Genomic DNA, 56,196 nt, shown 5'->3' on the forward strand with positions numbered 1-56,196 from the left:
AGCGCATAGGAGCCGAATGAAGCAACCACCGCGCCGCCGCCCGGCAGAATGCCGAGGAAGAATCCGAGGATCGTTCCGCGCCCCATCGGTCCGGCGCTGGCCTTCCAGTCGGCCTTGCTGGGCAAAAGGTGCGAGATTTTCGCACTGATGACGTCCCGCTTGATGACCTGTTCGATATTGATCAGGACTTCGGCGACGCCGAACAGACCCATCACCACCGGCACCAGGCCGATGCCATCGATCAGTTCGAGACGGCCGAATGTCAGCCGCGGCATCGCGTTGATGCTGTCCAGCCCGATCAGGCCGAGCACGACGCCGATACACGCCATCAGCAGCGCCTTGGCCATCGAGCCCTGGGTGAGGAATGTCAGCACGACGAGGCCGAGCACCATCAGGCTGAAATATTCAGCCGGACCGAACGCAACCGCGACGCTGGCGAGCGAGGGCGCGATCAGCATCAATGCAATCAGCGAGAACGTGCCTGCGATGAATGAGCCGAGCGCGGAGATGCCGAGCGCCGGCCCGGCCCGCCCCTGCTTCGCCATCTGGTGACCGTCGAGACATGTCACGACCGACGCCGCCTCGCCCGGAATATTGACGAGGATCGACGTGGTCGATCCGCCATACATCGAGCCGTAGTAGATGCCGGCCATCATGATGATGCCGGACTCGGGCGTGCCGGACAGCGTCACCGGCAGCAGCAGCGACATCGCCGAGATCGGACCAATGCCCGGCAGCACGCCGACCAGCGTGCCGATGAACACGCCGATGAAACAGTAAAGCAGGTTGACCGGCTGAAGCGCGACGCCGAGACCGTGCGAGACGTTAACGAGAACATCCATGAGCTTGCCCGATCAACCGATACCGAAAATGCCCGAAGGCAACTGGATAAGGAGCGCGCGCTTCAGCACCCACCAGACGCCGAGCGGCGCCAGTACCGCGAGCGGAATCGCCAACGTCCAGCGCACCGGGTCGATGACACGCAGCAGCAGCAACAGCAGCGGGATCGACGACAGGAGAAACCCGAGCGGCTCAAAGAGGAATGCGAATAGTGAGAGGCAAGCGATGACGACCAGCGGCTTGGTCCAGCGCGTTCCGGCCCACAGCGACCCGACTGTCGGCCCTCCTTCCGTGACTGCCGCGATAATGATCGACAGCGCGAACAGGCACATCAGGATGCCCGTATAGAACAGAACGAATCCTGATCCGGGATCGTTGATGATTCCGATCTTGAGCTTGTAGCCCGACCAGATCACGAACATGCCGAGCGCGAGCCCGACCAGCCCCCCCCATAGTTCGGAGTTGTTCAGTCCGTTTTTTGCACGGCCCGCCTCTGCCATCGCCGATCTCCCCCAAGCGTCAGATCAGGGCCCGCGGCAAGCGCGAGCCCTGCATTAAGCGCGCAGACCTTTAGTTGGTCTTTTTGGCGAGCCCGAGCGTATCGATCACCTTGCGTTCGGAGTTGGTGACCTCGGCGACGAACTTCTTGTAGTCCTCGGTGTTCTTGTAATTTGCCACCATGTCGAACTTCGCCAGCGTCGCAACGACCGCCGGGTCTTCGATCGCCTTCTTGAAGGCATCATGCAGCTTGGCGACGATCTTCGGGTCCATGCCCTTCGGGCCCGCGATACCGAACGGCGAGTCATAGACCATGTCGTAGCCAAGTTCCTTGAGCGTCGGCGCATCGGGGAAGTTCGGCGAACGCTTCGACGTCCACACCATCAACAGACGCAGCTTGCCCGCATCGACCAGCGGCCGCCAGCCGGTGGAATCCGCCTGCAGCATGGTGTGATTGCCGAGCACTGCGGCGTTGGTTTCCGCGCCGCCCTTGAACGGCACCTGCGTCAGCTTGATGCCGGCCTTGCCAGCGATCTGCTCCATGCCGATATGCAGCGATGTTCCCGCACCCGGCGTCGCATATGTCACCTTGCCGGGATTGGCCTTGGCGAAATCCACCACGTCCTTCCATGTCTTGAACTGCGATTCCGCATTGGTGGTCACACCGAAGGTGTAGCCGGTCAGATGGACGATGTAGGTGAAATCCTTCTCCGGATTCCACGACACGTCCTGCATCAGCGGAAGACGGAACACGGTGATCGGTATCTGCGAAATGGTGTAGCCGTCCGGTTTCGCTGCCGCCGCCATCGTCGCCGGGCCGACCGTGCCGCCGCCACCGGCCTTGTTGTCCACCACAACCGGCTGCCCGAGAATCTTCGATGCGCTTTCGGCGATCGCGCGCATCGAGATGTCGGTCGATCCACCCGCAGGCCAGGGCACGATCAATGTGATCGGCTTGGTGGGGTACTCCTGCGCCATCGCGACACCGCAAACCGCCGCGAACGCAGCCGCGGCCAATCCGGTCTTCAGTACGGTTCGATAAGTCATAGATCATTTCTCCCTTGGAGGTTCGTGATGATGTCCGAACCTGTCTTGTTCTGTTTTTATGGACCGATGATCCCTGAAATCGGCGCGAAAGAAAAGCAAGGAGACGCATCAGAGTGCAGTTATTGCGACGCATCAGGCCGCTGCGTCGTTTAATCCCAGAATGTGCTACCTCTCGTTCGCTTAGCGAAACAGACCGCCCCACATTCAGACACCGCACCGCGCGTGCCCCGGAAACCCTGCCTCTTTTGGCATCATCGAATCGAGCCCAACGGCGTCGCGGATCGGCTATGGTCATGGAACCATCAGCACCCGGCCGTTGCCAACGGAGCCCTCAATGCACCGCGTTACCATCACCCTCGACGACGATCTCATGGCGGACCTGGACCGCATGATCGAGCAGCATGGCTATCAGAACCGTTCCGAAGCCATCCGCGATTTCGCCCGGGCCGGGATGCAGCAGGCGGCACAGGATGCCGGAAAGGCCGGCGGCGAATGCGTCGCCGCGCTGGTCTATGTCTACGATCACGCCGCACGCGATCTCTCAAGCCGCCTTGTCAACAATTTCCACAACCACCACGATCTGTCGCTGGCGACGCTGCACGTGCATTTGGACAACGATAACTGCATGGAGATCACCGCGCTGAAGGGCCGGACCGCCGACGTGCAGCATCTGGCCGATCACGTCATCGCAGAGCGCGGGGTCCGCTATGGCCGCGTGGTGATGATCCCCACCGACCCCGGCGCCAAGCCCTCCGCTGCGCGCAAGCGTCCGGCGCACCGGCACACCTGACCCTCCATTTCCGGAGATGTTTCCGGCACGAACCTGCGGTATCGATCCATCATGACAAAAGCCAGATCCAATCTTCAGATCGATTCTACGCGCCTCTGGGGCGATATCCATGAAACCGCTAAATTCGGCGCCACGCCGAAAGGCGGCGTGAAGCGCCTTACCCTTGGCGCCGAGGACAAGCAGGTGCGTGACTGGTTCCGCGCCGCCTGCGAGGCCGCGGGCTGCGAAGTCCGCGTCGATGCGCTCGGCACCATGTTCGCGATCCGGCCCGGCCGCGATATGTCGAAGCCGCCGATCGGGATCGGCTCGCACCTCGACACCCAGCCGACCGGCGGCAAGTATGACGGCATTCTCGGAACGCTGGCCGCGCTGGAAGTCGTCCGTGCCCTGAACGACGCCGGGATCGAGACCGACATTCCCGTTTGCGTCTGCAACTGGACCAACGAGGAAGGCTCGCGCTATGCGCCGGCGATGATGGCCTCCGCCGCCTATGCCGGCGACTACACCACTGACGATATTCTCGGACGGAAGGATGCCGACGGCATCACGGTGGCGGACGCGCTCGATACCATCGGCTATCGCGGCGCGGATGCGGTCGGGAAGCAAAAGTTCAGCGCCTTCGTCGAATTGCACATCGAACAGGGCCCGTTGTTGGAGGCCGAGAACAAGACCATCGGCGTGGTCGATCGCGGCCAAGGCATCATCTGGTACGATGGCACGATTTCAGGCTTCGCCAGCCACGCCGGCACGACGCCGATGCCGTTGCGCAAGGACGCGCTGGCGGCGTTCTCGGAGGTCGTGCTCGCAGTGGAAAAGATCGCGCGCGATCACGGACCAAATGCAGTCGGCACCATCGGCGAAATCAAGATCGACAATCCGTCACGCAACGTCATCCCCGGCGACCTCGCCTTCACGGTCGACATTCGCAGTTCGGAGTCAAACATTCTCGACAGCCTGCATAGCGCCATACAGGCCGCCGTCACCGAAATCGCCGCCCGCCGCAAGGTGAGCATCGATGTCCAGCAGATCTGGCGGAAAGAACCTACCGTCTTCAACACCACGCTGGTTGATGCAGTTGAGGCTGCCACCAAGGAGATGGGCTACAGCCACCGCCGCATCACCTCCGGCGCGGGCCACGATGCCTGCAATCTGGCGTGTGTCGTTCCAGCGGCGATGATCTTCGTCCCCTGCAAGGACGGCATCAGCCACAACGAACTGGAAGACGCGACACAGGCCGACTGCACGGCGGGCGCCAACGTGCTGCTGCATACGGTTCTGGCGCTGGCAGGCGTTGCATCTGCCCCGAATGCCAATAGCTAAGCTTAAAGTTCTCACCGGAAGCAAATCTCCATGACCACTCGCCCTCCCGCGGCTGCGCCCGTCGCCCCGCGCCGTCCCCACAGCTTCACGCACCACGGCATCACCGTGACCGACGATTATGCGTGGCTGAAAGATGAGAACTGGCAGGAGGTGCTGCGCGAGCCGTCCGTGCTCAAGCCGGACATTCGTGCCTATCTCGAAGCGGAAAACGCTTATGCCGATACGGTGCTCGGTCACACCACAGGGCTTCAGCAAAAGCTGGTCGCGGAAATGCGCGGCCGCATCAAGGAGGACGATTCCAGCGTCCCCTCGCCCGATGGCCCGTTTGCGTATTTTCACAAGTATCGCGAAGGCGGCCAGCACGAGCAGATCGCACGGCAGCCCCGTGACGGCGGCGAGGCGCGTTTCATCATCGACGGCGATGAACTTGCGAAGCAGACCGAATATTTCAAGTTCGGGGAAGCGCGCCACTCCCCCGACCATACGCTGGAAGGATGGAGCGCGGACGTTCGCGGCTCCGAATATTTCACCATCCGCGTCCGCGACTGGCAAACCGGAATCGACAGCGCCGATGTCATCGAGGAAACCGACGGCGGCATCGTCTGGGCGGCGGACTCGAAATCATTCTTCTACGTCAAGCTCGACGACAACCATCGCCCGATGCAGGTCTATCGCCACGTCCTCGGCACCCCGCAGTCGGACGACGCGCTGGTTTACGAAGAAAAGGACTCCGGCTGGTTCACGCATATCCATGAAAGCGCCAGTGGACGCTTCTGCGTCATCGCGGGCGGAGATCATGAAACGTCCGAACAGCGACTGATCGATCTGAGCGCACCGGAAACTGCTCCGCGCCTGATCGCAAAGCGCGAGGACGGCGTTCAGTACGCGGTCGCGGATCGCGGTGATCAGCTTTTCATCCTGACCAACGCCGACGACGCCATCGACTTCAAGATCGTCACCGCGCCGCTGGCCTCACCCGCGCGCAAGAACTGGCGCGACCTGATCCCGCACCGGCCCGGCACCTACATCATCGATCTCGAACTTTATTCCGGTCATCTGGTGCGGATGGAACGTACCAACGCGCTGCCGTCCATCGTCATCCGCGATCTTGCGACCCTGCAGGAACACGCCATTGCGTTCGACGAGGCGGCCTATTCGCTCGGCACCCTTGGCGGCTACGAATTCGACACCACTCAGATCCGGTTTTCCTACTCGTCGATGACGACGCCATCGGAAGTGTTCGACTACGACATGGTCAGCCGCCAGCGCACGCTGCGCAAGCGTCAGGAGATTCCGTCCGGCCACGATCCGGCGAACTATGTCACCACGCGGATCATGGCGACATCCAACGATGGCGCTCAGGTGCCGGTTTCGATCCTCCATCGCAAGGATCTGAAGCGCGACGGCAGCGCGCCGCTGTTGCTTTATGGATACGGCTCTTATGGCAGCTCTATGCCGGCGTCGTTCTCCGCAAACCGGCTGTCGCTGGTCGATCGCGGCTTTGTCTATGCCATCGCGCATATCCGCGGCGGCGCGGACAAGGGCTGGGGCTGGTATCTCGACGGCAAGCGCGAAAAGAAGACGAAAACGTTCGACGACTTCGCCGCCGCCGGCCAGGCGATGATCGAAGCGAGATACACTTCCGCGAAAAGGATCGTCGGCCACGGCGGCAGCGCGGGCGGCATGCTGATGGGCGCTGTGGCAAACCGCTCGGGCGAACTGTTTGCGGGCATCGTAGCCGAAGTCCCGTTCGTCGATGTGCTGAACACCATGCTCGACGAGTCATTGCCGCTGACGCCGCCGGAATGGCCCGAATGGGGCAACCCGATCGAGAGCGCGGCCGATTTCAAAACCATCCTGTCGTATTCGCCTTACGATAATGTTGCGGCGAAAGACTATCCCGCGATTCTGGCGATGGGCGGCCTCGCCGATCCGCGCGTCACCTACTGGGAACCAGCAAAATGGATTGCACGGCTGCGTCCCGTGATGACGGGTGGTGGACCGGTGTTGTTACGCACCAACATGGGCGCGGGCCACGGCGGCGCGTCGGGCCGCTTCAACCGGCTGGATGAAATCGCGATTGCTTACGCGTTTGCGCTGTGGGCGGTGGGGCTGGCGGACGGCGAAAGCTAGAGCTTTTCTCTTACCTTACAGGTAATTTAATCGCCGTCGTCAGACGCTCATGATGCAAATTGATTCCGTTGCAGCGCGTCGTGACGCGCTGCTTTTCTGTGCCATACTCAGTTACTGACCCGCTGCCTCTCGTTTCTGGAATGCCCGCATGCGCCGCCTGCCCTTCTATTACGGCTGGATCATTGTCGCCGTAACCTTCATCACCATGGGCATTGGCGTAAACGCCCGCACCTCGTTCTCGCTGTTCTTTTCACCGATCGTCGATGAGTTCGGCTGGGATCGCGGCATCACCGCAGGCGCGTTCTCCGTCGGCTTTCTAGTCTCGGCGCTGCTCAGTCCGTTGATGGGCAAGCTGATGGACCGCAGCGGTCCGCGCACCGTGATGGAGCTTGGTGTGGTTCTGATGGGCGCGGGCCTCCTGCTCGCGCCACTGACGACGCAGCCATGGCATCTTTACGTCACCATCGGATGTCTCGTCGGTGCCGGCAGCATCTGTCTCGGTTACTCCGGCCAGTCGCTGTTTCTGCCGAACTGGTTCGTGAAGCGCCGAGGCCTCGCGGTCGGCCTTGCCTTCGCAGGCGTCGGCATCGGCTCCATCATCATCCTGCCGTGGGTGCAGTTCCTGATCGACAGAAGCGGCTGGCGATCCGCCAGTTGGGCGATGGGCATTCTCGTTCTTGTTGCACTGATCCCGCTCAACCTGCTGCTGCGGAAACGCCCCGAGGACATCGGTCTGCAACCGGACGGCGACGCCGCGCCGACGGCAACAACGATTCCGCCTCCATCGAACATCGTCGATCCGGCATGGGCCGCGACCGACTGGACGCTCGGCCTTGCGGTGCGCACCGCGCGGTTCTGGTGGATCTCGCTCGGCTACTTCTGCGGCCTCTATGTCTGGTACGCCGTGCAGGTGCATCAGACCAAGTATCTCGTCGAGATCGGATTTAGCTCGACCTCCGCCGCATGGGCGCTGGGCATGGTCAGCCTGATCGGCATTCCGGGACAGATCGCGCTCGGCTATCTCTCCGACCGCATCGGCCGCGAATGGATCTGGACGATATCGAGTCTTGGCTTCGCGATCTGCTTTGCCATGCTGATCGCATTGCAGTTCGCGCCGACGCTGCTGCTGGTCTACGTCATGGTCGTCGCGCAAGGCGCGCTTGGCTACGGCTTCACTTCGATCATGGGCGCAGTGGTCGCCGAAATTTTCCAGGGCAAGCACTTCGGAACGATCTTCGGCACCATCGGATTCACCGCGCTGGCCGGCGGCGCAGCAGGGCCTTGGGTGACCGGCATCCTGCACGACATCTACGGCGACTACACGCTGGCTTTCATCATCGGCATTGCGGTGAGCGCGCTGTCCGCCGCCGCGATCTGGCTCGCATCTCCCGGCAAGATCCGCGCCGTTGCGGGCCGCATGGACCGGATCGCGAAGGCGGCCTAAAGCCCGATCTGTACCGGATAGCCTTCGCGCAGCGCATTGACGATCGACGGCGGTGTCAGAAGGCTCGCATCGGCGAGACTTGTCGACGCGCGGCTATAGCCCGCAAACGACCAACGCCATGCCTCATTGTTTGCGATCACGTAACTCTCGCCGCCGCTCGTCACCATAGCCCCGTTCGGCAGCTTGAGCGCGGCGATGCTTAATGGATGCAGCCGTTTTTCGCGACCATCGAGACGCTCGCCGTGAAGCACGGCGTCCATTTCGGTCGCAAAGGGTTTTGCATAGCCGTTGCCCTTGGCCCAAGCGTCACGAAACGCCGTCGCGTCGTCCCTGCGGCAATAAAAGCACGGACGATGCCCTGCTGCGAAGGATGTCGCTTCATCCAGAAAGAACAGCTCGGTCCAGCTTCGTTGGCTCATGACCGAGCGCCTGCGCCCGCGAAACTCGCACACACAGGTGATCCACGCCTTCGACGACCAGCGACGGTTCAGCAGCGTCTTCGTCGCCGGATCGTGGATGATGCCGCGATTGCCGGTGAAGCGGCCGCGATGCGCGGTCGCGACGATCTCACCGAACGGCGACACGCGGTTTTGCAGCGGCATGAGGCCTCGTCACTCAGATCAACCGAGGCTCCGCCTCAGTTCAATACATCCTGATTGATGACATTCTCGCGGATCGGCTTGCCGTCGAGCGCGCTAAGGATGTTCCTGGCGGTTTGCAGGCTCATGCGGTCGAGCGCCTCGCGCGTCACCCCCGCCACATGCGGCGCGGTAATGACGTTATCGAGCTTGAACAGCGGATGATCCGGCCGCGGCGGCTCCTGCGCAAACACATCGACGCCCGCCCCCGCGATCTTGCCCGACGTGAGCGCTGTATAAAGTGCGTCCTCGTCGACAATGCCGCCGCGCGCGGTGTTGATGAGGTAAGCCGTCGGCTTCATCAGCTGCAATTGCGCGGTGCTGAACATGTTGACCGTTTCCGGCGATTTCGGACAATGGATCGACACGAAATCGGCGCGCGGCAGCGCCGTTTTGAGATCGGTTACATATTCCGCGCCCGCCGCCTCAACCTCAGCGGCAGATTTGAATGGGTCGTAAACCAGAACATTCATCTCCATCGCCACCAGTCGCTTCACTGTCCGGGTACCGATGCGGCCGAACCCGACCACCAGTGCGGTCTTGCCAAGGAGGTCGAAGGGGATTGCGCCGAGGCGCTTGGTCCAGTTGCCGCTCTTCACAAGGGCATCGAGTTCAGCCGCGCGCTTCGCCAGCGCCAGCATCATGAACAGCGCGCATTCGGCGACGGACGGGGAGTTGGCGATGCCCGTGGTCATCAGCGGAATCTTGCGGGCGCTCAGCGCCGCAACATCGACCGCGTCGTAACCGACGCCGATGCGCGTAACGACCATCATTTCGCCCGACGAGACTATCTCATTGGCGCCGAAACCGGTACCGCCCAGCGCCACGCCATTGACGGGCGCGTGCTGCCGCAGCATTTCGTTGAAATCCGGCGCGGAGATCGTGTTGGGAAACTCGATGGTCTCGATGTCGCTGCGCTCCCGCAACAGGGCCCAACCACCGGGCGACAGGGTTTCCACGATCAGCAGTTTCTTCTTGTTGGTCGCCATTTCATCCCCTGATGTTTGTTGATTTTCGTTCAGCGCGAGGCGCAAGTCGCCCATCATCGCCTTGTTTCGCCTCTTCCCGCAAGCCGGGAAAGGAGCCGAACCGTGCCCTTGCAGCGATCACGTTGCAAAGGCAAACTCCCCACGCCACACCGTCCGGATCGGCAGAAAACAACAACAGGAGATCAACCCGTGACCCAGCCCGCGCCCCATCCCGCATCCCTGCTCGAGACATTGGCACGCTGGGACACGCCGACCATCTGCAACGCGCTGGAGGTGGTCGCGCCCGAACGCCGTCTCACCGGTTTCACCATCAAGCCGCTGGTGTGTCCGTTTCCCGACTTGCCGCCCATGGTCGGCTATGCCCGCACCGCAACAATCCGCGCCACTTCTCCATCAAGTCTGTCGCCGGCGGATCAACGCGCCCAGCGCGCCGCCTATTACGAATACTGCGGCACAGGTCATGGCCCGCGCATCAGCGTGATTCAGGATCTCGACGGCGCGAACATTGGATTCGGCGCGTTCTGGGGTGAGGTCAACAGCTCGGTCCACAAGGCGCTCGGCTGCCTTGGCGTCGTCACCGACGGATCGATCCGCGACATTCCAGCATGGGCGCCGGGATTTCAGGCGCTGGCCGGCAGCATCGGGCCCTCGCATGCGTATGTTCATCTCGCCGGATTCGGTGAAGACGTTTGCGTCGCCGGCATGACGGTGCGCTCGGATGATCTGATTCATGCGGATCGTCATGGTGCAGTCGTGATTCCGGCCAATGTTGCGGCGAAACTCCCGGATGCCGCGCGGCTATGCGAACGCCGCGAAGAGCCGATCCTGGGTATCGCCCGCGATCCCGGCTTCACCGTGGAGAAGCTCAAGGAAGCGCTGGCCAAGGCTGCGGAGATTCACTAACGCGTGACGATGGCGCAAGCCTTCTCGCAACACGCAATCAACAGAAGGTTTGTGCCATGAAAGTCGCGCTCGGCGTCGTCGTCGGACTGGTGATCGGATTTCTCGCCATGACCTATTTCAAGACCGGTCATCTGCCGTTCTGAAAACGTCACAAGGCAATCCGGATTTCTGATGCCCCTCTCGCCCGCTTACCGCGCCTCGACCAGCCACGTCGCGCTCGGTCCTGAGTTCTACGATGTCGTCGCGGCGGCCGCGTTTCCCGATCATATCCTGCGCTATCGCAACCAGCGTGCGGCGAAGACCGTCGGGCTCGATACGCTCAGCGACGAAGAATGGATCGCGCATTTCGGACGTTTTCAGCCGCTGGCCGAAAACTTCAAGGAGCCGCTGGCGCTGCGCTATCACGGCCATCAATTCCGCGTCTACAATCCGGAACTGGGCGATGGGCGCGGATTTCTGTTCGCGCAACTGTACGACGACAAGGGCCGCCTGCTCGATCTCGCCACCAAGGGCAGCGGCAAGACGCCGTGGTCACGCACCGCAGACGGACGACTGACGCTCAAGGGCGGCGTGCGCGAAGTGCTGGCGACTTCGATGCTGGAAGCGCTCGGCGTCGACACTTCGAAAACCTTCAGCCTGATCGAGACCGGCGAAGCGCTGGAGCGCGGCGACGAGCCTTCGCCCACGCGATCCTCCGTGATGGTCCGCCTCAGCCATTCGCATATCCGGATCGGAACGTTCCAGCGGCAGGCGTTTCAGCGCAGCACCGCGAACATCCAGAAGCTGCTCGACTACACGATCAGGACTTACATGCCAGACATCTGGCACGACGATGCCTCGGCGCGAGCCATCGCATTTCTCGAAGAGGTCTGCCGCCGCGTCGCGCGGGGCGGCGCGCAGCTGATGGCAGCCGGATTTGTTCACGGCGTCCTCAACACCGACAACATCAACGTTACCGGCGAAAGCTTCGACTACGGCCCGTGGCGGTTTCTACCGGTGCTCGATCCCGCCTTTACCGCAGCTTATTTCGACGAGACCGGGCTTTACGCCTACGGCCGTCAACCCGACGCGCTGTTCTGGAACGTCACGCGGCTGGCGGAATGCCTGCTCGGCATCGCGGACCAGCCGAGCCTTGAGAAGGCGCTCGGCGTTTTTGAACCGACCATTCGTCAGGAATTCACCAGCGCAATGGTGAAACGGCTCGGCGTTCAGTCACGGAGCCCCGAGCACGACAACGAACTGGTGCGCGCGCTGTGGATCTTTCTGTCGGAAACGCAAGCGCCGTTCGAGCAGACCTTCTTCGACTGGTTCGGCGGGTTGGCGAGCGCCGAACGCGCGGCGCGCAGCCCGTCGAAGGAGCACTATGCTAGTCCGGCGTTCAATGCGGTCCGCGACGCCTTGCAAGGTTTTTCACCGCGCGATGGCGTCGATCTCAGCCACCCCTATTTCAGCAAGCCGGTCGCATGCTCGATGCTGATCGAAGAAGTCGAAGAGATCTGGAAGCCGATTGCAGATAGCGATGACTGGTCGGTGTTTCACGCCAAGCTCGAAGCAATCGAACAGATGCGAGAAGCGTATGGGCTGACGTGAGGTCCGCGATTAAATCGCGATGTCGTCCCGGCGAAGGCCGGGACCCATAACCACCGCCCGTTCAATGACGGGCGATGGTCGATGCTTTAGATAAACACTTCGACAGGGAGTATGGGTCCCGGCCTTCGCCGGGACGACGTAGAGAGAGTTACCTTACGCCACCTTCTTGCGCGGCTCGGACACGGCAAACGTGCCGTCGAGGAAGCCGGTCAGGCGCTGGCGGATGATGAACTCGGCGTCCGCCATGATGCGGTCGATCAGTTCCTTGCAGGTCGGGATGTCGTTGATCAGGCCGACCATCATGCCGCAGCTCCAGGCGCCTGCATCCATGTCGCCTTCCAGCATCACCTTCGGGTAGACGCCGGCGACCTGATCCATGATGTCCTCGATCTTGAGGCTCTTGCCCTTTTCCTTCTCGATCTCGATCAGCTTCTCGACATTCCTGTTGGTCAGCACGCGTTCGGTGTTGCGCAGCGCGCGCATCACCAGACGGGTATCGAGCTCGGTGGCCTTGAGCAGCGCCTGCTTCACGTTGTCATGCACCGGCGCTTCCTTGGTGGCGATGAAGCGCGTGCCCATGTTCATGCCCTGCGCGCCCATCGCCAGCGCGGCAACGAGGCTGCGCGCATCGGCCATGCCGCCCGACGCCACGAACGGAATTCGCAGTTCCTCTTCCGCGCGCGGCAGCAGGATCATGTTCGGCATGTCGTCCTCGCCGGGATGACCGCCGCACTCGAAACCGTCGACGCTGACCGCGTCGCAGCCGATCGCTTCAGCTTTCAGCGAGTGACGGACCGAGGTGCACTTGTGGATGACCTTGATGCCTGCCGCCTTCAGCGCCGGCATGTATTGCTCAGGGCTGCGGCCTGCGGTCTCGACAGCCTTGATGCCGGCTTCCTTGATGGCCGCGATATATTCGGGATACGGAGGCGCTGCAAAGGTCGGCAGGAAAGTCAGGTTCACGCCGAACGGCTTGTCGGTCATGTCCTGGCATTTCTTGATTTCCTTCGCCAGCAGCTCGGGCGTCTTCTGCGTCAGGCCCGTGATGATGCCGAGGCCGCCCGCGTTCGACACAGCAGATGCCAGTTCCGCGAAGCCGACAAAGTGCATGCCGCCCTGGATGATCGGGTGCTGGATGCCGAACAATTCCGTAATCGCCGTTTTCATGTGTTCCCTCTCCTTGGTTCTAATGACATCGTTACCGCAGGTGCTCGCGGCGCGACAATGGTTTGGCTCGACAGGGCTGCCATGCCATCCGTTCCGAAAAGGAACGTATCAGCATGATCCAGGTCGTCAACCGGTGGCCAAAACCGGAGGCAGCGTGTATCAGGGCCGCAGATAAGCCTATCTTCAGCCAATGGAATTTCGTTTGAGCCAGTCCCCCGTTGTCAAGCCGTTCATGGAAGTCCTCTCGGGCCGCAGGCAGAGCGTGCCGCCGGTGTGGATGATGCGTCAGGCCGGCCGTTACCTTCCGGAGTACCGTGAGCTGCGCGCGAAGGCGGGCGGCTTTCTCGACCTGTGCTTCAACCCCGAATGGGCGGCCGAGGTCACCCTGCAGCCGATCCGGCGCTTCGGGTTCGACGCCGCGATCATCTTCTCGGACATTCTGGTGATCCCGCATGCGCTCGGACGTTCGGTACGCTTCGAGGTCGGCGAAGGCCCGCGACTCGATCCGCTCGACACGCCGGAGAAGATCGCGACGCTGGCGACGGCTGCGGATTTCACCAAGCTTGAACCCGTCTTCGAGGCGCTGCGCCGTGTTCGCGCTGAACTCGATCCGAAAATTGCGCTGATCGGTTTCTGCGGCGCGCCATGGACCGTTGCGACCTACATGGTCGCCGGGCAAGGCACGCCGGATCAGGCGCCCGCACGCATGCTCGCCTACCGCGAGCCGGATGCGTTTGCAAAAATCATCGACGTGCTGGTCGAGAATTCCATTGAGTATCTACTGGGACAGCTCAAAGCCGGCGCCGACGCGTTGCAGATCTTCGACACATGGGCAGGCATCCTGCCGCCGCGCGAATTTCAGCGCTGGTCGGTGGAGCCGACACGGCGGATCGTCGAAGGCGTGCGTGCGAAAGCACCGCACGCGAAGATCATCGGCTTCCCGCGCGGCGCAGGCGCGCAGTTGCCGCTGTATGTCGGCCGCACCGGCGTCGATGGCGTCAGCATCGACTGGGCGGCGGAGCCCTCGCTGATCCGCGAGCGCGTGCAGAGTTACGTCGCCGTGCAGGGCAATCTCGATCCCCTCGCCTTGATCGCCGGTGGCGCAGCGCTGGATCGCGCCGTCGATGACGCGCTGGCGAATTACGCAAGCGGCCGGTACATCTTCAATCTCGGCCACGGCATCCAGCCGGAAACGCCCATCGCCCATGTCGAGCAGATGCTAAAGCGCGTGCGGGAATATAAGGGATAACTCTCAGCAACGCTGCGCCGAACCGCGCTACTCGTTCGGAATGTTCAGCAGTTCGCCGCACGCCTTGCAGTGCACGGCATCGACGTCGTGTCGCAGCAGGCCGCATGTCGGACAGGGGAAGCGGACCTTGTGTGGGCGCAGCATGGCGCGTACCAGGCCGAGAAACAGGGTCACCCCGAAAATCATGGTGACGACGGAAATCAGCCGCCCCACCGTGCCGGGCAGCGTGATGTCGCCAAACCCGGTCGTCGTCAGCGCGGTGACCGCGAAATAGAGCGCGTCGAGATAATTGGTGATGGCAGGGTTTGTGGCGTGCTGGGTCGCGTAGATGAGGCCGGTCATCACGAACAGGAAGACCGCAATGTTGATCCCCGCGATGATGATCTCCTCGTTCGCGCGGAAATACGGGAAATCGGCACGAAGCCGCGCCAGCAAACGATAGCTACGCATCAACCGCAACGTCCGCAGCACGCGCAAGAAGGCTATCTGCTCGCCCGCCAACGGCGCTAAAAATGAAACGATGCTTGCAATATCCGCCCAGGTGACGGGGTGCAGGAATTCGCGCCACGGCTTCTCGACGATGAAAAGGCGGGCGAGAAAGTCGGCGAGAATGACAAGGCCAAAGCCGACATCGGCGACTTCAACGTAAGCGTTTCCGGGAATGAAAGAGGTCGTAACGATAAAAATGATGGAGATAGTATCGAAGATCAGCAAACCGTAGCGGAATCGATGCGCGTCGGCGGATTCACCGTCGTAGAGACTGCGGAGCCGCGATCGCAGACGCTGCACCATCGAGGTGTTTGATTTCATTTCGGCAGACCGGTCCAGTTCCTGAACATCATGGTAGCACAGGACGGTCGCAGCGCTGCGCTGGTTAAACCGGCCTTGATCTCTCGATGATCTCTGCCGCGCCCTTTGCCAGCAGATCGAACGCCACCGCGCGACCAAGCTCGCGCGGCTTGTCGGCGGGGCCGGTGCGCGTCGCTTCGAGCAACTGATCGCCTTCCAGATCCAGCACCGACGCAGTCAGCGACATCTCGCGGCCGTCGATCGTCGAAAAGCCCGCAACCGGCGAATTGCAGTGACCGTTCAACACCCACAGCACCTCGCGCTCCGCATCGGCGCACAGATGCGCGGCGGGATCGTCAATCAGCGCGAGATATTGCCGTGTACGCCAATCGTTCACTGCACATTCCACCGCGACGATGCCCTGCCCCGCCGCCGGCAGCATTTCTCGCGCAGTGAATTCGTGGGCGATGCGGCTTGCAAGCCCGACGCGCTCCAATCCCGACCGCGCCATGATCAGCGCATCCGCAGGGCCGACTTCGCCGCCTTCTGCGAGCCGCTGCATCTCGCCATTGTCGAGTTTGCGCACTCGCGTATCGGCCGCGCCGCGAAAGTGAATCACTTCGATCTCGGGAAACAGCCGCCGCGCGTACGCCGCGCGCCGCACAGCGTTGGTGCCGATCTTGAAGCCCTTGCCCTTGGTGCGCTTCAGATCGTCGAACGTGACGCCCGCGCGCAGCACCAGCGCATCGGTCGGCGGATCGCGCGACAGCGTCGCACCGATCACGAGGCCCGGCGTGTCCTCGTTGCCCGGCATGTCCTTCAGGGAATGCATCGCCGCGTGCAGTTTTCCTGCGATCACCGCTGCGCGGATTTCGGCGACAAATGCGCCGCCTTTGCCGCCATGCGGCAGCAGCAAGCCGACCTGATCCTGATCGCCGCGCGTCTCGAACTTGACGATCTCGACGTTCAGATCCGGCGCGGCAGCTTCGAGCTGGCGTGCAATTTCCCCGGTCTGCGCAAGCGCCATCGTACTTTTGCGCGTTCCGATACGCATGGAAATTGCTGTCACGTCTGCTCCGTCACCGGCTTGATGTCGTCTGAAAACCGCGTTCTTACGGGCCGCAACATACGGCGGGCGGTCCCCCTAATGCAAACGCATTGAAGAACCTATCGCGGTTGCATCAGCCTGCGGTCCGCGCTTAAACAGCCTCAATCCCGCGTCCTGCGCAATCAAAAGAGTCCCCTGAATGACATCTTCCTCGTCCATCGGCTTCCTCGCACCCCTGTTCGTTCCCGCCACCCGGCCCGACCGTTATTTCAAGGCAGCAGGGTCCGGCGCGGACGGCGTCATCATCGATCTTGAGGACGCCGTGGCCGCGAACGAGAAGGACGCCGCCCGCGCGACGCTGGTTGCGGCCTCCCTGCCCCCCAATTCAATCGTCCGCGTCAACGCTTTCGCAACGCGCTGGCATGAGGCTGACATTGTGGCGATGAAGGGCCTCGGCATCGCCGGGATCATGCTGCCGAAGGCAGAGACTGCGGGACATCTCGAAAGCGTGCGTGCTGTATTAGGCGATCTGCCGGTGATTTCGCTGATAGAATCGGCGCACGGCGTCGCAGGCGTCCGCGAGGTCGCCCGTCATTCCAGCCGGCTCGCGTTCGGCTATATCGACTTCAGCGCCGATGTCGGTTGCAGCATGGACCGCGACGCGTTGCTGATGGCGCGTGCCGAGATCGTGCTGGCGTCAAGACTTGCACAGTTGCCATCACCGCTTGAAGGCGTGACGCCGTCGTTCGATGATCCCGCACTGGTCGAGGACGACGCGCGTTATGCCGCATTGATGGGTTTCGGCGGCAAGCTCTGCATTCACCCCAAGCAGATCGCGCCGACACTCAAGGGATTCCGGCCATCGCAAAAAGACATCGAATGGGCGATTCGAATCTCGAATTCGGGCGATGGCGCCGTGTCGGTCGACGGCATGATGGTCGATGCGCCGGTTCGGCTTCGGGCGCAGCGCATTCTCGCTGCGGCTAAAGCCAGCGATGCCGCGCAAACCTAATCGCGCGAGATCCACACCGCTATTTCGTTTCCGCCCGGTTCGCGGAAATGAAACCGCCGCCCGCCGGGAAAATCGAACTGTGCCTTGGTGATTGTGCCGCCGGCGGCAATTACGCGCCGTTCGGCATCGTCGATATCCGTGGTCCGCACCACGGCGAGCGGTGCCGCGACCCGTTCCGGCGCCTGATCGATACCACCATCAATTCCCGCGCCAGTGAGCGCGTCATAGGTCGGACCGTAGCTGACAATGCCCCAACCGAAAGCCGCCTGAAAAAACGCGCTGGTTCGCGCGCGGTCGGTGCTGGGAAATTCGATGTAGTCGATCTTGTCGGTCATGATTGCCTTCTATTGTGCTGCGACCGGCGGCCAGGTCATCAGAACCACCTCAACGATCTTCTTGAGTTCGTCGCGCTTGGCCCCGCCGACCGCCTGAACTGCTATTCCTTGCGCGATGGTGGAAGCATAACGCGCCAGCACCTCCGCATCGGCATGGACGGGAAGATCGCCATCGGACCGCGCCTGCTCGAACCGCTCACGCAGATCGCTTTCAAATTTCGCGCGCCGCGCGACCAGCTCCTGCTTGATCGACTCCGCCGCGTCTCCGCAGGTCAGCGCGCCGTTGATGGACAGACATCCTGCCGGACAGTCCGGATCGGTCACGGCGTCGACTTCGCCGTAGAGAAGATGCTCGATCACCGCGCGCGCTGTCGGCTGCTGCAGCGCCAGCTTGGTGTAACCGGCGGGCCCATCGGCATAAGCGTCGAACGCCTTGCGGAATAGTTCTTCCTTGTTGCCGAACGCGGCATAGAGCGACGGCTTGGTGATGCCCATCGCCTCCGTCAAATCGGTCATCGACGCGCCCTCGTATCCCTTCTCCCAGAAAACGTGCAGCGCGTTTTCCAAAGCCTGATCGAGATCGAATTCACGGGGGCGTCCCATGGCCACGGTAAGAACCTTTCTGAATTTGTACCTTTCGTTAGATATGTCCCTTGACGGCGAAAGTCCAAGTCCCATTTATACCGAACGTTACAGTTGCGATGCAGCAATAATGCATCGCGACGCGGGGCAAATCGGAACTTTTATTCTCTCGCCGGTCGCGATCTCCCCAGCAACGTATTGAAATTACAGCATTTCGCGTATCGGCGCGGATGCAATGAAATGGGAAGCTCGTGATGAAAAGCCTTTCAAAAAGAACAAGCCTGATTGGCGCCGGGATCGGTCTGGCAATCCTGGCGACCGCGGGAACTCTGGTCTTCACGACCTCAAACAATCGCGCCAAGGCTGATTCCGCCGCCGCGGCCACACCGCCCGCAACCCCCGTCTCCGTCGCCAGTGTCGCCGAGCGGGAAACCGCAATCTGGGACGAATTCTCGGGCCGGCTGGAAGCCATCGAGCAGGTGGAAGTCCGCTCGCGTGTCGCCGGCGCGATCCAGGAAATCCGTTTCCGCGAAGGCGCGCTGGTTCAGAAGGACGATGTTCTCGTCGTCATCGATCCCGCACTCTACGCCGCTGAGGTCGCCCGCGCAGACGCTCAGGTCGCCGCTGCGCAGGCTCGTCTCGTCTTCACCAAGAGCGATTATGAACGCGGCCAGCAACTGAGCGGATCGCAGACCATCTCGCAGCGCGATCAGGACAACCGCATCAACGCCTATCGCGAGGCGGAAGCAAACCTCAAGGCGGCGCAGGCCACCCTCAAGACCGCGCAGCTCAACCTCGGTTACACCGAAGTCCGCGCGCCTGTGACCGGCAGGGTCGGCAAGCGCGAGATCACCGTCGGCAACCTGATCGCCGCCGGTCCCGGTTCGCCGCTGCTGACCACCATCGTCTCGACGACGCCGATCTATGCCAGCTTCAACGCCGACGAACAGATCGTGCTGCGTGCGCTCGACTCGCTCGGCAAGGACGATGCGGCATCGAAGACCGGCCGCATTCCAGTCAAGATGGGCACCGCGACCAGCAACGGCTTGCCGTTCGAAGGCCACATGCAGTTGATCGACAATCAGGTCGATGCGCGCAGCGGCACGGTGCGGGTCCGCGCCATCTTCGACAACAAGGATGGCCGCCTGATCCCCGGACAGTTCGTCCGCCTGCAGATGGGCCAGCCCAAAACCGAACGCGCGATGATGATTAACGAACGCGCCGTCGGCACCGACCAGAACAAAAAGTACGTGATGGTCGTGAACAAGGAGAACAAGGCCGAGTATCGCGAAGTTTCGCTTGGCGTCGCCGTTGACGGCCTGCGCGTGGTCACGGCCGGCCTGAAGCCGGGCGAGCAGATTGTGGTCAAGGGCTTGCAGCGCATTCGCCCCGGCGCACCTGTCGCGCCTGAAGTCGTGGCGATGGACACCAACTGACGCGAACAACTCAAGAAACATCATCCGCGATGCGCGCCGTCACCCTGAGGTGCCGTAGCGAAGCGGAGGCCTCGAAGGGCGGCAGCGTTGAACAATTGCCATCCTTCGAGGCTCGCAAGAGCGAGCACCTCAGGATGACGGCGCGGCATGTTCGCCGTGGCACTTACAGGAAGTCGCGCCAGGCAAAGCGCAGCAACAAGACCAATAATGAGATGACGTCATGAATATCTCGAGATTTTTCATCGACCGGCCGATTTTTGCCGGTGTGCTGTCGGCGCTGATCCTGCTTGCGGGGCTGCTGTCCCTGCCCGCACTGCCGATCTCCGAATATCCGGAAGTCGCGCCGCCCATCGTGACCGTGCGCGCGCTCTATCCCGGCGCCAATCCGAAGGTGATTATCGAATCGGTCGCGACGCCGCTCGAGGAGCAGATCAACGGCGTCGAAAACATGCTGTACATGAACAGCCAGGCGACGACCGACGGCGTGTTGACCCTCAACGTCACCTTCCGCCTCGGCACCAATCCCGACCTCGCGCAGCAGATGGTTCAAAACCGGGTATCGCAGGCGGAGTCGCGGCTGCCGGCGGTGACACGCCAGCTTGGCATCACCACGGTGAAGAGCTCACCGAACATCACGCTGGTGGTGCATCTGTTGTCGCCGAACGATCGCTACGACACCACTTATTTGCGCAACTTCGGCGTGATCAACGTCAAGGATCGCCTTGCCCGCATTCGTGGCGTCGGCCAAGTGCAAATCTGGGGCGCCGGCGATTATGCGATGCGTGTCTGGCTCGATCCGCAAAAAGTCGCCGAGCTCGGCCTGTCGCCCGGCGATATCACCCGCGAAATCCAGGCCCAGAACGTCGAGGCCGCGGCGGGTACGGTCGGCGGCGCGCCGAACTCCACGGACATCACCCTGCAGATGCCGCTCAATGCGCAGGGCCGCCTGAAGGACGAGCAGGAATTCGGCGATATCGTCATCAAGACCGGTCAGAATGGCGAAATCACTCGCCTGCGCGACGTTGCGCGGATCGAGCTTGGCGCTTCCGAATATGCGCTGCGTTCACAGATCGACAATAAATCAGCCGTCGGCATCGGTATCTTCCAATCTCCCGGCGCAAACGCGCTCGCCATCGCCGACGAAGTCCACGCGGTGATGACGCAGATCAAACAGAACATGCCCGAGGGTGTCGATTACCGCATCGCCTACGATCCGACGCGGTTCATCCGCGCCTCGATCGAAGCCGTGATCCACACCCTGCTGGAAGCGATCGCGCTGGTGGTACTGGTCGTCATCCTGTTCCTGCAGACCTGGCGCGCTTCGATCATTCCCCTGATCTCCGTGCCGGTCTCGATCATCGGCACCTTCGCGGTGCTCCTGCTGTTCGGCTATTCCATCAATGCGCTGAGCCTGTTCGGCCTGGTGCTGGCGATCGGCATCGTGGTCGACGACGCCATCGTCGTGGTGGAGAACGTCGAACGCAACATCGAGGAAGGCTTGTCGCCGCGCGATGCGACCTATCGCGCCATGAACGAGGTGTCGGGACCGATTATCGCCATTGCCCTGGTGCTGGTGGCGGTGTTCGTGCCGCTTGGCTTCATCAGCGGTCTGACCGGCCAGTTCTACAAGCAATTCGCCATGACCATCGCGATCTCGACGGTGATCTCCGCGATCAACTCGCTGACGCTGTCACCGGCACTCGCGGCCCTTCTGTTGAAGGGGCACGATCAGCCGAAAGATGCGCTCAGCCGCGGCATGGACAGGATCTTCGGCGGCTTCTTCCGGCGGTTCAACAGCGTCTTTCTGAAAGCCTCGGATTCCTATAGCGGCGGCGTCAAGCGGGTCATCTCGCGCAAGGCCGCCGTCATGGGCGTCTATCTGGTCTTGATCGGCGTCACGGCAGTTCTGTTCAGGGTCGTGCCCGGCGGATTCGTGCCGCTGCAGGACAAGCAATATCTGATCGGCTTTGCCCAGCTTCAGGAAGGCGCCACGCTCGACCGCACCGAAGAGATAATGCGGCAAATGTCGGCAATCGCCATGCAGCAGCCCGGTGTCGAGAGCGCCGTGGCGTTTCCGGGTCTGTCGATCAACGGTTTCACCAACTCGTCAAGCGCCGGCATCGTGTTCTCGACGCTCAAGCCATTCGGCGAGCGCAAGGATCCTTCGTTGAGCGCCACCGCTATCGCCGCGGAGTTGAATAAGAAATATACAGTCATTCAAGACGCCTTCGTGGCCATGCTCCCGCCGCCACCGGTCGACGGCCTCGGCACCACCGGCGGTTTCAAGCTGCAGCTCGAAGATCAGGCGGGGCTGGGTTATGAGGCGCTGGACGACGCCAAGAAAGCCTTCCTCGCCAAAGCAGCACAGGCGCCCGAGCTCACCGGATTGTTTTCGAGCTACAAGGTGGACGTGCCGCAGCTTTATGCGGACATCGACCGCACCCGCGCGCGCCAGCTCAACGTGCCGATCACCAGCATCTTCGAGACTTTGCAGGTTTACCTCGGCTCGTACTACGTCAACGACTTCAACAAATTCGGCCGCGTCTATTCGGTCCGCGTGCAAGCCGACGGCAAATTCCGCGCGCGGCCGGAGGATGTCGGCCAGTTGAAGGTGCGCTCGACGACCGGCGATATGATCCCGATGTCGGTGCTGCTGCGGTTGCAATCCACCGCCGGCCCCGAAAGCGCGATGCGCTATAACGGCTTCCTCGCCGCCGACATCAACGGTGACACCGCGCCGGGCTATTCCACCGGTCAATCGCAAGCCGCCGTCGCGCGCATCGCGAGCGAGACGCTGCCCAAGGGCATCGGCTTTGAGTGGACGGACCTGACCTATCAGGAGATCATCGCGGGCAACACCTCGCTCTACATCTTCCCGATCGTGATGCTGCTGGTGTTCCTGGTGCTCGCTGCGCAATATGAAAGCCTGATGCTGCCGCTGGCGATCATCATGATCGTGCCGATGTCGCTGCTGGCCGCGATGTTCGGGGTCTGGATCACCGGCAACGACAACAACATCTTCACCCAGATCGGCCTGTTCGTTCTGGTCGGGCTGTCGGCCAAGAACGCGATTCTGATCGTGGAGTTCGCACGTGAACTTGAGTTTGCCGGACGCACGCCGATCGCAGCGGCGATCGAGGCCAGCCGCTTGCGATTGCGGCCGATCCTGATGACGTCGATCGCCTTCATCATGGGCGTGGTGCCGCTGGTGACATCGGTCGGCGCCGGCGCGGAGATGCGCCACGCCATGGGCATCGCGGTGTTCTCCGGCATGATCGGCGTCACGGCGTTCGGCATCTTCTTCACGCCGGTGTTCTACGTGCTGCTGCGTGGCGTCACCGGCAACAAGCCGCTGGCCCAGCACGGCGTAAGCTCGATCGAGCCGATCCCCGCAGCACACCCCGCGCCTCATGCGCTGAAGGATGCTGCTGAATAGCCTGCTCACTGAGCGGGCCACGAGATGGCGCACAGCTGCATTGCCCGTGACAGCGATGCGCCCGCGACACGAAGCGGTCCGGTCCTTGCCCCTCCAAGCCGGATCGCTTCGGTCGCAACTTCTGCAAAGAAAATGGCCGGGGAAACCCCGGCCATTTTTTATAATCTTGGTCGTCCCGGCGAAGGCCGGGACCCATAACCACCGGCCTCTGCAATTGAGGCAAATTGGTTGAGCACGTCTTCGCAACAACACCGACAGGGATGATGGGTCCCGGCCTTCGCCAGGACGACGCACGTGAAATTATCCCAGCGTCTTCGCCAGCGCGCGAAACTTCTCGAGCTGATCGGTCTTGAGCGCGCGGGCTTCATCCCGCCCAACGAAGACCTTGAACATCACGCCGCCATCGACATTGAGGAACGCCGCGAAGGCCGACGACTTGCCCATGAATGGACGTTCGACGAAGGCGATCCCGCCGCAGCGCTCATGCCGCAGATGGCCGTGCATGCCCTTGGGCTTCATGATGTTGTAGTAGCCGCGTCCGATCTCACCGCCGCCGACAGGCTCGGTGACCTCGAAGATGCCGTCCTCGGTATGGATGATCAGCGTCACCTCGCCCCATGTCGCGATGTCCTGCATCGCAGCCACGAACGCGGAGCCCGGCGCGAAGCTGCGCATCTCCTCCGGCAACGCCTCGATCACGGCGCGCGCCGTGACGTTCTTCTCCCGCGCGACGTCCTCGATGACGCCGCCGGGGTTCTCCGCCATATGTTTCTTGAGATCGGCCAAATCGGTGCTCAGCATGGATTGCCCTCTCAAGCCGCGGCGCTGGTCTTGCGCTCGCTCTGGATGATGTCGAAGCCTTCGAACTTCGGATGGCCGAGGTAGAGGCTCGGGCCGGTCTGGTTGTCGGCGCGGGCATGCGCCTTGCGGAACTGCTCGGACTTGGTCCACGCCTCGAACGAGGCCTTGTCGGCCCACAACGTGTGCGTCGAATACAGCGTGTGATCCTCGGCCACCGGGCCGCGCAGCAAGTGAAATTCGACGAAGCCGGCAAGCTCGCTGAGATACGACTCGCGCGTCGCCCATACGGTCTCGAACGCCTGTTCGGAGCCGGTCTTCACCTGGAAACGGTTCATAGCAATAAACATTGGTCTTCTCCTGTTTGTCTTACTGTAAGGCCGAACGGCCGGTTATCAAAGTCTCGAATAACAGGGCGCGTTTCTGAAAACGCCACATGCCGCGCAGAAAACTCTGCGCGGCATTGTCCTGTTTGCTTTTCGAAAAGCAGTTATTGAGCGTTCTGCGTTCAGCTTCCTCCGAAGTGGTATCTCAGACCGGCCTTGTAGACGATGCCCGCGCCAGCGCTGGCCCAGAGCACGTCGTTCTGCGGCGAAGTGAAGTCGGCGGCGCGCGGAATAGCGTAAGGCCGGTAGTATTGATTCAGGAGGTTCTCGACCGAGAAGTTCAGCGCGAAATCCTTGGTCGGTCTCACTTGCAGATACAGGTTGACCAGGTCGTAGGATGTGCCCGGCAGATAGGTGACCGGAATATCGGTGTTGCTCTTCACCGACGTCCACATCGCCGACAGTATCACCTGATTGTCGAGGAAGCGCAGGCCAGCCGTCGTCGTCACCTTCTGCGGCTGGATGCTGTAGAGGCCGATATTGGTCTGGGTGTTCTTGCCTTCCTGCAGCGTCAGCGACACGCCTACGAAATAGTCGTTGGCGTCGTACATCGTTTCGGCTTCGAAGCCCTGGATCCGGGCATGCGCGATGTTCTGATACTGAAGATACGTCGTCGGAAACACACCTGGAATCGGCGGGAAGGAATTGAACGGAGGTCCGGTGAACTGGACACTGTCGATATAGTCGTCGACATCGTTGCGGAAGAGATTCAGCTTGCCGCGGAAACTGTCGCCGGCCCTGAACAGATCATTCTTCTTGATGTTGACGCCGATTTCCTTGGTCTTGCCGACCTCGGGACGCAGATTGGGATTCGGCAGGAAGCAGAAGAAGCCGCGCGTGCCGTCCGGGCAGATCGAAAAGTCACCCTGCCCGGCACCGGTTGCGACGTGGGCGCTATCCACCAGTGTTTCAGTGATCGAGGGCGCGCGATAGCCTTCCGCGTAGCTGACATATGGCGTCACGACGCTCGCGGGCAGAAGTCCGATGGTAATTTTCGGCGAGAAGCGGTCGCCGCTGGCCGAACCTGCCGATGAACTGAGCTGATAGTTATCGTACCGAATCGCGCTGACCATTTCGAACAGCGAGGTGTAGTTGGTCTTCCACTGGACGAAGGCGCCGGTGACTGTGCGTTCGCCGCCGGGCGTGGTCTTGTTGGAATTGCCGCTCTTGTCCGCCGTCGAAACGTTGTCGCGGAAGCCGTCTCCACCGTAAGTGACGGCGTGGCGCCAGTCGCCGGTCTCAAAACGCGACGTGTTGTGAAAGTCGAACCCGAACGTGTCGATCAGATAACTGCGCTGATCGCCGACGCAGCCGGTGATGCTGTTGCCCGGCCGACCGCCAATGCAATTGCCGGTCGCCGCTGTCGAGTTGTGCAGGGTCTTGACCTGCTGGCTATCGGTCCGATTCCAGTAAATCTTGGCATCCCAGTCGAAGATCTGGTCGTCGGGCCGGGAGTACTTCCAGCCGAGCGTGGTGGTGTAGTTCTTCAGGTTGGTCGCATAGACCGATGTGCCGTTGCCCGCCGCTCCTGGCTGCGCGAAAGGCTGCCCCACCGGCCGACGCGGCTGACCAACGTTATAAATGTCTTCCTGGAAGATGCCGCCGAGCTTGATCTCATGCCCATCCGCAGGACGCACTGTCAGTTTTGCGATACCGCTTGAGAGCCGCTGCGCGGTATTCTCGACAGTGACTCCAAGGCCATCCTTGTAGTTGTTCTGCGTCGAGTAGGTACCGCCTGCGAACACATCGACGTTCGAATTGACGTGCACACCGCCGAAGATCGATCCGAGCGCGCGGCCGCTGTTGGTGCCGAACACCGTGTTGGTATCGAGGCCCCAGCGCTCACCGGGACGCACCACATCCTGAATGTCCTTGGTGCGGAACGAGGCCACGCCGCCGATGGCGCCCGAGCCATAGATATTGGCGGTCGGACCGCGCACGATGTCGATGCCGCCGATCAGTTCGGGATTGAGGAAGAACGAGCCATTCGAGTTGTGGCCGGTACGCTGGTAATTCTGACGCGCGCCATCGACCACCACCGCAACGCGGCCGAAATCCTGCAAGCCGCGAATGTTGATCGCTGTCGACGGATCGTCACCGCGGTCCTGCAACCAGACGCCGGGAACATTGTAGACGAGGTCGCCTACCGTGGAGGCATTGCGCCCCTGGATCTGTTCGAGCGTCACAACACTGACCGGCGCCAGCGCATCGATTGCACGCTCCTGGGTCTTCGTCGCGGCAACCGTGATCTCGTCGAGTGATTGATATACCGGCTGTCCGATCTGGGCGTTCGCGTTCATCAGCTTCGCCTGCGGCACAGGCACTTCCGCCATCGGCGCACCGGCGCGCTTGCGCTTGATCGGCTTCGGCTTGGCCGGTTGAACAGCCTGGCTGGACGCTTCAGCGGATTGCGCATGCACTGGCCCAACGACAACCACCGCTCCCAGCGCAACAATAGACATAGATAGTAACAGCGCGCACGCGCGCGCGTTCAGCCCAGACATGACAGCCCCAAATCTTCTTGATGCTTTTTGTGATGCGGCTGGCGGGCGTCGCCCGAAGGGCGGCTGGCTGGCTATCTTGGAATCCGTTGACCACTGCCAACGTGTTGCCACTTTTCGTAAAATGCCTCGTCGGGGTCAAGCCAACCAACGGTCAGTTTAAACCTATTGTAAACTGGAGTGTTGGAATTCGCCCGCCGACAAACATAAGAACAACCAAGACTTTCCGAACAGGACTCGCAAAGCGGATGAATGCTGGCTCTCCCCAAGACCCCGACGGCATTTCGGGCAAAGACGCCGGCGATCAATCTAGAACGACTCTAATTGAGCGTTCGATCCCTTTGACGGATAACCGTATCCAGAGCCGTGACCTGTTCGTGTCCTCGCGCGAGATCACCATCTCGCATGGCGAGGAAACCTATCGCTTGCGGCTGACCTCGCAAAACAAGCTGATCCTGACCAAATGAACTGCAGAATGCCCGCACCACGAACGACCGGCGTATTGCTCGGCGTCACGCTCGCCCTCGCCGCTGGCCTTTGCGTGAGCGCTGTCCCGTTCGCGACCGCCCGCGCCGAAAGCATCGTCGTCCATGATGCCCGTGGCCGCGACGTGGCTATCGGCAACCGGTCGCGCATCGTCTCGATCGGCGGCGCGATCACGGAAATTCTGTATGCGCTCGGCCTCGAGGAGCGGATCGTCGGTGTGGACACCACGAGTCTTTACCCGCCGAAGGCGCTCGGCGAAAAGCCGAACGTCGGCTACATGCGGCAGCTGAGCGCAGAAGGCGTGCTCGGCCTCAACCCGCAACTGATCCTCGCCATCGAAGGCTCCGGCCCGAAAGAAACGCTGGACGTTCTCGACGCAGCGAAAATTCCGTTCGTGTCGTTTCCCGAAACCTACACCGAGCAAGGCCTGATCGATAAGATCAAGATGGTCGCGCACGCGATGGACGCCGACGCCCGTGGCGCGTGTCTCACCGCGGCGGTCAGCGGCGACCTTGCCGAACTGAAGAAGCTGCGCGACAGCGTCAAGAAGCCTGCGCGCGTGATGTTCGTGATGTCGTTCCTGAACGGCCGCGCGATGGTGGCAGGACACAAGACGGCGGCAAACGAGATCATCAAGCTCGCCGGCGGCGTCAATGCAGTTGACGGGTTCGAGGGCTACAAGCCGGTCAATGACGAAGCCATCGTCGCGGCCAAGCCTGACGTTATTCTCACCATGCAGCGCGGCCGCGAGCAGCTCGACGCTCAGACCGTGTTCGCCAATCCGTCGTTTGCGCTGACACCTGCCGCTGCCAAGAAATCGTTCGTGGCGATGGACGGACTTTATCTGCTGGGCTTCGGTCCGCGCACCGCGGCCGCGGCCCGCGATCTGGCGCTGTCGCTTTATCCCGACCTCACCGACAAGGCCGCGACATGGAAGCCGGCGACGCTGACCGTCGACTGCCATAAATGACGACGGCCGAAGCAGCGTCCGCGACGCCACGCCCTCTCGCCCCAAGTGTTTCCATGCGGCCTTCGGCCATTCTTGTTTATGCCGTTCTGATCGCCGGTGTTCTCGCCGTCGCGCTGCTGGCGACGACGGTTGGCGCGGCCGGAATTCCGCTTCCCCGTCTTGCCGCTGCGCTGGGATTCAACATCGGCCACGCCGATCCCGCCATGCTGGCACGCGATGAACTTGTGCTGTGGTCGATCCGGATTCCGCGCATCGCGGTCGCAGGCATGATCGGCGGTCTTCTCGCGCTGTCCGGCGCCATCATGCAGGGCCTGTTCCGCAATCCCCTCGCCGATCCGGCGCTGGTCGGCGTATCGAGCGGCGGCGCGTTCGCAGCGGCGTCCGCCATCGTGATCTCCGACAGCGCATGGGGCGCAAGCTTCCGCTTCCTGCAATTCGAACTGCTGCCTGTCGCGGCGTTTGCAGGCTCGCTGATCACCACCACGATCCTCTACAAGATCGCCAGCCGCGAGGGCCGCACCTCCGTCGCGATCTTTCTGCTCGCCGGCCTCGCCATCGCGGCCATCGCCAACGCGGGCATCGGGCTTCTGGTGTTCGTCGCCGATGACCGCCAGTTGCGCGACATCACCTTTTGGTTGCTCGGCTCGCTCAGCGGCGCGACCTGGCCGAAAGCCGGGGTGGTTGCGCCGGTCGCACTGCTTGCGCTGCTGGCGATCCCGCTGATCGCGCGTGGTCTCGACGTGCTGGTGCTCGGAGAAGCGGAAGCCTTTCACACCGGTGTGGATGTCGAACGGTTGAAGAAAATCTCGATTGTGCTGATTTCCGCGATGACCGGCGTGGCCGTGTCGATCTGCGGCGTGGTCGGTTTCGTCGGCATCGTCGTTCCGCATCTGCTGCGGATCGTGATCGGCCCCGGCCACCGGCTGCTGCTGCCCGCCTCGGTCTGTCTCGGGGCCATTCTGCTTATTCTCGCCGACACCATTGCGCGCGTGCTGGCAGCTCCCGCCGAAGTGCCTATCGGCATTCTGACCGCAGTGCTCGGCGCGCCGTTCTTCCTGTTCATCCTGTTGCGGCAGCGGGCGCTGATCGGATCATGACCGCGCACGCCCCCGCCATGATCGAAGCCAACGCGATCTGCATGAAAGTGCGGCAGGCGACACTGCTCGATAACGTCAGCGTTCAGCTTCGCGGCGGCGAGACCGTCGCCATCGTCGGGCCGAACGGCGCCGGCAAATCGACGCTGCTGCGCCTGCTGTCCGGCGATCTTCGCTGCACCGGCGGCGGCGTCCGCCTCAAGGGCCGCGATCTCGCCTCGTTCTCCTCGCGCGAGTTGGCGAACCATCGCGTCATGCTGTCCCAGCATGTCAACGTCTCCTTCCCTTTCACCGTCGAGGAAATCGTAGCCATGGGCGCGGGCGATCGCCCCCGCACTGTCGCAACCCCTCTGGTCGATGCGGCCATTGCCGAACTCGATCTCGCGCCGTTCCGCCACCGCGAATTGCCGACGCTGTCGGGCGGCGAACAGCAGCGCGCCCACTTCGCGCGTGTTCTGGTGCAGCTGGCCTGCGGCGAAGCCGACCATGGCCCCGGCGTGCTCCTGCTCGATGAGCCGACATCCAGCCTCGACCTGCGCCACCAGATCAATCTTGTTGAAACAGCGAAGCAACGGGCACGCACCGGCACCGCCGTGGTCGCGGTGCTGCACGATCTCAACCTCGCCGTCCGGTTCGCGGATCGCATCATTGTTCTGCGCAAGGGAATGGTCGCCGCTGACGGAAGCCCTACCGAGACGATCACCAACGAGATGATCAGGCAGGTCTTCGAGGTGGAGACCAGCATCGGCTCCGAGGACGGCCAGCCCTACGTTCTGCTCCAGCGCATGCAATAATTCGCGAATGCGGCGGCGCACACGCTGCCGATTGCGATTCCAGGCTATTTGCGCTATTTCACGCATCAGAACTGGTCAGCCCCCTGCATCGCAGCAACTAATATCCATCCGATGCCAAACATCGGATGATTGTCGCGGTGAATGCCCGCGTGCTAGCCTTGGCAAATGAAGTCGCCCGCAAAACCCCGTCCAAAACCAGTCAGCAAGCTCATCAAGCCGGGCCGCATTCAGGCCGTGCTGCGCACGCTCGGCAGCGAGATCGCGCAGGATCTGATTCCGGTTGGCGCGACGCTGCCGCCGGAGCACGACCTCGAGAGCCGTTTTGGCGTCGGCCGCGGCGTGGTGCGCGAAGCGATCAAGACGCTCGCCGCCAAGGGGCTGGTCAGCGTGCGGCCCCGCCACGGCACCCATGTGCGGCCACGCGGCGACTGGAGCCTGCTCGACCGTGACGTGTTGAGCTGGCTGATCAGCAAGGAAGAGCCGAACCGCGATCTGCTGCTTGCGCTCCAGGAAGTCCGCCTGATCATCGAGCCCGCGGCCGCCGCCCTCGCCGCCGAACGTGCGACGGCGAAAGATCGCAAGCGCATCATGACGGCGCTCGCCGCGATGGAGGCCTCGCACGACGTGCCGACCGCCATCATCGCCGACAAGGCATTCCACCTGGCTATCATCGACGCCACGCACAATCCGGTGCTGCAAGGTTTCCGCGGCGCCATCGACACCATTCTCAGCGCGGTCTTCATGGTCGCCACCGGCAGTCCGGGCTGGTTTCACGAAAACCTGCCGAACCACGCCATCGCGGCCCGCGCCATCGGCGAGGGCAACGCTGAGAAGGCACGCGCGGCGATGCAGCAAGTGCTCGGTTACACCCAGTTCAAGCTGTCGAAGAAGAAGTACGGGCGAGCCAGAACGTCATCCGGCAAGCAGGCGGTCAACGGCAAGCTCAGGAAGAAGCGCGTCGCGTGACACAACAATCCGTCACGGCAACCGGTTCGCCACACGAACGCGCGATACGCGCACCTGCCTGACTGGAATGTGTCAGTCCTGATTGGCGTTACTGCAAATACCTTGTGCAAATTCTGCAAGACCGCTTCAACTCGTTAGAAGTGCAAGCTTTCGTCGCACCGTCCGGCGAACCGGATCATAGACGTGCGCCAAAAGCCCGCTTAAGCTGTCATTGAACCACTGACGCCCGGCAAACGGGCGCGGACACAAAGAGCCGGCGCGACCGGACAATTCGGGAGGAACAATATGAAGCGCTTCACGCGAACCCTTGGAATGCTGACGGCCTGCTCGGCCGCATTTCTGGCGCTCACTGGCCCGTCATCGGCACAGGAAAACTTCAAGGTCGGCATCGTCACCTTCCTGTCGGGTCCGGCAGCAGAAAGTTTTGGCGTTCCCGCTGGCAAGGCTGCGGAATTCGTCATCGGCGAATTGAACAAGGGCGCCGGTCCCGCGCCCTATAATAAGGTCGGCTTCGGCGGCATGAAGATCGAGCCGATCATCATCGACGAGAACGGCGGCGCGACCAAGCAGGTGCAGGAACTGCGCAACCTCTATCAGCGCGACAATGTCGATGCCGTCATCGGCTATATCGGGTCTGGCGACTGCCTCGCGGTCGCTCCCATCGCGGAAGAGCTGAAGAAGCCGCTGTTCCTGTTCGACTGCGGAACGCCGCGCATCTTCGAAGAAGCCAAATACAACTACGTCTTCCGCACGGCCGCCCACGCCACCCAGGATAACGTCGGGCTCATCCGTTACATGAAGATGAAGAACATCAAGATGGATACGTTCTCGGCCATCAACCAGGATTACGCCTGGGGCCAGGACAGCCGGGCCGACTTCGTCGCGGCCGCGGCTCAGCTTTATCCCAATGCGAAGCTCGGCGCTGACCTGCTGCCGAAGTTCGGCGCTGGCCAGTACGGCACCGAAGTCTCCGCGCTGGTGTCGGCCGGATCTGATGTCGTCTATTCGAGCCTCTGGGGCGGCGATCTGCAGGCCTTCGTTCTGCAATCGGTGCCACGCGGCCTCGCCAAGCGGAGCCAGCTCGTGCTCAGCGCCGCCGACCACGTGCTGCCGCCGCTCGGCGACAAGATGCCCGACGGCGTCATCATCGGCGCACGCGGCTCCTATGGTCTGATGTCGCCGAAGACCCCGCTCAACGAGTGGTTCTTCAACGGCTACGAAAAGGCCCACGGTGCCTATCCCGTGCAGGCCGCCTATCGCGTCACGCAGTCGATCCTCGGCGTGAAGAACGCGGTGGAGAAAGCAATGGCCAAGAACGGCGGCAAAAAGCCGAGCGCCGATGAACTGGTCGCTGCGATGACCGGCTCCGAGTGGCAGAGCCCGGGCGGACTGATTCAGATGAAGAACGGCGACGGTCATCAGGCCATCCAGCCGATCTCGTTCAGCCGCACCAAGTACAATGCAGAAAAGAAGCGCGTGGACCTGGTCGACATCGTCAACTTCGAAGCCGAATGCGTTAACCCGCCTCCGGGCGTGAAGGCGATCGACTGGATCAAGGGCGGAATGAAGAACGACAAGTGCAAGTAAGTCTTGCAGGCTGACTGACACTTTGTCTTCTCGTCATACACAACGGGTCGTCCCGGCGAAGGCCGGGACCCATACTCCCTGTCATCGAAGTTTTTTCGATGTGCGTGCGACGGACTTTCAATGGATAATCCAGGGGTGATGGATCCCGGCTTTCGCCGGGATGACCCGTGGATAACGCAATGACAACAACCTCATGATCGCTTGCACGGACACATGAACACTTTTCTCACGGTCATCCTCGACGGCCTGATCCAGGCATCGTGGCTTTTCGTCGTGGCGCTGGGGTTAACCCTCGTCTTCGGCGTGCTCAAGATTCTCAATATCGCCCACGGCGGCTTCTACGCGCTGGGCGCCTATCTCGCCGCGACCGCCGTCACCATGGCTACCGCGCATAAGGTTCCTCCGGGCCTTGGCTTTATCCTGATGCTGGTGTCGGTGGCCCTGATCGCCGCAGCAATCGGCCTGCTGATGGAGCGCGGACTCATCAAGCTGTTCTATGGCCGCGATGAGGTCGTGCTGCTCCTCGTGACCTATGCCGTATTTCTGATCTTCGAAGACGCCACCAAGCTGATCTGGGGCGTCAATCCGATCTATGCCAACCAGCCTTATGAACTGTTCGGCAATGCCGAATTCGCCGGGCTGTTCTACGTCGGCTACGATCTGATGCTGATCCCGCTGTCGGCGGCCATCGGCTTCGCGGTGTGGTTCGGTCTCAATCGCACCACCACCGGCAAGATCGTCACGGCGGTCATCCACAATGCCGAAATGAGCGCCAGCATGGGCGTGAAGATCAATCGCGTCTACGCGCTGGCCTTTGCCTTCGGTGTCATGCTCGCCGCACTGGCCGGCGGCCTGACCGCGCCAAAGATTTCGGTGCAGCCGGGATTGAGCTCCGAAATCATCATTCTCAGCTTCGCCATTGTCGTGATCGGCGGCCTCGGCAGCGTCGAGGGTGCAGCCGTAGGCGCCATCCTTGTCGGCCTTGCGCGTGCCGCGTCGGTCCATCTGCTGCCACAGGCCGAACTGTTCATGATCTATCTCATTATGGCCGCCGTGCTGATGTTCAGACCCGAGGGCCTGTTCCGCCGTGAAACCGCGAGGCGGATCTGATGAAATACGCCACAAATCCTTTCGTTCTTCTCGGCCTCGTCGTGCTCGCTGTGCTGTTCGGCCGCGTGATTCCGGCGTGGACGCTGTCGCTCGCCACCGTCGCCGCATCGAAGGCTCTTGTCGCGCTCGGCATCGTCGTGCTGGCGCGCACCGGCAACGTCTCGTTCGGGCAAGGCCTGTTCTATGCGGGCGGCGGCTATGGCGTTGCTCTTATCGCCCATAGCTGGGGCCTGACGGATGCCGTCGCGCAGGTTCTGATCGGCGCGGTGTTCGGCGGTCTGCTCGGCCTGATCATCGGCCCGCTCATTGCCCGTTACACCGGCATCTTCTTCGGCATGCTGACGCTGGCGCTGTCGATGGTGCTCTACGGCGCGCTGGTCAAGACCACCGTGCTCGGCGGCTCGGACGGCTTCAACGTCGGCCGCCCCACCCTGTTCGGCGCGGTGTTCAACGATCCGCGCGAGGCAGACTTCATGCTCTACGCGGTATCGGTCGTCGCCACCGGCCTCGCGGGTATCTTCGCAACGATCCTGTTCCGCTCGCAGTTCGGGCTGACAAGCCTGGCGGTGCGCGAGAACAACCTTCGTGTCGAATATCTCGGCACCTCCGCGAACCGCATCGTCACCATCAACTTCATCATCGCGGCAACATTCGCCGGCGCCAGCGGCGCGCTTGCCCTGATGGCCCAGCGGCATATCGATCCGGAATTCGCTTACTGGACCACATCCGGCGAATTCGTCTTCATCGCGGTGCTCGCGGGCACACAGAGCGTCGCCGCGGTGTTCATTTCAGCCCTTGTGCTCGAACTGGTGCGCTCGTTCTCCAACCTCTATCTGCCGAATACCTGGCAACTCGTGCTGGGCTTCTTCCTGCTGGCCGTCATCCTGTTCCTTCCGCGCGGCATCGGATCGCTCTGGAACCGGAAGAAACGCACCACGGAAGCGCCTCCCGAACCGGCAACCGCCGGGACAGGAGCGACATCATGAAGCCCGTCCTTTCCGTCCGCGGACTGCAGAAGCGTTTCGGCGCGGTGGTCGCCGCCGACAACATCAGCATCGAGATTCCGCCGGGACAGAAGCTCTGCCTGATCGGCGCGAACGGCGCGGGCAAAACGACGTTCGTGAACATGGTGACGGGCTACATGAAGCCCGACAGCGGCGAGATCGAACTCGATGGCTCGCCGATCGGACGGCGTTCTCCGCGCGATGTCGCCAAACTGGGAATATCGCGCTCGTTCCAGATCCCGCAGCTCTTCATCGAACTGACCGCCGCGGAAAATCTCACCGTTGCCGTCTCCAGCGCGGAAGGCGGAAAGCTCTCGGTGACCGCTCCTGCGGACAGCGGCGACCGCCGCGACAAGGCCGTCGCACTGCTCGACCGTTTCGGCCTGGCTGGCCACGCGGACCGTCCGGTGGCCGAACTGGCCGGCGGCGTCCGCAAGCTGGTCGATATCGCCATGGCTTTGGCGCGGCGTCCAAAATTGCTGCTGCTGGATGAACCGACCTCTGGCGTCTCTGCGGAGGAGAAATTCGCGACAATGGACCGCGTCATTCACGCCGTGTCGGAAGAAGCCGCCACCATCGTCTTCGTCGAGCACGACATGGATATCGTCAGCAAGTATGCCGACCGCGTGGTCGCCTTCTACAACGGCCGCATCCTGGCCGACGGCGAGCCGTCAACCGTGCTGAAAGACAACGAAGTGCGCCGCTATGTGACAGGAGGCGCACGATGACCGCCGCCCGCCCGCTGCTCGATATCGACAATCTCGCGGTCGAGATCCAGTCAATGCCCGCGCTGCGCGGCTTCACCATGCACCTCTCTGAGGGCGCCATGGTCAGTCTCGTCGGCCGCAACGGCGCCGGCAAGACCACACTGATGCGCTCGATCATGGGGCATCTCGCACCCAAGCACGGCACGATCCGTTTCGGTGGCGAGGATCTGGCCGCCCTGCCGCGTCATGCCCGCGCCGGTCTCGGCATCGGCTACATGCCGGAAGATCGCGGACTGGTGCCGCAACTGACGGTAGAAGAAAACATCCTGCTGCCGCTGTGGGTCGCGAAGGATGTCGATCGCAAGGCGCGGCTGGACTTCGTCTACGAGGTGATCAGCGAACTGGCCACCATGCGCGACCGCAAGGCGCTGCTGCTCTCCGGCGGACAACAGAAGCTGGTTGCGCTCGGCCGCGCGCTCGGCATCGGAACAAAATGCCTGCTGCTCGATGAGCCATTCGAGGGGATCGCACCTGCCCTGTCCGAACGCATCTCCGATGTGCTTGCCTCGCTCAAGGGCAAAGGTTTAACTGTCTTGATGTCTCAATCCGATTTGAATCATTCGCATACTTTGTTCGATGCTGAATTCGTGATCGAGCGCGGAGCCAACCTTACAGCCTGACATTGCAGGTCAGGACAGGACACGACGATGGACTGGTCGCAATATCCGATTCCAGCAATGCGGCTGGAAACCCGTTTCGGCGATCGCGTCGTGCCTGCCTTCGAGAACCGGCCGGCGAATATCTGGGCGATGGTCGCCGATGCGGCCGCACGACATCCCGACAGCGACGCCCTGATCTGCGGCGTTGAGCGGATGACATGGCGCGAGGTCGCGCAGAAATCCATGCAGATCGCGGCGGGCTTCAAGGAAATCGGTCTGAAGCCCGGCGACCGGATCGCGCTGCTGCTCGGCAACCGCAACGAATTCGTGCTGGCGCTGTTTGGCGCAGCCCATCTCGGCCTCGTGAGCGTAATGCTGAGCACGCGCCAGCAAAAGCCCGAGATCGCCTACGTCCTGACCGACTGCGGCGCGAAGCTTCTCATTTATGAAGACGCCATGGCAGACCGCCTGCCCGATCAACTCGAACTTCCGGAGTTGCTTCACCGCGTGTCGATCAGCCCCACCGAGGGCGCACTGGCGTTTCAGGATCTTGTCGCAACCGACGCCTCGCAATCACCGGCAGCAGTGGACGAGCAGGATACCGCGATGATCCTGTACACGTCGGGGACGACGGGGAGACCCAAAGGCGCGATGCTGGCGCATTGCAATCTGATCCATTCGGCGATGGTGTATGAAGCCTGCCTCGAACTGACCCACAAGGACCGCTCGATCGCCGCCGTTCCGCTCGCGCATGTCACCGGCATCGCGGCCAATATCATGAGCATGGCGCGTTGCGCCGGTGCGCTCATCATCGTGCCGGAGTTCAAAGCCGCGGAGTACCTGAATATCGCTTCGCGCGAACGCGCCACACAGACGGTGATGGTGCCGGCGATGTATAATCTGTGCCTGCTGCAGGCCGATTTCGACTCTTATGACCTGTCGGCCTGGCGAGTCGGTGGCTATGGTGGCGCGCCGATGCCGGTCGCAACCATCCAGAAACTCGCGGAGAAACTTCCCGGGTTGAAGCTGGTCAATGCCTACGGATCGACCGAAACATCATCCCCTTCAACCGTCATGCCGCCGGAATTCACCGCGAGCCACGGCGACAGCGTCGGCCTGCCCTGCCCCGGTGCACATATCATGGTGATGAGCGCCGACGGACGCGAACTACCGCGCGGCGAAGTCGGCGAACTCTGGATCCACGGCGGATCGGTCATCAAGGGCTACTGGAACAATCCGCGCGCGACGGCGGAGAGCTTTACCGCCGGTTACTGGCATTCCGGCGACCTCGGCTCGATCGACGAGCAGAACTTCGTGCGCGTGTTCGACCGGCAGAAGGACATGATCAACCGCGGCGGTCTCAAGATCTATTCGGCGGAAGTCGAGTCGGTGCTCGCCGGTCATCCCGCAGTGATCGAAAGCGCCATCGTCGCGCGCCCCTGCCCGGTGCTGGGCGAGCGCGTTCATGCCGTTGTGGTGGTCCGCTCGGAGATCGATTCGCCGACGCTGCGTTCATGGTGCGCCGAACGCATGTCGGATTACAAAGTCCCTGAGACCATCTCGATCGGTACCGAGCCGCTGCCGCGCAATGCCAACGGCAAGGTCATGAAGAAGAACCTGCGCGACAGCCTGACGGGCTAAGCGTCCCTGCGGGCAGCAGGACGCCGGGAACGATTCGCAGCGAGCGCGCTCAGCGCTCGGCGAACGCCTTCTCGACCACGAAATCGGCTGGCTCGCCGTGATTGCCTTCAACGAAGCCGCGATCCATCAAGAGCTTCTTGGTGTCCAGCAGCAGCGCCGGGCTTCCGCACATCATGACGCGATCTTTGGCCGAATCGAGGTCAGGCAGCGAAATGTCGGAGAACAGCTTGCCCGAGGTGATCAGGTCGGTGATGCGGCCGCGATTGCGGAACGGATCGCGCGTAACGGTCGGATAATAGATGAGCTGCGCGCGCACCATGTCGCCGATCATCTCGTCCTGCGGCAGCTTCTCGGTGATCAGTTCACCGTAGGCCAATTCCCTGACGTGACGGCAGCCGTGCAGCAGCACGACCTTCTCGAAACGCTCGTAGGTCTCGGGGTCCTTGATGACGCTCAGGAACGGCGCGAGGCCGGTGCCGGTGCCGATCAGATAGAGATTGCGGCCGTCGGTGAGGTTGTCGATCACCAGCGTCCCGGTCGCCTTGCGGCTGACGATGATCTCATCGCCTTCCTTGAGGTGCTGAAGGCGCGAGGTCAGCGGGCCGTCGGCGACCTTGATCGAAAAGAATTCGAGGTTCTCTTCATAGTTCGCGCTCGCGACGCTGTAGGCACGCAGCAGCGGCTTCTCGTTCACCTTCAATCCGATCATGGTGAACTCGCCATTGCGAAACCGGAACGAGGAATCGCGCGTGGTCGTGAAGCTGAAAAGATTATCGGTCCAGTGATGGACGCTGAGAACCGTTTCCTGATTGAAATTGCTCATAACCGGACCCATGCTCTTGCAATCGGTGAGCGCACAATCGCCGGACTTGCGGGCGATCACGCCTCACGCAGAACTTCTCGCCAATGAATTTTGCTGGATGGCCTGCCTTGCAGGCGAAGACGGCGGCAGCATTCACGACGCCGGTGAAATAGCCGAATTTCCGTTTCTGGTCAATTACATACCGCGCCTGCGTCATGCCCCAAGGGCAGACCCGCGTTGCATTCTAAGATCATGATCCGGAGGAGAAATTTCCTCCCGCACAGAGCCTGCCGGGAGGAAATTACACTCAATCTAAACGCCCGGATAACTGCGGCTGAGCAGCGCTCAGCCGCGGCAACCGGTCTTACTTCTTCACCATCGCGCAGTTGCCCTCGCTCATCGGCCGGAAAGCTTCCGCCGCGGGGATCGTCTCAACCAGCTTGTAGAAATCCCAGGGGGCCTTGGATTCGGCCGGTGTCTTCACCTGGAACAGATACATGTTGTGGATGTGCCGGCCGTCTTCACGGATCGTGCCCTCGCCGAACAGCGGGTCTTTCGACGGCATCGCCTTCATCTTGGCGACAACCGCCTGCCCGTCCGTCGTGTTCGCAGCGGCCGCTGCGCGCAGATAATGCAGCGTGCCGGCATAGACGCCCGCCTGAATGGCGGTCGGACGCCGTCCACCGCCAACAATCGCGGTGAAGCGATCAGCGAACTTGCGCGTGCCTTCGTTGGTATCCCAATAGAAGCCCTCAGTCAGATAGAGACCCTTCGCGCCCTGCAGCCCTATGGCGTTGACGTCCGTGACCTGCATCAGAAGCGCCGCAAGCTCCTGCCCGCCGGCCTGAATGCCGAACTCGGACGCCTGCTTCACGGAGTTGACTGTGTCGCCGACCGCATTGGCAAGCGCAACAATCTTGGCCTTGCTGGCCTGTGCCTGCAGCAGGAACGACGAGAAGTCCGATGCGCCGGGCGGATGCCGCACGCTGCCCAGCAGCTTTCCGTTTTGCGCCTTCACGACATCGGACGCATCCTTTTCGAGCGAATGGCCGAAGGCATAGTCCGCGGTAACGAAGAACCACGAGTCCTTCTTCGCCTTCAGCAACGCCAGCGCCGTTCCATGCGCCAGCGCCCAGGTGTCGTAGGTCCAGTGCACGGTGTTCGGCGAGCACTTCTCGCCGGTCAGCAGCGATGAGCCGGGGCCAGATGCAATGAACGCGGTCTTCGAGCCGCGAGTGGCTTCCTGCACCGCCAGCGCCACCGACGAGAACGGCACGTCGAGAATGGCGTCGATCTTGTCGACGTCCATCCAGCGCCGCGCCAGCGCGCCGCCGATGTCCGCCTTGTTCTGGTGATCCGCCTGAACGAGTTCAACCTTGATGTCCGGCTTCTCGGCCTTGAAGTCCTCGACCGCGAGACGCGCCGCGGCAACCGAACCTGCGCCGGTGGAATCGGTCGCGATGCCGGTGAGATCGGTCAACACGCCAAGCTTGACGGTGTTGTTGGCGATCTGTGCGCTTGCCGGAGCCATGAGCGCCAGCAGCATCGCTGCGCCCGCCAGAAAATCCGATTTCGATTTTAGCATTATATCCTCCCGGTTGAATTTCTTATGTGGTTGTCCGGTCTCGCCGGAATTGCTTAGCGTCGAATCGTTTCCAAAATCTCCTGCGCGACGTCGATACGCACCGTTGCGCGCTCGACCAACACTTTCGCAACAGCCTCGACCTCATCGCCGACAGCGCCGGCCATGATCGCGATGTTCTGTGCATGAAGCGCCATGTGACCGGACTGGATGCCCACCGTGGCGAGCGCCTTCAGCGCCGAGAAATTCTGCGCAAGCCCCACCGCCGCGATGATGCGCGCCAGCCGCTCTGCCGTGGTCACGCCGAGAATCTTCAGGCACGCCTGCGCAGTTGGATGAATCTTGGTCGCGCCGCCGATCAGGCCAACCGCCAGCGGCAGTTCGATGGAGCCAGAGAGATCGCCGTCCTTGTTGACCTCGTAGCGCGTCAGGCTCGTGTAGCGCCCGCCGCGCGCGGCATAGGCATGCGCGCCTGCTTCCACCGCGCGGGTGTCATTGCCGGTCGCGAGGATCACCGCGCTGATGCCGTTCATGATGCCTTTGTTGTGCGTGGCCGCGCGATACGGATCGGCTTCGGCGAACTGATACGCGCTGATGATGCCGTCGCGCACGCTTTCCCCGCCGATGTCGGCGAGCTTCCACACCGCGTGCGCCCGCGCTAGCCGCCGGTCCGCCAAATTGGAGAGGATGCGCAGGAACACGCGCCCGCCGCTCCATGTGGCGATATGCGGCGCGATTTTCTCCGCCATGGTGTTGACGGCATTGGCGCCCATCGCATCGCGCGTATCGACGATCAGATGCGTGATGACCATCGGCCCGCCCAGCGTATCGAGAATCCGCACCTCGACATCGCGGAAGCCGCCGCCAAGTTTCACCAGCAGCGGATCGCAGGCGTCGCAGATCGCCTTGATCTCGTCACGCTTTTCCAGAAGCCGCAGCCGCGCAGCATATGGGTCGGACACATCGACGGCCTGGACCTGCGCGATCATCAGCGTGCCGGATACAGAGGTCGTAAAGCCCGCGTCATAGGTCTGGCGCGCGGCGTTGCAGACCGCGGCGACGACGGAGGATTCCTCGGTCGCCATCGGGATCAGCACGTCTTCGCCATCGACCTTGACGTTGGTCGCGATGCCGATCGGCACATTCATCGTGGCGACGACATTTTCGATCATCTTGTCCGCAAGCTGCGGAGACAGATTGCCCATGTCGGCAAGATGAGCTGTGGTCGCAGGATCGAGCCCCGCGAACGAAGCCACGAGATCAAGCCGTTCCTGCGGCGACTTGCGGTGAAATCCGGCGATCCGCGAACTGCGGTTCGCGCCATGCTTGGCGAAAGTCATTCTTTAGCGTCTCCCAGACCGAAGTCCTCTTGAGGGGATTCTCGGCCGCGGAAACTGTATGGTGACGGGGGTACGCCACAAGGAACACTTTGCACAATTTCAGGAAGGTCCGTACCATTCGCAACATGGGTACAGTTCATCATCTCGGCCGCGGAACAACGCGATCGCGCGTCGAGACCATCGTTGATGCGATCATTGCGCGGATCGAGCGCGGCGCGATCCGGCCCGGCGAACGCCTGCCGTCGATCCGCGACGCGTCGAAACTGTTCGGTGCATCAAAGAATACCATCGTCGATGCCTATGACCGGCTGGTCGCATCGGGGCAGATCGAGAGCAAACCCGGCTCCGGCTTTTACGTATCGATGCATCGTCCCAAGCGCGCGGAGACAACCGAACCCGCCAAGGTCGAGGCCGTCGACAGCGTCTGGCTGCTGCGCGAGCAACTCGAAAAGCGTTACGAGGTTCGTGTCGGGGATGGACGGCCGCCGGCGGCGTGGATGGAAGGCTCGGAGGTCGGACCATACCTGCGACCGGTCAGCCGGCCTGGGAAGCGTAATCTGCCCGAGAGCTATGGCAGTCCCTACGGCCTGTTGCCGCTGCGCCAACGCATCGCGGGCTTGCTGGCCGAGCGATCGATCGGCGCGGAGCCGACGCAGGTTCTTTTGACTCAAGGCGCGAACGACGCGCTCGACATGATCGTGCGTCAGTTTGTCGAGCCGGGCGACCCCGTTCTCGTTGACAGCCCCGGCTATTATCCGCTGTTCGGCAAGCTGCGGCTGGCCAAGGCGCGGCTGATCGGCGTGCGGCGAACCGCCGACGGGCCCGACCCGGACGATCTCGCGGCCAAGGCGGCCAGCTCCGGCGCGCGGATGTTCTTCACGCAATCGCTGGCGCACAATCCGACCGGCTGCTCGATCACGCTCCCGGTCGCCTACCGCCTGCTGCGCACCGCGACGGAGTACAATTTGCGCATCGTCGATTCGGATCCGTTCGCCGACGTGCTGTCGAACACCAGTCCTCGCCTCGCCGCGCTCGACCAGCTCGACCGCGTGATCTATGTCGGCACTTTCGCCAAGACTCTCTCCGCCAGTCTGAGGTCGGGATACATCGCGGCCAACGCCGACACCGTCGCGCGGCTGGCCGATCTCAAGATGATCACGCGCGCCAACAGTTCGGTTTATATCGAGCAGATCATCTACGACCTGATGACCAGCGGGCGCTATCGCGGCCATCTCAAGCGGCTGACCGGCCGCATCGAAGCGGCCACGCGCCAGGCCAACGACACATTGTCACGCCTTGGCCTGCCGGTATTCGGCCAGCCGCGCGGCGGATTTTATATGTGGTGCGAACTGCCCGGACATATCGATGACACGCAACTGTCGCGCGTCGCCGCCGAGCGCAGCATCCTGCTCGCGCCGGGTTCAGCGTTCAATCCGGACGCGATGCCTGCTCGCCCCGCGATGCGCGTTAATATCGCGCATGTCGGCGATCCGCGGTTCGCAAGTTTCATGGCCGAACATCAAGCACCATAAAGCATCCAGTGCGGTGCGCCGTTGTACGCACAGCGGCCAACGGTAAAGACGCTCCATTTTTTTGGCGTCGCAACATTAACACGCACCAATTTTGTTCCGGCCCGCTCGAATTCTGTTTCAAACAACCGCTCGCTGCAATCATCCGATCTTTGCTTGACTTGAACTTCTCCGGCCAGCAGTCTGTCGGCTCAAATAAAAAGCACCGAACACGAATTCGGATGCATCAGGGAGAAACGTCATGAAGTCATTTCTCAGCCTTCTCGCAACAGCGAGCATCGTCAGCGCTGGCACCCTACTCGGCCCCGTTCCAGCTTCCGCCCAGCAACCCATCAAGATCGGCGTTCCAACCTCGGTCCAGCTTCAGGTCGGACGCGACACGCAGAACGCCATTAAGATGGCTATCGAGGACATCAACAGCAAAGGCGGCCTCGTCGGCCGCAAACTTGAAATGGTTGTCGCGGATGAAACCGAGAACCCCGAACAGGGCATCGCGGCGATCAAGAAGCTCACAGCCGACGACAAGGTCGATGTGCTGATCGGCGGTTACACCAGCGGCGTGACGCTGGCCCAGTTGCCCCACATTGCCAACGCGAAGACGATCTACCTTGGAGTTGGCGCGGCATCTCCCGCGATCACCGCGAAGGTGAAAGCCGACTACGAGAACTACAAGTATATCTTCCGGGTTTCTCCGATCCACGCCGGCCATCAGGCCCGCGCGCTGGTCGATTTCATCGGCGGCAAGCTCAAGGGCGAGATGGGACTGAAGAAGATTGCCATCGTCGGAGAGAACGCCAAGTGGGTGCAGGATCTGGTGCCGATCCTGAAGAAGGGCGCGGTCGAGGGCGGCACCGAGGTGCCGATGGCCGAATTCTTCGACACCTCGACGTCGGACTTCTCGCCATTGTTCGCCAAGGTCAAGGCCAGCGGCGCACAGTATCTGATCGTCATCCTGTCGCATGCGTCGTCGGACATTTTCGTCAAGCAGTGGCATGACGCGCAGGTGCCGATTCCGATCGGCGGCATCGACGTCAAGAGCCAGGACGCCGACTTCTTCACCCGCGTGAGCGGCAAGGCGCTGTCCGAAACCGTCGGCCTGTTCGCGACCCGCGCCCCGCTGACGCCCAAGACGATTCCGTTCTGGGACGAGTTCGTGAAGCGCTATGGCACGGCGCCTGTCTACACCGGCGTCGGCGCCTACGACGCAATCTACGTCTACGCAGAAGCCGTGAAGCGCGCCAACTCGGTCGAGCCGAACGCTGTGATCAAGGAACTCGAGAAGACGGACTATGTCGGCATCGCCGGCAAGATCGTGTTCGACGAAGTCCACGATGTGAAGACGGGACCCGGCCTGCAGAACCTGCTGTTCGCGCAATGGCAGAAGGACGGCGCACGCGTCGTCGTGTGGCCGAAGGCTGCCGAAACCGGAAAGATGATCCCGCCGCCCTGGATGAACTGAACAGATTCACGTCGTGAGAACGGCGGCCGGTCACAACCGGCCGCCGTTCCTGAAGGCTCGCCTTCCTCTTACGCCCCGTGATCCGGTTCTGACATTCATATCCTCAGCAGCAGGCGGTTATGCTCGAAATCCTGATCTATGGCGCTGTGTCCAGCGCGATCTACGCGATGCTCGCGGTGGGCTTCACGCTCATCTTCGGCGTCGCCCGCATCCTCAATCTCGCCCACGGCGCATTTTATGCACTCGGCGCGTATGCGGCTTATGTTTTCACATCCCTGCTGAACCTGCCGCTGTTCATCGCGGCACCGCTGGCCGTTCTTCTGGTCGCGGGATTTGGCGTGCTGATGGAGCGGTTTCTGGTCCGGCCGTTGCGGGCGTCGCAACTTGCCGTGCTGATGATCACGCTCGCCGTATCGCTGGCGGTCGAGCAGGCGCTGTTCATTACCTTCGGCTCCGAATATCGCAACGTCCCCTCCTTCGTCGCCGACAAGATCTCCATCGGCGGTGTCGATATCGGCGGGCAGAGATTGCTCGCCCTCGTTGCGGGCATTCTGGTGCTGCTGACACTGTGGCTCTTCATTCAGCGCACACGCCTCGGCGCGGCCATTCTCGCGGTGTCGCAGGACCCCGAAGCCGCGCAGTACATGGGCATTCCCACCAACCGCATTTTCTCCATCGTGATGGCGATTTCGGCGGGCACCGCGGCGCTGGCCGGCGTATTGGTCTCGCCGTTTCTCACCGTGCAGCCGACCATGGGCCTGCTGCCGATGGTGAAGGCGTTCGCCATCGTCATCGTCGGCGGACTCGGATCGATCCCCGGCAGCATCATCGCCTCGCTGATCCTCGGCTATTCCGAAACCATCGTGGCCTATCTGGTCTCGACATCGTGGACTGAACTCGTGTCCCTCGTCGCGGTCGTCGTCACCCTCATGATCAGACCGTCCGGGATTCTCGGCCGGCGGGCGGCGTTCTGACATGCGGCAGATTTCATTGATCGATGTCGCAGGCGGTATCGCTGTGGTGGCCGTGCTCGCACTCGCCCCCATGCTCGTGGCCAGCAACTATCTCACCGGCGTGCTGACCGTCTGCGTGATCTACGGCATATGGGCCTCGAGCTGGGACTTCATGTCCGGCCTGACCGGCCGCGAGAATTTCGGCCACTCGCTGTTCATCGGCGCGGGCGCCTACACCTCGGGCTTCATGGCGACGATCTGGTTCACCAATCCATGGTACAGCCTGCCGGCGGCAGTCGTCATCGCGGTCATCTTCAGCCTGATCGTCGGCTTCCCGACATTGCGCCTGCGCGGTCCCTACTTCGCGCTGGCCATGCTGTCGGCCTCCGCGATCCTGCAACGCCTCTGCCTGATCTTCTGGGAACAGACCGGCGGCGAGGAAGGCCTCTACGGCCTCGACCCGCTGATCCGAAATCCCCTGCACTACTACTGGTTCGTGCTGGCGGTCCTTGTCGTCACGGTCATCGTGCTGGTGCTGCTGGCGCAATCGCACTGGGGCCTGTTGCTGCGCGCCATTCGCGGCGACGAGGCGACCTGTCAGGCCGCCGGAATCAACGTGACGTTCTACAAGATCGCCTCACTTGCGATCAGCGCGGCCTTCGCCGGGCTCGGCGGCGCGCTCTATGCGCACTACCAGCTTCAGGTCAGTCCGCCGCTGTTCTCCGTCGTGGTCTCGATCACGATCATCATCATGGTCTATGTCGGCGGCATCGGTTCGATTTACGGTGCTGCGATCGCCGCGATCCTGCTCACGCTGCTCACCGAAATGCTGCGCGGCTTCGGCGAATACCGGCTCTGGATCTACACCCTCACCCTGATGCTGATCCTGTTCTTCCTGCCGAATGGCCTCATCGCGCCGCTCTGGCGCAGAATGACGGAGCGCTTCCGATGACCGCGCTTCTCGAAGTCAACGACGTTACCAAACGCTTCGGCGGCCTCACCGCCGTGAAGAACGCAACCTTCACACTGCAGAAAGGCGAGTTCACCGGAATCCTCGGTCCCAACGGCGCGGGCAAGACCACGCTGTTCAATATGCTCACCGGCTTTATGGCACCAACATCCGGAGCTGTCACATTTAACGGTGAAGCGCTGCAAGGACTCGCACCCTACAAGATCGTCAACCGCGGCATGGCGCGGACCTTCCAGCTCTGCCGTCCTTTTGTGGGCATGAACCTGCTGGAGAATGTTCTCGTCGCCTGCATGTCGCCACGCGCCCATGTCGACAAGGACAAGGAAGAACGCGCGCGCCACCTCCTCGAACAGGTGGGCCTCGGCGGACGCGGGCTGGAGCCAGTCGAAACGTTGCCTTACGGCGACCTGCGACGGCTCGAAATTGCGCGCGCGCTGGCGACCCGGCCCGATCTCTTGTTGCTCGATGAACCCTTCGCCGGATTGGGCAGCAGCGAGATCGAACCGCTGGCGCAACTGATCAAACGCCTGCATCGCGAGGAAAACCTGACCATCCTTCTGATCGAACACAAGCTGCGCGAGTTCATGGCGCTGGTCTCCCGGGTGATCGTGATGAATTTCGGCGAGATCATCGCCGTCGGACCGCCCGAGGAAATCGTGAAAAATCCGAAAGTGATCGAAGCCTATATCGGAAAGACGGAGGAAGCTCATGCCTCTGCTTGAAGTCTCCGATCTGCGCGTCAGCTACGGCAAGGCGCTTGCCATCGAATCCGTTTCGATCAAGGTCGACAAGGGTGAGTTGATCGGCGTGCTCGGCCCCAACGGCGCGGGCAAGACCACGCTGCTGAAAGCGATCTCGCGCTCCATTCCCTCGCAGGGAACGCTGACGTTCAAGGGCCAGTCCCTCGACGGCGTCGCGCCCTACGACGTGGTGGCGCGCGGCATCTGCCACTGTCCCGAGGGCCGCAAGCTGTTCTCGGAACTATCCGTGCTGAAGAACCTGCAGCTCGGCGCCTACCTCCGCAAGAACAACGCCGAGATCAACGCCGATCTCGAACGCGTGTTCACGCTGTTTCCGGTGCTGCGCGAGCGGCAGTGGCAGCAATCGAGCACACTATCCGGCGGCGAACAGCAGATGGTGGCGATCGGCCGCGCACTGATGGGGCGGCCGGAATTGCTGCTGCTCGATGAGCCGTCGGTCGGCATCGCGCCGCGGCTGAAGGGCCTGATCTTCGATGCGATCCAGCAGATCCGGAAGGACGGCACCGCCATCCTGATCGTCGAACAGGACGCGACCTCGACCTTGCGGATTACCGACCGCGTCTACGTGCTGGAACATGGCCGCACCATTCGTGAGGGTACGGCGAAAGATCTCGCGGGCGACGAATACATCCGGCAGGTTTATCTCGGGGTGTGACGGATTTGCCGCCCAGTCGTCATTGCGAGGAGCGTAGCGACGAAGCAATCCAGTCTTTCTTACTTAGGAACTGGATTGCTTCGCTTCGCTCGCAATGACGCGGTGATTACTTCTTCTCCAGCGCGCCTTCGGCCTTGAGCACTTCGTGCGCGGCCTTGAAGGCCTCCAGGCCTGCGGGAATGCCGCTATACACGGTGGCGTGCAGCAGAACTTCCTTGATCTCCTCGACGGTCACGCCGTTGGTCAGCGCGCCTTTGACATGGAGCTTGATCTCGTTGGGCGCTTTCAGCGCGGTCAGCATCGCGAGGTTGAGCATGCTGCGGGTCTTGCGGTCCAGCCCCGGCCGCGTCCAGGCATAGCCCCAGCACCATTCGGTGGTGATGTTCTGGAACGCCATCATGAAATCATCGGCCTTGGCGATGCTGCCATCGACGTAATCCTTACCCAGAACGTCACGCCGGACGGCCAGACCCTTCTTGAATTGTTCGCTTTCACCGCTCATGACGCTCTCCAGAACTTCGATTGATGATGGGATAATCTAACAGCCTTAGCGGCTGGGCACTGATCCGACAATCGCCGGTTCTGCCGCGCCGCCATGACGCATTCGATGGTGACCGCTAATTCGCCTTCGCTCCCGATGCCTGAATGACCGGCGACCATTTCGCGACTTCGGCCTTGAGATGAGCGGATAACGCCTGCGGGGTCGCCTGTTCCGGCTTTACCGGTTCGACACCGAGCGCGGCCATGCGTTCGACAACTTTTGGATCTTTCAGCGCGGTTTGCAAAGCATCGTTCAGTTTCTTCTGGACGTCAGCCGGTAACCCTTTCGGCGCCCACATTGCGTGCCATGCGGCGACCTCGAAGCCCTTGAGGCCGACTTCGTCGAGGGTCGGCAGATCCGGCAGAACCTTCAGCCGCTCTTTGGTCGTCGCGGCATAACCCTTGATCTTGGCGTCCTTGATCTGCGCGGTGGTGGTCGTGGTCTGGTCGCACATCATGTCGAACTGGCCGCCGAGCAGATCAGACATCGCCGGTCCCGTCCCGCGATAGGACAACGCGGTCATCTGGGTGTTGACCGCGCTCATGAACATAATCGCGCACAGGTGCGATGCAGAACCGATGCCCGCGTGGGCATAGGTCACAGCGGTTTTCTTCTGCTTGACCCAGTCGATCAGGTCCTTGGCCGTCTTCGGCTCCAGACCGGCCTTGCCAACAATCGTCATCGGCACATCCGCGATGCGGCCGATGGAATCGAAGTCGTCGATCACATTGTAGCGGAGGTTGTCGTAGAGCGACGGCGCAGTCGCCTGCGCGATGTGCCAGACCGTGACCATGTATCCATCGGCAGGAGATTTGACGACGCGGGTCATGCCGATGGTGCCGCCGGCCCCGCCGACATTCTCGACGACGATCTGCTGACCCAGCGTTCGGCCCATCGACTCCGCGATCAGGCGAGAGACCGCGTCCGTCGGCCCTCCCGCCGCAGCCGGAACGATCAAGGTAATCGGACGCGACGGAAAGTCCTGTCCCGCAGCCGGTCCGATTCCCGAAATCGACAGCGTGGCAATTGCAACTGCAAATCCTGCGAAGAATCCTCGCATCGTGTCCTCCCTGTGTTTTTGTTTCCTCGCGTTATTTTCTTCTTGGTTTTGGTTGCTTCGCCCGGGTCCGGGTCTAGTTCTCTTGATTGTCTCCGGCCAATGCGTCGCAGACGGCCTTGGTGACATCGGCAGTTCTTGCTTTTCCGCCGAGGTCCGGCGTGTGCAGTGACTTGTCGGCCGTGACTTTTTCGATGGCCCACATCAAGCGCGCCGCTGCGGATGGCTCGCCGAGATGCTCCAGCATCATGACGCTGGACCAGAACGTCCCGATCGGATTTGCAATCCCCTTGCCGGTGATATCGAAGGCCGAGCCATGGATCGGCTCGAACATCGATGGAAACTGGCGTTCGGGGTTGAGATTGGCGGTCGGCGCGATGCCGAGCGAGCCTGCCAACGCCGCCGCCAGATCGGATAGAATATCGGCGTGCAGATTGGTCGCGACGATGGTGTCCAGGGTTTCGGGCTTCAGCGTCATCCGCATGGTCATGGCATCGACCAGCATCTTGTCCCACGTGACGTCGGGAAATTCGCTGGCGACCTCGGCCGCGATTTCATCCCACATCACCATCGCGTGGCGCTGGGCATTGGACTTGGTCACCACGGTTAAGAATTTGCGCGGCCGCGAGCGCGCCAGTGCGAATGCGAAACGCATGATCCGCGCGACGCCAGCCCGCGTGAACATCGACACGTCGGTGGCGACTTCCTCGGGCAAGCCGCGATGCACGCGCCCGCCGACGCCGGCATACTCGCCTTCGGAATTCTCGCGCACGATCACCCAATCGAGTTCAGGACCGGAAACGTTGCGCAACGGGCTGACGATCCCCGGCAGGATGCGCGTCGGTCGAACGTTGGCGTACTGATCGAACGGCTGGCAGATCGCGAGCCGCAGACCCCACAACGTGACGTGATCTGGCACATCGGGCGCGCCTGCGGAGCCGAACAGGATCGCATCGTGGGACTTGATCAGGTCGCGTCCGTTCTCCGGCATGAACGCGCCGGTTGTCTTGTAGCGCTCCGATCCCCAGTCGAAGTGATCGAACGCGAAGGTGAATCCGCCGTCGCGCTTCGCGCATGCGGTTAATGCTTCGACGCCCGCGGAGATGACCTCGGAGCCGATACCGTCTCCGGGAATGGCAGCAATTCGATAGGTTTTCACATGACATCCGCTTGTTTGGCCGAACCCGACACGAACGCGAACTGCCGTGCCTGAATGGACCGGCAAGCCCCGGCCTTCCGTCACCGGCAGCACGCTAGGGATGCCATCTTCCATGGAAGGTGGTATGGATGTCAAGACACCTCGCGCAGGACACAGGCTAGCCTCTATAAGGGTGCGGCAGTCAGGAACCGGACATGAGTCGCCTCAAAACGCCCATCGCAGAGCCGCTTGCCAAAGCACCCTCACTAGTCGCCGACGCCTATCAGGCGTTGAAGGACGCCATCCGCGACAACGCCTTCGCACCCGGCTACCAGGGCTCGGAGCAGGAAATCGCGCTTCGGCTCGGCATGAGCCGAACCCCGGTCCATGAAGCCCTGATCCGGCTTCAGGAAGAAGGTCTCGTGCGGGTTCTGCCCAAGCGCGGCGTCACCGTTCTGGCGCTGTCGCCGGACGACATGCGCGAGGTCTATGACGTGATCATCGCCCTCGAAGGCATGGCTGCCGAATTGATCGCCAGTATGAGCCCGAAAGACCGCCGTCCCATCGTTGCGGCCTTGGAGGGCATCAACGCCGAGATGAAAATCGCCCTGCAGCGCGATGAACTCGACGTCTGGGCGCGCGCGGATGACCGCTTTCATCGCACCCTGATCGATGGCAGCGGGAACATGCGCCTCGCACGTCTTGCCAATACCATCATGGATCAATCGCACCGCGCACGCATGATGACGCTCCGCCTTCGGGCCAAGCCGACGAAATCGCTCAAGGAGCATCAGGCGATCATCGCCGCCATCAAGAGCGGCGACTCAATGCTGTCCTGCAGCGAGGCCCAAAGTCACAGGCGGCGCGCGCGCAGCGAACTCCTGCCGCTGCTGGACCAGTTCGGGATGAAGCATCTCTGACGCGCCGCCCGCGATTGCATAGGCGTATTCGCAAACTGCACCTGCTCCTGACCGGCGAATTGCGGTTCATAGACATATGAGTCGCGATTTGTCCCCCGGGCGTGCCCGATGACCCCCATCACCCCGGACATGAAACCGGGCATGAAGCCGGTCCACATCGCGCTCAACGTGCTGGCGCTGTGCTTCATGTTGTCCGTGCTCGGGCGCGGACTTGGCGAAACCTTCACCGTTTTCCTGTTGCCGATCTCGCAGACCTTCGGCTGGGACCGGGCGGAAATCATCTCGATCTACTCTCTGGCAGCGCTGGCCGGCGGCCTGTCGGCCCCCATCATCGGCCGGCTGTTCGACCGGTCCGGCCCCCGCGCCGTCTATTCACTGGGGCTGCTGTTGCTCGGCTGCGCGTTCCTCGCCGCCGCCCATGCGCAGCAGCTCTGGCAACTCCAGCTCAGCCTCGGCCTGTGCGCCGGTTTCGGTGTTGCCTGTATCGGCAACGTCCCGAATTCGATCCTGCTCGGACGATGGTTCGGCCCGAAACTGCCGACCGCAATGGCCGTGGTCTACTCCGCGATGGGCGCGGGCGTGCTGATCCTGTTGCCGCTGTCGCAGGTTCTGATCGACCGCCTGGGCTGGCGCGGCGCGTATCAGATCTTCGGCGGAACGGCGCTGATCCTGCTTGTGCCGCTGCTGTTCTTGCCATGGAAACTGTTCGCGTCGGGCTCGGCCACGCTCGCCAAAAGCGCCGCCGCCGAAGCCATCGACGAAGGCTGGACGTTGCTCAGCGCCATGCGCCATCACGCATTCTGGGCGCTGTTCTGGACATTCTTCTTCACCGCGGTTGGCATGTTCGCACTCTCCGCACAGATCGTCGCCTATCTGGTCGATGCCGGGTTTCCGCCGCTGCAGGCAGCGACGGCATGGGGATTCAGCGGCGTGGTGCTGCTGTTCGGCATGCTCGGCGTCACCTGGCTCGACGGCGTGATCGGACGCCGCCGCTCGGTGCTGTTCAGCTACGCGCTGTCGATTATCGGGATCGGCCTGCTCTGGCTGCTGAAATCGTATCCCAATGTCTGGCTGCTGACCGCGTTCGTCGTGACATTCGGCAGCATGATCGGCTCGCGCGGCCCGCTGATCACCGCAACCGCGATGAAAATCTTTCGCGGCGAACGAGTCGGCACCATCTACGGGACGATCACCATCGGCAGCGGCCTTGGCTCGGCGTTCGGTTCGTGGGCCGGCGGTCTGATCCACGACATGACGGGAGGCTACGACGCGCTGCTGCTGTTTGCCCTCATCAGCGTGATCCTCGGCATGATCCCGTTTCTCGTGGTCCCCGCCCTGCGGCAGTGACCGCGAACATCCCGGTTGCGCCGGTGTCCCGGAGTTGCGATCATCATGAAACGATGAAACCGGAGATGTTGTCATGAGCGCGCCTGTCGATGCACCGGATTGGCGCAGACTGACTCAGGACCAACTCGATCTCGGTTTCAACAACACGATCCATGTGCCCGAGACGCCAACAATCGTTGCCGAGTGGGACAGGCTGTCCGCCGAAATGCGCGCACGGTATCCGCAGTCGCTCGATCTTCGTTATGGTCCGCGCGAGCGCAACCGGATCGATTTCCTGAAAGCCAACAACGGCGGTCCCACGCTGGTCTTTATTCACGGCGGCTACTGGCAGACCCGCGCGAAGGAAACCTTCGCGTTCTGCGCCCGCGGGCCGATGGCCCACGGCATCAACGTCGCCCTGATCGGCTACACACTCGCGCCCGATGCCACGCTCGACCAGATCGTGGACGAAGTCCGCACCGGCATCGATACCCTTGTCAACGAACTGCCCGCGCTCGGCAGCAGCGCAGACAATATGGTCGTGTCTGGCTGGTCGGCAGGCGGGCATCTGTCGTCCATGACGCTTGGGCATCCGCACATCAAGGCCGGGCTTCTCATCAGCGGGATCTACGATCTCGAACCGATCCGCCACAGCTATCTGAACGCCAAGCTCGGACTGGACGAAGCCATGAGCCGCCGCAACTCTCCAGTGCTGCAACCGGGCCGCATCGACAAGCCTCTCGTCGTTGTCGCCGGAAGTGGAGAACTGCCGCTGCTGCGCAAGCAATCCGCCGACTTCGCCGCGCACCGCGCAATTCACGGACTGCCGATCGTCTACGAGGAAATCCCGGGCGCGAACCATTTCACCATGATGGATGAATTGGCGTCGCCCTCCGGCCGCCTGACAACGCTGGTCCGTCAGCTTTTCGAGCAAACTTCCAGCAGCTAGTGTGGTGGTTCGCAAGTCCGCATCATTTCCACAGCGCCGTCATTTGCGGACTTGCGAACCAAAACCACACTAGAATCATAGTTTCTAGTGTCCTTTTGAATCCGAAGTTCGCTACGGAAGATGCCGCAAAATGAAGCGAACTTCGGATTCGGGACACTAGGGCGCACACTCATAGGCCGAGCTCGGTTGGCGCGGCGAGATCGATGTCTGCATTGAGCCCGCGTTCGCCGATTCGTGCCGCAACCTGATCTCGCAGCATCGTCCGGATATTGAGGATTCAGAGGTCGAGCACAACGGTCCCCGAAACGGCATCTGTCATGCCGCGTCCGTCACCCTGATCCTCGAGAAGGGACCTGAAGCTGTCGAGTGTCTCGATCATTGCGGGTCGCGCAGCAACCAGCGCTTCCTGACTGGACCAAGCGCCGATGAGGCAAAACGTTTGCTCGCCGGTCTGTATGATAAAGCCACGCTCGAGGCCCGGCCATTTGGCCTTGCCGTTCCGGTGCGCATCGAGGAAGGCCGCCTCTTCGCCGGACTTCACCCTGAACTTGACTACATTGTAGACCTGCATGATGCGCTCCAATGTGTTGAAGGGGATGACATTTCCCTTGCTTCATCGTCATTCGAGGCGCCCAAGCGCGCGCCTCTGGATGACAGTCCCGGGCAGAATCCGAATTCGCTCTTCACGCGACCATCGGCAACCGCTTCTCGATAATGCGCGAGAACAGGCTGGCTCCGACCGGCAAAATCTTGTCGTCGAGGATGAAGCCGGGATTGTGCAGCGGCACGCTTCCCTCGTGACCCAGCCAGAAATAGGCGCCCGGCACCGCAAGCAGCATGTCGGCGAAATCCTCGCTGCCCATTTTCGGGGTCGGCGTCGTCAGCACATTCTCGCCGCCGACAACCTCGCGGGCCACGTCCGCCACGAAATGCGACTGCTCCTCGTGATTGACCAGCACCGAGAAGATGTCGCGGATATCCACCTTGATCTCGACCTGAAACGCCGCCGCCATGCCGGCTGCGATGGTGCGCATCCGATCGCGGATCTTTTCCCGGACCTTCTCGGAAAAGGTCCGCACGGTGCCGGCCAGCGTCGCCTCGCCCGGAATGACGTTGTAGGCCGAACCCGCATGGATCTGCGTGATCGACAGCACCGCGGATTTCAGCGGATCGACATTGCGGCTGACGATGGTTTGCAGCGCCTGCCCCAGCGTCATCGCGATCACCACCGGATCGCGTGACATTTCCGGCATCGCGCCATGGCTGCCATAGCCGGTGATGGTGATGTCGAAGAAATCCGCGCAGGCCATGCTCGGCCCGGGAAAGATCGCAACCTGACCCGGATTAAGCTGCGGAGCGTTGTGCAGTCCGTAAACTTCGTCCACCGGAAATTTCTCGAACAGCCCGTCCTTGATCATCGCGCGCGCGCCACCGAGCCCTTCTTCGGCAGGCTGAAAGATGAAAGCCACCGTGCCGTCGAAATTGCGCGTTTGCGCGAGATAGCGCGCCGTTCCCAAAAGAATGGTGGTGTGGCCGTCATGACCGCAGCCGTGAAAGCGATCAGGAACCGTCGAGCGCCAGCTCAGATTGGTCTTTTCCTCCATCGGCAGCGCGTCCATGTCGGCGCGCAGGCCGATCCGCCTGTTGCCGCCACCCTTGCCTTTCAGCAGGCCGACCACGCCGGTGCCGCCGATGCCACGATGCACCTCGATGCCCCACCCCGCGAGCTTCTCGGCGACGATGCCGGATGTACGATGTTCCTCGAAGCCGATTTCCGGATGTGCATGAAGATCGCGGCGGATGGCGGTGAGGTCGTCGGCGAAGCTGTCGATCAGTTCAATATTGGGCATGCGGCGTCATCCGTTTTTTTTTGAAGACCATTGCCAGGCAAAGCGCGGAGCATCTTGGCAAATCATTGCAGGGTGGCCAAGAGACCGGCCATCAATCGCCCGCGTTCGACCAGGCTGTCGACTTCGATATGCTCGTTGAGGGTATGATAATCCGCACCGCGCACGCCAAGGCTGTCCAGCGTCGGCAGCCCCATCGCGCCGGTGAAGTTTCCGTCCGAGCCGCCGCCCGAACTGCCGTGGATCAGATCGAGGCCGATTGTCTTCCCCACCGCCCGCGCCTGTTCATAAAGCGCCATGGTTCCGGCATTGGGTTCCCAGACCGGCCGCGTCACGCCGCGCGTCACCGTGAACGTCACGTCATTTGTCGTGCCGTTCAGCGCCAGCATCCGCTCGACCCCGCGATCGAGATCGGCCT

The 56,196-nt window shown here is 62.0% G+C and carries 53 protein-coding genes (2 of these 53 only partly in view); 30 read left to right on the top strand and 23 right to left on the bottom strand.

Annotation, left to right across the window (positions count from 1 at the left end):
- The 3 genes from HNQ36_RS03420 to HNQ36_RS03430 form a co-directional block, all read right to left on the bottom strand.
- A protein-coding gene (locus HNQ36_RS03420; RefSeq protein WP_184082519.1) for a tripartite tricarboxylate transporter permease crosses the window boundary here: on the bottom strand, positions 1-842 show its 5' portion. The gene continues 667 nt to the left of window position 1, outside the view; the window shows 842 of its 1,509 coding nt (coding positions 1-842); its start codon is at positions 840-842; its stop codon lies beyond the left edge, outside the window.
- 12 nt (positions 843-854) lie between these two features.
- Entirely contained in the window at positions 855-1,340 is a 486-nt protein-coding gene (locus HNQ36_RS03425) for a tripartite tricarboxylate transporter TctB family protein (RefSeq protein WP_184082520.1), read from the bottom strand.
- Between the two features lie 70 nt (positions 1,341-1,410).
- Positions 1,411-2,316 (bottom strand): tripartite tricarboxylate transporter substrate binding protein, encoded by a 906-nt coding sequence (locus HNQ36_RS03430; RefSeq protein ID WP_430641347.1) that lies wholly within the window; start codon positions 2,314-2,316, stop codon positions 1,411-1,413.
- 403 nt (positions 2,317-2,719) lie between these two features.
- Between HNQ36_RS03430 and nikR the strand changes: the two genes are divergently transcribed.
- The 4 genes from nikR (at position 2,720) to HNQ36_RS03450 (ending at position 8,072) form a co-directional block, all read left to right on the top strand.
- The gene (gene nikR / locus HNQ36_RS03435; RefSeq protein WP_184082522.1) at positions 2,720-3,175 is read left to right on the top strand and encodes a nickel-responsive transcriptional regulator NikR; all 456 of its coding nucleotides are present in this window, start codon (positions 2,720-2,722) and stop codon (positions 3,173-3,175) included.
- A gap of 51 nt (positions 3,176-3,226) precedes the next feature.
- Positions 3,227-4,495 (top strand): Zn-dependent hydrolase, encoded by a 1,269-nt coding sequence (locus HNQ36_RS03440; protein ID WP_184082523.1) that lies wholly within the window; start codon positions 3,227-3,229, stop codon positions 4,493-4,495.
- Between the two features lie 30 nt (positions 4,496-4,525).
- Complete coding sequence (locus HNQ36_RS03445) at positions 4,526-6,628, top strand: S9 family peptidase (RefSeq protein ID WP_184082524.1); 2,103 nt, start codon at positions 4,526-4,528, stop codon at positions 6,626-6,628.
- A 148-nt stretch (positions 6,629-6,776) separates the two neighbouring features.
- Positions 6,777-8,072 (top strand): MFS transporter, encoded by a 1,296-nt coding sequence (locus HNQ36_RS03450; protein WP_184082525.1) that lies wholly within the window; start codon positions 6,777-6,779, stop codon positions 8,070-8,072.
- Here HNQ36_RS03450 and HNQ36_RS03455 read toward each other — a convergent pair.
- On the bottom strand, positions 8,069-8,674 hold the full coding sequence (locus HNQ36_RS03455) for a hypothetical protein (protein WP_184082526.1): 606 nt from the start codon (positions 8,672-8,674) through the stop codon (positions 8,069-8,071). The genes HNQ36_RS03450 and HNQ36_RS03455 overlap by 4 nt on opposite strands.
- A 35-nt stretch (positions 8,675-8,709) precedes the next feature.
- Entirely contained in the window at positions 8,710-9,699 is a 990-nt protein-coding gene (locus tag HNQ36_RS03460; RefSeq protein WP_184082527.1) for a hydroxyacid dehydrogenase, read from the bottom strand.
- A gap of 189 nt (positions 9,700-9,888) precedes the next feature.
- On the opposite strand from HNQ36_RS03460, the gene HNQ36_RS03465 reads away from it, so the two are divergent.
- Positions 9,889-10,602 (top strand): RraA family protein, encoded by a 714-nt coding sequence (locus HNQ36_RS03465; protein ID WP_184082528.1) that lies wholly within the window; start codon positions 9,889-9,891, stop codon positions 10,600-10,602.
- On the opposite strand, the gene HNQ36_RS26400 is transcribed toward HNQ36_RS03465, so the two are convergent.
- On the bottom strand, positions 10,599-10,733 hold the full coding sequence (locus HNQ36_RS26400; protein WP_283813987.1) for a hypothetical protein: 135 nt from the start codon (positions 10,731-10,733) through the stop codon (positions 10,599-10,601). The two genes, HNQ36_RS03465 and HNQ36_RS26400, sit on opposite strands and share 4 nt — an antisense overlap.
- A gap of 40 nt (positions 10,734-10,773) precedes the next feature.
- On the opposite strand from HNQ36_RS26400, the gene HNQ36_RS03470 reads away from it, so the two are divergent.
- On the top strand, positions 10,774-12,192 hold the full coding sequence (locus HNQ36_RS03470) for a protein adenylyltransferase SelO (RefSeq protein WP_184082529.1): 1,419 nt from the start codon (positions 10,774-10,776) through the stop codon (positions 12,190-12,192).
- A gap of 153 nt (positions 12,193-12,345) precedes the next feature.
- On the opposite strand, the gene HNQ36_RS03475 is transcribed toward HNQ36_RS03470, so the two are convergent.
- Entirely contained in the window at positions 12,346-13,359 is a 1,014-nt protein-coding gene (locus HNQ36_RS03475; protein ID WP_184082530.1) for an NAD(P)H-dependent flavin oxidoreductase, read from the bottom strand.
- A gap of 190 nt (positions 13,360-13,549) precedes the next feature.
- On the opposite strand from HNQ36_RS03475, the gene hemE reads away from it, so the two are divergent.
- The gene (gene hemE, locus HNQ36_RS03480) at positions 13,550-14,608 is read left to right on the top strand and encodes a uroporphyrinogen decarboxylase (RefSeq protein ID WP_184082531.1); all 1,059 of its coding nucleotides are present in this window, start codon (positions 13,550-13,552) and stop codon (positions 14,606-14,608) included.
- Positions 14,609-14,635: 27 nt separating this feature from the next.
- On the opposite strand, the gene HNQ36_RS03485 is transcribed toward hemE, so the two are convergent.
- Together HNQ36_RS03485 and hemC are read right to left on the bottom strand one after the other, a co-directional pair.
- Positions 14,636-15,418 (bottom strand): potassium channel family protein, encoded by a 783-nt coding sequence (locus tag HNQ36_RS03485; RefSeq protein ID WP_246395227.1) that lies wholly within the window; start codon positions 15,416-15,418, stop codon positions 14,636-14,638.
- A gap of 64 nt (positions 15,419-15,482) precedes the next feature.
- Positions 15,483-16,451 (bottom strand): hydroxymethylbilane synthase, encoded by a 969-nt coding sequence (hemC, locus tag HNQ36_RS03490; RefSeq protein WP_184082781.1) that lies wholly within the window; start codon positions 16,449-16,451, stop codon positions 15,483-15,485.
- Between the two features lie 193 nt (positions 16,452-16,644).
- Here hemC and HNQ36_RS03495 point away from each other — a divergent pair, with 193 nt between their 5' ends.
- The gene (locus HNQ36_RS03495; RefSeq protein ID WP_184082532.1) at positions 16,645-17,457 is read left to right on the top strand and encodes an HpcH/HpaI aldolase/citrate lyase family protein; all 813 of its coding nucleotides are present in this window, start codon (positions 16,645-16,647) and stop codon (positions 17,455-17,457) included.
- On the opposite strand, the gene HNQ36_RS03500 is transcribed toward HNQ36_RS03495, so the two are convergent.
- Together HNQ36_RS03500 and HNQ36_RS03505 are read right to left on the bottom strand one after the other, a co-directional pair.
- Positions 17,454-17,792, bottom strand: a complete 339-nt coding sequence (locus tag HNQ36_RS03500) for a VOC family protein (protein ID WP_184082533.1) — start codon at positions 17,790-17,792, stop codon at positions 17,454-17,456. The genes HNQ36_RS03495 and HNQ36_RS03500 overlap by 4 nt on opposite strands.
- Positions 17,793-17,801: 9 nt before the next feature.
- A complete protein-coding gene (locus HNQ36_RS03505; protein ID WP_184082534.1) occupies positions 17,802-18,401 on the bottom strand; it encodes a TetR family transcriptional regulator in 600 nt (199 codons plus the stop codon).
- Positions 18,402-18,628: 227 nt separating this feature from the next.
- Between HNQ36_RS03505 and HNQ36_RS03510 the strand changes: the two genes are divergently transcribed.
- Both HNQ36_RS03510 and HNQ36_RS03520 read left to right on the top strand, forming a co-directional pair.
- Complete coding sequence (locus HNQ36_RS03510) at positions 18,629-19,810, top strand: efflux RND transporter periplasmic adaptor subunit (protein WP_184082535.1); 1,182 nt, start codon at positions 18,629-18,631, stop codon at positions 19,808-19,810.
- A 220-nt stretch (positions 19,811-20,030) separates the two neighbouring features.
- Positions 20,031-23,246 carry an efflux RND transporter permease subunit gene (locus HNQ36_RS03520; protein ID WP_184082537.1) on the top strand — a complete coding sequence of 1,072 codons (3,216 nt, stop codon included), beginning with the start codon at positions 20,031-20,033 and terminating at the stop codon, positions 23,244-23,246.
- 300 nt (positions 23,247-23,546) lie between these two features.
- On the opposite strand, the gene hutX is transcribed toward HNQ36_RS03520, so the two are convergent.
- The 3 genes from hutX to HNQ36_RS03535 form a co-directional block, all read right to left on the bottom strand.
- Positions 23,547-24,047, bottom strand: coding sequence for a heme utilization cystosolic carrier protein HutX (gene hutX / locus HNQ36_RS03525; protein ID WP_184082538.1), 501 nt, complete (start codon positions 24,045-24,047; stop codon positions 23,547-23,549).
- Between the two features lie 11 nt (positions 24,048-24,058).
- Complete coding sequence (hmuQ, locus tag HNQ36_RS03530; protein WP_184082539.1) at positions 24,059-24,394, bottom strand: heme-degrading protein HmuQ; 336 nt, start codon at positions 24,392-24,394, stop codon at positions 24,059-24,061.
- Between the two features lie 158 nt (positions 24,395-24,552).
- Positions 24,553-26,934 (bottom strand): TonB-dependent hemoglobin/transferrin/lactoferrin family receptor, encoded by a 2,382-nt coding sequence (locus HNQ36_RS03535; RefSeq protein ID WP_184082540.1) that lies wholly within the window; start codon positions 26,932-26,934, stop codon positions 24,553-24,555.
- A 245-nt stretch (positions 26,935-27,179) separates the two neighbouring features.
- Between HNQ36_RS03535 and HNQ36_RS25915 the strand changes: the two genes are divergently transcribed.
- From HNQ36_RS25915 to HNQ36_RS03590, 11 genes are all read left to right on the top strand, one after another.
- Positions 27,180-27,398, top strand: coding sequence for a hemin uptake protein HemP (locus HNQ36_RS25915; RefSeq protein ID WP_210311927.1), 219 nt, complete (start codon positions 27,180-27,182; stop codon positions 27,396-27,398).
- Between the two features lie 8 nt (positions 27,399-27,406).
- The gene (locus HNQ36_RS03545) at positions 27,407-28,387 is read left to right on the top strand and encodes a heme/hemin ABC transporter substrate-binding protein (RefSeq protein WP_246395229.1); all 981 of its coding nucleotides are present in this window, start codon (positions 27,407-27,409) and stop codon (positions 28,385-28,387) included.
- Positions 28,384-29,484 carry a FecCD family ABC transporter permease gene (locus HNQ36_RS03550; protein ID WP_246395230.1) on the top strand — a complete coding sequence of 367 codons (1,101 nt, stop codon included), beginning with the start codon at positions 28,384-28,386 and terminating at the stop codon, positions 29,482-29,484. The genes HNQ36_RS03545 and HNQ36_RS03550 overlap by 4 nt, the downstream gene beginning before the upstream one ends.
- Positions 29,481-30,275, top strand: a complete 795-nt coding sequence (locus HNQ36_RS03555) for a heme ABC transporter ATP-binding protein (protein ID WP_184082543.1) — start codon at positions 29,481-29,483, stop codon at positions 30,273-30,275. The genes HNQ36_RS03550 and HNQ36_RS03555 overlap by 4 nt, the downstream gene beginning before the upstream one ends.
- A gap of 165 nt (positions 30,276-30,440) precedes the next feature.
- Positions 30,441-31,241, top strand: a complete 801-nt coding sequence (locus HNQ36_RS03560) for a FadR/GntR family transcriptional regulator (RefSeq protein ID WP_046829327.1) — start codon at positions 30,441-30,443, stop codon at positions 31,239-31,241.
- A 285-nt stretch (positions 31,242-31,526) separates the two neighbouring features.
- On the top strand, positions 31,527-32,828 hold the full coding sequence (locus tag HNQ36_RS03565) for an ABC transporter substrate-binding protein (RefSeq protein ID WP_184082544.1): 1,302 nt from the start codon (positions 31,527-31,529) through the stop codon (positions 32,826-32,828).
- Between the two features lie 213 nt (positions 32,829-33,041).
- Positions 33,042-33,938 carry a branched-chain amino acid ABC transporter permease gene (locus HNQ36_RS03570; RefSeq protein ID WP_046829325.1) on the top strand — a complete coding sequence of 299 codons (897 nt, stop codon included), beginning with the start codon at positions 33,042-33,044 and terminating at the stop codon, positions 33,936-33,938.
- Positions 33,938-34,924 (top strand): branched-chain amino acid ABC transporter permease, encoded by a 987-nt coding sequence (locus tag HNQ36_RS03575; protein WP_184082545.1) that lies wholly within the window; start codon positions 33,938-33,940, stop codon positions 34,922-34,924. The genes HNQ36_RS03570 and HNQ36_RS03575 overlap by 1 nt, the downstream gene beginning before the upstream one ends.
- Positions 34,921-35,670, top strand: coding sequence for an ABC transporter ATP-binding protein (locus HNQ36_RS03580; protein ID WP_184082546.1), 750 nt, complete (start codon positions 34,921-34,923; stop codon positions 35,668-35,670). Before HNQ36_RS03575 ends, HNQ36_RS03580 begins: the two co-directional genes overlap by 4 nt.
- Positions 35,667-36,329, top strand: coding sequence for an ATP-binding cassette domain-containing protein (locus HNQ36_RS03585; RefSeq protein ID WP_184082547.1), 663 nt, complete (start codon positions 35,667-35,669; stop codon positions 36,327-36,329). Before HNQ36_RS03580 ends, HNQ36_RS03585 begins: the two co-directional genes overlap by 4 nt.
- Positions 36,330-36,356: 27 nt before the next feature.
- Positions 36,357-37,949: a class I adenylate-forming enzyme family protein gene (locus tag HNQ36_RS03590; protein WP_184082548.1), complete on the top strand. Its 1,593-nt coding sequence runs from the start codon at positions 36,357-36,359 to the stop codon at positions 37,947-37,949.
- Between the two features lie 49 nt (positions 37,950-37,998).
- Here the strand turns inward: HNQ36_RS03590 and HNQ36_RS03595 are convergent, their stop codons facing one another.
- From HNQ36_RS03595 to HNQ36_RS03605, 3 genes are all read right to left on the bottom strand, one after another.
- Positions 37,999-38,772, bottom strand: coding sequence for a ferredoxin--NADP reductase (locus HNQ36_RS03595; protein ID WP_046829870.1), 774 nt, complete (start codon positions 38,770-38,772; stop codon positions 37,999-38,001).
- Positions 38,773-39,115: 343 nt separating this feature from the next.
- Positions 39,116-40,336, bottom strand: a complete 1,221-nt coding sequence (locus tag HNQ36_RS03600; protein WP_184082549.1) for an ABC transporter substrate-binding protein — start codon at positions 40,334-40,336, stop codon at positions 39,116-39,118.
- 53 nt (positions 40,337-40,389) lie between these two features.
- Positions 40,390-41,673, bottom strand: a complete 1,284-nt coding sequence (locus tag HNQ36_RS03605; protein ID WP_184082550.1) for a hydroxymethylglutaryl-CoA reductase, degradative — start codon at positions 41,671-41,673, stop codon at positions 40,390-40,392.
- Between the two features lie 125 nt (positions 41,674-41,798).
- Here HNQ36_RS03605 and HNQ36_RS03610 point away from each other — a divergent pair, with 125 nt between their 5' ends.
- The 6 genes from HNQ36_RS03610 (at position 41,799) to HNQ36_RS03635 (ending at position 48,000) form a co-directional block, all read left to right on the top strand.
- Complete coding sequence (locus tag HNQ36_RS03610; RefSeq protein ID WP_184082551.1) at positions 41,799-43,205, top strand: aminotransferase-like domain-containing protein; 1,407 nt, start codon at positions 41,799-41,801, stop codon at positions 43,203-43,205.
- A gap of 238 nt (positions 43,206-43,443) precedes the next feature.
- A complete protein-coding gene (locus HNQ36_RS03615) occupies positions 43,444-44,661 on the top strand; it encodes an ABC transporter substrate-binding protein (RefSeq protein WP_184082552.1) in 1,218 nt (405 codons plus the stop codon).
- A 119-nt stretch (positions 44,662-44,780) separates the two neighbouring features.
- Entirely contained in the window at positions 44,781-45,635 is an 855-nt protein-coding gene (locus HNQ36_RS03620; protein WP_184082553.1) for a branched-chain amino acid ABC transporter permease, read from the top strand.
- A 1-nt stretch (position 45,636) separates the two neighbouring features.
- Positions 45,637-46,566 carry a branched-chain amino acid ABC transporter permease gene (locus tag HNQ36_RS03625; RefSeq protein ID WP_184082554.1) on the top strand — a complete coding sequence of 310 codons (930 nt, stop codon included), beginning with the start codon at positions 45,637-45,639 and terminating at the stop codon, positions 46,564-46,566.
- A complete protein-coding gene (locus tag HNQ36_RS03630; RefSeq protein WP_184082555.1) occupies positions 46,563-47,306 on the top strand; it encodes an ABC transporter ATP-binding protein in 744 nt (247 codons plus the stop codon). The genes HNQ36_RS03625 and HNQ36_RS03630 overlap by 4 nt, the downstream gene beginning before the upstream one ends.
- Positions 47,293-48,000, top strand: coding sequence for an ABC transporter ATP-binding protein (locus HNQ36_RS03635; protein ID WP_046829313.1), 708 nt, complete (start codon positions 47,293-47,295; stop codon positions 47,998-48,000). The genes HNQ36_RS03630 and HNQ36_RS03635 overlap by 14 nt, the downstream gene beginning before the upstream one ends.
- A gap of 106 nt (positions 48,001-48,106) precedes the next feature.
- On the opposite strand, the gene HNQ36_RS03640 is transcribed toward HNQ36_RS03635, so the two are convergent.
- From HNQ36_RS03640 to HNQ36_RS03650, 3 genes are all read right to left on the bottom strand, one after another.
- Entirely contained in the window at positions 48,107-48,502 is a 396-nt protein-coding gene (locus tag HNQ36_RS03640; RefSeq protein ID WP_184082556.1) for a carboxymuconolactone decarboxylase family protein, read from the bottom strand.
- A 115-nt stretch (positions 48,503-48,617) separates the two neighbouring features.
- Positions 48,618-49,601: a tripartite tricarboxylate transporter substrate-binding protein gene (locus HNQ36_RS03645; RefSeq protein WP_184082557.1), complete on the bottom strand. Its 984-nt coding sequence runs from the start codon at positions 49,599-49,601 to the stop codon at positions 48,618-48,620.
- 73 nt (positions 49,602-49,674) lie between these two features.
- A complete protein-coding gene (locus HNQ36_RS03650) occupies positions 49,675-50,757 on the bottom strand; it encodes a tartrate dehydrogenase (RefSeq protein ID WP_184082558.1) in 1,083 nt (360 codons plus the stop codon).
- A gap of 194 nt (positions 50,758-50,951) precedes the next feature.
- On the opposite strand from HNQ36_RS03650, the gene HNQ36_RS03655 reads away from it, so the two are divergent.
- From HNQ36_RS03655 to HNQ36_RS03665, 3 genes are all read left to right on the top strand, one after another.
- Positions 50,952-51,656, top strand: coding sequence for a GntR family transcriptional regulator (locus HNQ36_RS03655; protein WP_184082559.1), 705 nt, complete (start codon positions 50,952-50,954; stop codon positions 51,654-51,656).
- 108 nt (positions 51,657-51,764) lie between these two features.
- Positions 51,765-53,003 (top strand): MFS transporter, encoded by a 1,239-nt coding sequence (locus HNQ36_RS03660; RefSeq protein WP_184082560.1) that lies wholly within the window; start codon positions 51,765-51,767, stop codon positions 53,001-53,003.
- 73 nt (positions 53,004-53,076) lie between these two features.
- The gene (locus HNQ36_RS03665) at positions 53,077-53,931 is read left to right on the top strand and encodes an alpha/beta hydrolase (protein WP_184082561.1); all 855 of its coding nucleotides are present in this window, start codon (positions 53,077-53,079) and stop codon (positions 53,929-53,931) included.
- A gap of 277 nt (positions 53,932-54,208) precedes the next feature.
- Here HNQ36_RS03665 and HNQ36_RS03670 read toward each other — a convergent pair whose 3' ends face one another.
- The 3 genes from HNQ36_RS03670 to HNQ36_RS03680 all read right to left on the bottom strand — a co-directional run.
- Positions 54,209-54,502 carry a DUF718 domain-containing protein gene (locus HNQ36_RS03670; protein WP_184082562.1) on the bottom strand — a complete coding sequence of 98 codons (294 nt, stop codon included), beginning with the start codon at positions 54,500-54,502 and terminating at the stop codon, positions 54,209-54,211.
- Between the two features lie 112 nt (positions 54,503-54,614).
- Positions 54,615-55,781, bottom strand: coding sequence for a M20 aminoacylase family protein (locus HNQ36_RS03675; protein WP_184082563.1), 1,167 nt, complete (start codon positions 55,779-55,781; stop codon positions 54,615-54,617).
- 62 nt (positions 55,782-55,843) lie between these two features.
- A protein-coding gene (locus HNQ36_RS03680; protein WP_184082782.1) for a M20/M25/M40 family metallo-hydrolase crosses the window boundary here: on the bottom strand, positions 55,844-56,196 show its final stretch. 778 nt of this gene lie beyond the right edge of the window; 353 of the gene's 1,131 nt are visible here — the last part of the coding sequence; the start codon falls outside the window, past its right edge; the stop codon is at positions 55,844-55,846.

The organism is Afipia massiliensis, assembly GCF_014203115.1.
Lineage (GTDB): Bacteria > Pseudomonadota > Alphaproteobacteria > Rhizobiales > Xanthobacteraceae > Afipia > Afipia massiliensis.

Excerpts from the sequence above, each read along its gene's own strand:
- HNQ36_RS03555 (WP_184082543.1), top strand. The coding sequence starts at position 29,481 with ATGACCGCGCACGCCCCCGCCATGATCGAAGCCAACGCGATCTGCATG.
- HNQ36_RS03440 (WP_184082523.1), top strand. The coding sequence starts at position 3,227 with ATGACAAAAGCCAGATCCAATCTTCAGATCGATTCTACGCGCCTCTGG.
- HNQ36_RS03655 (WP_184082559.1), top strand. The coding sequence starts at position 50,952 with ATGAGTCGCCTCAAAACGCCCATCGCAGAGCCGCTTGCCAAAGCACCC.
- HNQ36_RS03600 (WP_184082549.1), bottom strand. The coding sequence starts at position 40,336 with ATGCTAAAATCGAAATCGGATTTTCTGGCGGGCGCAGCGATGCTGCTG.
- hmuQ (WP_184082539.1), bottom strand. The coding sequence starts at position 24,394 with ATGTTTATTGCTATGAACCGTTTCCAGGTGAAGACCGGCTCCGAACAG.
- HNQ36_RS03455 (WP_184082526.1), bottom strand. The coding sequence starts at position 8,674 with ATGCCGCTGCAAAACCGCGTGTCGCCGTTCGGTGAGATCGTCGCGACC.
- HNQ36_RS25915 (WP_210311927.1), top strand. The coding sequence starts at position 27,180 with ATGAATGCTGGCTCTCCCCAAGACCCCGACGGCATTTCGGGCAAAGAC.
- HNQ36_RS03605 (WP_184082550.1), bottom strand. The coding sequence starts at position 41,673 with ATGACTTTCGCCAAGCATGGCGCGAACCGCAGTTCGCGGATCGCCGGA.
- HNQ36_RS03560 (WP_046829327.1), top strand. The coding sequence starts at position 30,441 with ATGAAGTCGCCCGCAAAACCCCGTCCAAAACCAGTCAGCAAGCTCATC.
- HNQ36_RS03615 (WP_184082552.1), top strand. The coding sequence starts at position 43,444 with ATGAAGTCATTTCTCAGCCTTCTCGCAACAGCGAGCATCGTCAGCGCT.
- HNQ36_RS03575 (WP_184082545.1), top strand. The coding sequence starts at position 33,938 with ATGAAATACGCCACAAATCCTTTCGTTCTTCTCGGCCTCGTCGTGCTC.
- hemE (WP_184082531.1), top strand. The coding sequence starts at position 13,550 with ATGGAATTTCGTTTGAGCCAGTCCCCCGTTGTCAAGCCGTTCATGGAA.
- HNQ36_RS03590 (WP_184082548.1), top strand. The coding sequence starts at position 36,357 with ATGGACTGGTCGCAATATCCGATTCCAGCAATGCGGCTGGAAACCCGT.
- HNQ36_RS03645 (WP_184082557.1), bottom strand. The coding sequence starts at position 49,601 with ATGCGAGGATTCTTCGCAGGATTTGCAGTTGCAATTGCCACGCTGTCG.
- HNQ36_RS03520 (WP_184082537.1), top strand. The coding sequence starts at position 20,031 with ATGAATATCTCGAGATTTTTCATCGACCGGCCGATTTTTGCCGGTGTG.
- HNQ36_RS03660 (WP_184082560.1), top strand. The coding sequence starts at position 51,765 with ATGACCCCCATCACCCCGGACATGAAACCGGGCATGAAGCCGGTCCAC.
- HNQ36_RS03425 (WP_184082520.1), bottom strand. The coding sequence starts at position 1,340 with ATGGCAGAGGCGGGCCGTGCAAAAAACGGACTGAACAACTCCGAACTA.
- HNQ36_RS03585 (WP_184082547.1), top strand. The coding sequence starts at position 35,667 with ATGACCGCCGCCCGCCCGCTGCTCGATATCGACAATCTCGCGGTCGAG.
- hutX (WP_184082538.1), bottom strand. The coding sequence starts at position 24,047 with ATGCTGAGCACCGATTTGGCCGATCTCAAGAAACATATGGCGGAGAAC.
- HNQ36_RS03580 (WP_184082546.1), top strand. The coding sequence starts at position 34,921 with ATGAAGCCCGTCCTTTCCGTCCGCGGACTGCAGAAGCGTTTCGGCGCG.
- HNQ36_RS03620 (WP_184082553.1), top strand. The coding sequence starts at position 44,781 with ATGCTCGAAATCCTGATCTATGGCGCTGTGTCCAGCGCGATCTACGCG.
- HNQ36_RS03445 (WP_184082524.1), top strand. The coding sequence starts at position 4,526 with ATGACCACTCGCCCTCCCGCGGCTGCGCCCGTCGCCCCGCGCCGTCCC.
- HNQ36_RS03640 (WP_184082556.1), bottom strand. The coding sequence starts at position 48,502 with ATGAGCGGTGAAAGCGAACAATTCAAGAAGGGTCTGGCCGTCCGGCGT.
- HNQ36_RS03535 (WP_184082540.1), bottom strand. The coding sequence starts at position 26,934 with ATGTCTGGGCTGAACGCGCGCGCGTGCGCGCTGTTACTATCTATGTCT.
- HNQ36_RS03670 (WP_184082562.1), bottom strand. The coding sequence starts at position 54,502 with ATGCAGGTCTACAATGTAGTCAAGTTCAGGGTGAAGTCCGGCGAAGAG.
- HNQ36_RS03635 (WP_046829313.1), top strand. The coding sequence starts at position 47,293 with ATGCCTCTGCTTGAAGTCTCCGATCTGCGCGTCAGCTACGGCAAGGCG.
- HNQ36_RS03565 (WP_184082544.1), top strand. The coding sequence starts at position 31,527 with ATGAAGCGCTTCACGCGAACCCTTGGAATGCTGACGGCCTGCTCGGCC.
- hemC (WP_184082781.1), bottom strand. The coding sequence starts at position 16,451 with ATGCGTATCGGAACGCGCAAAAGTACGATGGCGCTTGCGCAGACCGGG.
- HNQ36_RS03665 (WP_184082561.1), top strand. The coding sequence starts at position 53,077 with ATGAGCGCGCCTGTCGATGCACCGGATTGGCGCAGACTGACTCAGGAC.
- HNQ36_RS03470 (WP_184082529.1), top strand. The coding sequence starts at position 10,774 with ATGCCCCTCTCGCCCGCTTACCGCGCCTCGACCAGCCACGTCGCGCTC.
- HNQ36_RS03595 (WP_046829870.1), bottom strand. The coding sequence starts at position 38,772 with ATGAGCAATTTCAATCAGGAAACGGTTCTCAGCGTCCATCACTGGACC.
- HNQ36_RS03475 (WP_184082530.1), bottom strand. The coding sequence starts at position 13,359 with ATGAAAACGGCGATTACGGAATTGTTCGGCATCCAGCACCCGATCATC.
- nikR (WP_184082522.1), top strand. The coding sequence starts at position 2,720 with ATGCACCGCGTTACCATCACCCTCGACGACGATCTCATGGCGGACCTG.
- HNQ36_RS26400 (WP_283813987.1), bottom strand. The coding sequence starts at position 10,733 with ATGACCGGTCTTGAAATAGGTCATGGCGAGAAATCCGATCACCAGTCC.
- HNQ36_RS03630 (WP_184082555.1), top strand. The coding sequence starts at position 46,563 with ATGACCGCGCTTCTCGAAGTCAACGACGTTACCAAACGCTTCGGCGGC.
- HNQ36_RS03610 (WP_184082551.1), top strand. The coding sequence starts at position 41,799 with ATGGGTACAGTTCATCATCTCGGCCGCGGAACAACGCGATCGCGCGTC.
- HNQ36_RS03430 (WP_430641347.1), bottom strand. The coding sequence starts at position 2,316 with ATGGCGCAGGAGTACCCCACCAAGCCGATCACATTGATCGTGCCCTGG.
- HNQ36_RS03495 (WP_184082532.1), top strand. The coding sequence starts at position 16,645 with ATGACATCTTCCTCGTCCATCGGCTTCCTCGCACCCCTGTTCGTTCCC.
- HNQ36_RS03570 (WP_046829325.1), top strand. The coding sequence starts at position 33,042 with ATGAACACTTTTCTCACGGTCATCCTCGACGGCCTGATCCAGGCATCG.
- HNQ36_RS03675 (WP_184082563.1), bottom strand. The coding sequence starts at position 55,781 with ATGCCCAATATTGAACTGATCGACAGCTTCGCCGACGACCTCACCGCC.
- HNQ36_RS03460 (WP_184082527.1), bottom strand. The coding sequence starts at position 9,699 with ATGGCGACCAACAAGAAGAAACTGCTGATCGTGGAAACCCTGTCGCCC.
- HNQ36_RS03550 (WP_246395230.1), top strand. The coding sequence starts at position 28,384 with ATGACGACGGCCGAAGCAGCGTCCGCGACGCCACGCCCTCTCGCCCCA.
- HNQ36_RS03500 (WP_184082533.1), bottom strand. The coding sequence starts at position 17,792 with ATGACCGACAAGATCGACTACATCGAATTTCCCAGCACCGACCGCGCG.
- HNQ36_RS03545 (WP_246395229.1), top strand. The coding sequence starts at position 27,407 with ATGCCCGCACCACGAACGACCGGCGTATTGCTCGGCGTCACGCTCGCC.
- HNQ36_RS03625 (WP_184082554.1), top strand. The coding sequence starts at position 45,637 with ATGCGGCAGATTTCATTGATCGATGTCGCAGGCGGTATCGCTGTGGTG.
- HNQ36_RS03450 (WP_184082525.1), top strand. The coding sequence starts at position 6,777 with ATGCGCCGCCTGCCCTTCTATTACGGCTGGATCATTGTCGCCGTAACC.
- HNQ36_RS03510 (WP_184082535.1), top strand. The coding sequence starts at position 18,629 with ATGAAAAGCCTTTCAAAAAGAACAAGCCTGATTGGCGCCGGGATCGGT.
- HNQ36_RS03485 (WP_246395227.1), bottom strand. The coding sequence starts at position 15,418 with ATGAAATCAAACACCTCGATGGTGCAGCGTCTGCGATCGCGGCTCCGC.